The 57671-nt window shown below is 65.2% G+C and carries 45 protein-coding genes, 1 tRNA gene and 1 other RNA gene; 25 read left to right on the top strand and 22 right to left on the bottom strand.

Annotation, left to right across the window (positions count from 1 at the left end; translation table 11 throughout):
• Positions 1 to 98: 98 nt before the first annotated feature.
• The 5 genes from ffs to L284_RS29785 all read left to right on the top strand — a co-directional run bounded on the left by ffs (position 99) and on the right by L284_RS29785 (position 6472).
• An RNA gene (ffs, locus tag L284_RS47180) (signal recognition particle sRNA small type) lies at positions 99 to 193 on the top strand.
• Between the two features lie 127 nt (positions 194 to 320).
• Entirely contained in the window at positions 321 to 2231 is a 1911-nt protein-coding gene (locus L284_RS29800; protein WP_021232962.1) for a DNA polymerase III subunit gamma/tau, read from the top strand.
• 1 nt (position 2232) lies between these two features.
• The gene (locus L284_RS29795; protein ID WP_021232961.1) at positions 2233 to 2568 is read left to right on the top strand and encodes a YbaB/EbfC family nucleoid-associated protein; all 336 of its coding nucleotides are present in this window, start codon (positions 2233 to 2235) and stop codon (positions 2566 to 2568) included.
• A 291-nt stretch (positions 2569 to 2859) separates the two neighbouring features.
• Positions 2860 to 5262: an endopeptidase La gene (lon, locus tag L284_RS29790; RefSeq protein ID WP_040712605.1), complete on the top strand. Its 2403-nt coding sequence runs from the start codon at positions 2860 to 2862 to the stop codon at positions 5260 to 5262.
• Positions 5263 to 5446: 184 nt separating this feature from the next.
• Positions 5447 to 6472, top strand: coding sequence for an aspartate-semialdehyde dehydrogenase (locus L284_RS29785; RefSeq protein WP_021232959.1), 1026 nt, complete (start codon positions 5447 to 5449; stop codon positions 6470 to 6472).
• A 126-nt stretch (positions 6473 to 6598) separates the two neighbouring features.
• Here L284_RS29785 and L284_RS29780 read toward each other — a convergent pair whose 3' ends face one another.
• Positions 6599 to 6850, bottom strand: a complete 252-nt coding sequence (locus L284_RS29780) for a hypothetical protein (protein ID WP_327194201.1) — start codon at positions 6848 to 6850, stop codon at positions 6599 to 6601.
• A gap of 57 nt (positions 6851 to 6907) precedes the next feature.
• Between L284_RS29780 and L284_RS29775 the strand changes: the two genes are divergently transcribed.
• From L284_RS29775 to L284_RS29765, 3 genes are all read left to right on the top strand, one after another.
• On the top strand, positions 6908 to 7351 hold the full coding sequence (locus tag L284_RS29775; RefSeq protein ID WP_021232957.1) for a GFA family protein: 444 nt from the start codon (positions 6908 to 6910) through the stop codon (positions 7349 to 7351).
• On the top strand, positions 7352 to 8113 hold the full coding sequence (locus L284_RS29770) for an alpha/beta fold hydrolase (RefSeq protein ID WP_021232956.1): 762 nt from the start codon (positions 7352 to 7354) through the stop codon (positions 8111 to 8113).
• Positions 8114 to 8390: 277 nt separating this feature from the next.
• Positions 8391 to 10226 carry a M2 family metallopeptidase gene (locus L284_RS29765; RefSeq protein ID WP_021232955.1) on the top strand — a complete coding sequence of 612 codons (1836 nt, stop codon included), beginning with the start codon at positions 8391 to 8393 and terminating at the stop codon, positions 10224 to 10226.
• 133 nt (positions 10227 to 10359) lie between these two features.
• On the opposite strand, the gene L284_RS29760 is transcribed toward L284_RS29765, so the two are convergent.
• The 4 genes from L284_RS29760 to rpsF all read right to left on the bottom strand — a co-directional run bounded on the left by L284_RS29760 (position 10360) and on the right by rpsF (position 13142).
• Positions 10360 to 11790, bottom strand: coding sequence for an AMP nucleosidase (locus tag L284_RS29760; RefSeq protein ID WP_021232954.1), 1431 nt, complete (start codon positions 11788 to 11790; stop codon positions 10360 to 10362).
• A 148-nt stretch (positions 11791 to 11938) separates the two neighbouring features.
• Entirely contained in the window at positions 11939 to 12535 is a 597-nt protein-coding gene (rplI, locus tag L284_RS29755; protein WP_021232953.1) for a 50S ribosomal protein L9, read from the bottom strand.
• A gap of 14 nt (positions 12536 to 12549) precedes the next feature.
• Positions 12550 to 12774, bottom strand: a complete 225-nt coding sequence (gene rpsR / locus L284_RS29750) for a 30S ribosomal protein S18 (protein WP_021232952.1) — start codon at positions 12772 to 12774, stop codon at positions 12550 to 12552.
• A 5-nt stretch (positions 12775 to 12779) separates the two neighbouring features.
• Complete coding sequence (gene rpsF, locus L284_RS29745) at positions 12780 to 13142, bottom strand: 30S ribosomal protein S6 (protein ID WP_021232951.1); 363 nt, start codon at positions 13140 to 13142, stop codon at positions 12780 to 12782.
• A 340-nt stretch (positions 13143 to 13482) separates the two neighbouring features.
• On the opposite strand from rpsF, the gene L284_RS29740 reads away from it, so the two are divergent.
• Positions 13483 to 14427, top strand: a complete 945-nt coding sequence (locus L284_RS29740; protein WP_021232950.1) for a DUF808 domain-containing protein — start codon at positions 13483 to 13485, stop codon at positions 14425 to 14427.
• A gap of 47 nt (positions 14428 to 14474) precedes the next feature.
• Here the strand turns inward: L284_RS29740 and L284_RS29735 are convergent, their stop codons facing one another.
• Positions 14475 to 15902, bottom strand: a complete 1428-nt coding sequence (locus L284_RS29735) for a glutamate ligase domain-containing protein (RefSeq protein ID WP_021232949.1) — start codon at positions 15900 to 15902, stop codon at positions 14475 to 14477.
• Positions 15903 to 15955: 53 nt separating this feature from the next.
• Between L284_RS29735 and L284_RS29730 the strand changes: the two genes are divergently transcribed.
• From L284_RS29730 to dnaN, 5 genes are all read left to right on the top strand, one after another.
• Positions 15956 to 16768 carry an LD-carboxypeptidase gene (locus L284_RS29730; protein WP_021232948.1) on the top strand — a complete coding sequence of 271 codons (813 nt, stop codon included), beginning with the start codon at positions 15956 to 15958 and terminating at the stop codon, positions 16766 to 16768.
• Between the two features lie 90 nt (positions 16769 to 16858).
• On the top strand, positions 16859 to 17794 hold the full coding sequence (gene fabD, locus L284_RS29725; RefSeq protein ID WP_021232947.1) for an ACP S-malonyltransferase: 936 nt from the start codon (positions 16859 to 16861) through the stop codon (positions 17792 to 17794).
• A 109-nt stretch (positions 17795 to 17903) separates the two neighbouring features.
• Positions 17904 to 18668 carry a 3-oxoacyl-[acyl-carrier-protein] reductase gene (gene fabG / locus L284_RS29720; protein ID WP_021232946.1) on the top strand — a complete coding sequence of 255 codons (765 nt, stop codon included), beginning with the start codon at positions 17904 to 17906 and terminating at the stop codon, positions 18666 to 18668.
• A gap of 4 nt (positions 18669 to 18672) precedes the next feature.
• Positions 18673 to 19140: a hypothetical protein gene (locus tag L284_RS29715; protein ID WP_021232945.1), complete on the top strand. Its 468-nt coding sequence runs from the start codon at positions 18673 to 18675 to the stop codon at positions 19138 to 19140.
• Positions 19141 to 19405: 265 nt separating this feature from the next.
• Entirely contained in the window at positions 19406 to 20524 is a 1119-nt protein-coding gene (gene dnaN / locus L284_RS29710; protein ID WP_021232944.1) for a DNA polymerase III subunit beta, read from the top strand.
• 58 nt (positions 20525 to 20582) lie between these two features.
• Here the strand turns inward: dnaN and L284_RS29705 are convergent, their stop codons facing one another.
• The gene (locus tag L284_RS29705) at positions 20583 to 21953 is read right to left on the bottom strand and encodes an FAD-dependent oxidoreductase (protein WP_021232943.1); all 1371 of its coding nucleotides are present in this window, start codon (positions 21951 to 21953) and stop codon (positions 20583 to 20585) included.
• 218 nt (positions 21954 to 22171) lie between these two features.
• On the opposite strand from L284_RS29705, the gene L284_RS29700 reads away from it, so the two are divergent.
• From L284_RS29700 to L284_RS29675, 7 genes are all read left to right on the top strand, one after another.
• Complete coding sequence (locus L284_RS29700; RefSeq protein WP_021232942.1) at positions 22172 to 24892, top strand: EAL domain-containing protein; 2721 nt, start codon at positions 22172 to 22174, stop codon at positions 24890 to 24892.
• Positions 24893 to 24958: 66 nt separating this feature from the next.
• Positions 24959 to 26761: a translation elongation factor 4 gene (lepA, locus tag L284_RS29695; protein WP_021232941.1), complete on the top strand. Its 1803-nt coding sequence runs from the start codon at positions 24959 to 24961 to the stop codon at positions 26759 to 26761.
• A gap of 476 nt (positions 26762 to 27237) precedes the next feature.
• The gene (locus tag L284_RS29690; protein WP_235054307.1) at positions 27238 to 27720 is read left to right on the top strand and encodes a helix-turn-helix transcriptional regulator; all 483 of its coding nucleotides are present in this window, start codon (positions 27238 to 27240) and stop codon (positions 27718 to 27720) included.
• A gap of 66 nt (positions 27721 to 27786) precedes the next feature.
• Positions 27787 to 28125 carry a hypothetical protein gene (locus L284_RS29685; protein ID WP_031341585.1) on the top strand — a complete coding sequence of 113 codons (339 nt, stop codon included), beginning with the start codon at positions 27787 to 27789 and terminating at the stop codon, positions 28123 to 28125.
• A 61-nt stretch (positions 28126 to 28186) separates the two neighbouring features.
• Positions 28187 to 28696 carry a hypothetical protein gene (locus tag L284_RS48670; protein ID WP_021232938.1) on the top strand — a complete coding sequence of 170 codons (510 nt, stop codon included), beginning with the start codon at positions 28187 to 28189 and terminating at the stop codon, positions 28694 to 28696.
• Positions 28697 to 28797: 101 nt separating this feature from the next.
• Positions 28798 to 29232: a JAB domain-containing protein gene (locus tag L284_RS48665; RefSeq protein WP_021232937.1), complete on the top strand. Its 435-nt coding sequence runs from the start codon at positions 28798 to 28800 to the stop codon at positions 29230 to 29232.
• A 100-nt stretch (positions 29233 to 29332) separates the two neighbouring features.
• Complete coding sequence (locus tag L284_RS29675; RefSeq protein ID WP_031341583.1) at positions 29333 to 30967, top strand: alpha-D-glucose phosphate-specific phosphoglucomutase; 1635 nt, start codon at positions 29333 to 29335, stop codon at positions 30965 to 30967.
• Between the two features lie 151 nt (positions 30968 to 31118).
• Here the strand turns inward: L284_RS29675 and L284_RS29670 are convergent, their stop codons facing one another.
• On the bottom strand, positions 31119 to 32123 hold the full coding sequence (locus L284_RS29670) for a helix-turn-helix transcriptional regulator (RefSeq protein WP_235054306.1): 1005 nt from the start codon (positions 32121 to 32123) through the stop codon (positions 31119 to 31121).
• Positions 32124 to 32316: 193 nt separating this feature from the next.
• Between L284_RS29670 and cysD the strand changes: the two genes are divergently transcribed.
• Genes cysD through L284_RS29655 form a run of 3 tightly spaced genes read left to right on the top strand, consistent with a single transcriptional unit; the run spans position 32317 to position 35896 of the window.
• The gene (gene cysD / locus L284_RS29665; protein WP_268745341.1) at positions 32317 to 33222 is read left to right on the top strand and encodes a sulfate adenylyltransferase subunit CysD; all 906 of its coding nucleotides are present in this window, start codon (positions 32317 to 32319) and stop codon (positions 33220 to 33222) included.
• On the top strand, positions 33222 to 35159 hold the full coding sequence (cysN, locus tag L284_RS29660; RefSeq protein WP_021232933.1) for a sulfate adenylyltransferase subunit CysN: 1938 nt from the start codon (positions 33222 to 33224) through the stop codon (positions 35157 to 35159). The genes cysD and cysN overlap by 1 nt, the downstream gene beginning before the upstream one ends.
• A complete protein-coding gene (locus L284_RS29655) occupies positions 35159 to 35896 on the top strand; it encodes a 3'(2'),5'-bisphosphate nucleotidase CysQ (protein WP_021232932.1) in 738 nt (245 codons plus the stop codon). Before cysN ends, L284_RS29655 begins: the two co-directional genes overlap by 1 nt.
• Before the next feature lie 304 nt (positions 35897 to 36200).
• On the opposite strand, the gene L284_RS29650 is transcribed toward L284_RS29655, so the two are convergent.
• From L284_RS29650 to infA, 14 genes are all read right to left on the bottom strand, one after another.
• Positions 36201 to 37628 carry an efflux transporter outer membrane subunit gene (locus tag L284_RS29650; protein ID WP_021232931.1) on the bottom strand — a complete coding sequence of 476 codons (1428 nt, stop codon included), beginning with the start codon at positions 37626 to 37628 and terminating at the stop codon, positions 36201 to 36203.
• Positions 37625 to 40825 (bottom strand): efflux RND transporter permease subunit, encoded by a 3201-nt coding sequence (locus tag L284_RS29645; protein ID WP_021232930.1) that lies wholly within the window; start codon positions 40823 to 40825, stop codon positions 37625 to 37627. The genes L284_RS29650 and L284_RS29645 overlap by 4 nt, the downstream gene beginning before the upstream one ends.
• An 8-nt stretch (positions 40826 to 40833) precedes the next feature.
• Positions 40834 to 42036, bottom strand: a complete 1203-nt coding sequence (locus L284_RS29640; protein ID WP_040712602.1) for an efflux RND transporter periplasmic adaptor subunit — start codon at positions 42034 to 42036, stop codon at positions 40834 to 40836.
• 217 nt (positions 42037 to 42253) lie between these two features.
• Positions 42254 to 43276 (bottom strand): glycosyl hydrolase family 8, encoded by a 1023-nt coding sequence (locus L284_RS29635; protein ID WP_021232928.1) that lies wholly within the window; start codon positions 43274 to 43276, stop codon positions 42254 to 42256.
• Between the two features lie 31 nt (positions 43277 to 43307).
• Positions 43308 to 43769: a cellulose biosynthesis protein BcsD gene (gene bcsD, locus L284_RS29630; protein ID WP_021232927.1), complete on the bottom strand. Its 462-nt coding sequence runs from the start codon at positions 43767 to 43769 to the stop codon at positions 43308 to 43310.
• Positions 43766 to 47218 carry a cellulose biosynthesis protein BcsC gene (locus L284_RS29625; protein WP_021232926.1) on the bottom strand — a complete coding sequence of 1151 codons (3453 nt, stop codon included), beginning with the start codon at positions 47216 to 47218 and terminating at the stop codon, positions 43766 to 43768. Before L284_RS29625 ends, bcsD begins: the two co-directional genes overlap by 4 nt.
• Positions 47215 to 51675, bottom strand: coding sequence for a UDP-forming cellulose synthase catalytic subunit (gene bcsA, locus L284_RS29620; RefSeq protein WP_021232925.1), 4461 nt, complete (start codon positions 51673 to 51675; stop codon positions 47215 to 47217). Before bcsA ends, L284_RS29625 begins: the two co-directional genes overlap by 4 nt.
• Positions 51672 to 52403, bottom strand: coding sequence for a cellulose synthase operon protein YhjQ/BcsQ (locus L284_RS29615; RefSeq protein ID WP_021232924.1), 732 nt, complete (start codon positions 52401 to 52403; stop codon positions 51672 to 51674). The genes bcsA and L284_RS29615 overlap by 4 nt, the downstream gene beginning before the upstream one ends.
• Positions 52403 to 52750, bottom strand: coding sequence for a hypothetical protein (locus L284_RS29610; RefSeq protein ID WP_021232923.1), 348 nt, complete (start codon positions 52748 to 52750; stop codon positions 52403 to 52405). The genes L284_RS29615 and L284_RS29610 overlap by 1 nt, the downstream gene beginning before the upstream one ends.
• Before the next feature lie 263 nt (positions 52751 to 53013).
• Positions 53014 to 53089, bottom strand: a tRNA-Phe gene (locus L284_RS29605).
• 120 nt (positions 53090 to 53209) lie between these two features.
• Positions 53210 to 53407: a DNA gyrase inhibitor YacG gene (gene yacG, locus L284_RS29600; RefSeq protein WP_021232922.1), complete on the bottom strand. Its 198-nt coding sequence runs from the start codon at positions 53405 to 53407 to the stop codon at positions 53210 to 53212.
• The gene (locus L284_RS29595; RefSeq protein WP_021232921.1) at positions 53404 to 54378 is read right to left on the bottom strand and encodes an Rne/Rng family ribonuclease; all 975 of its coding nucleotides are present in this window, start codon (positions 54376 to 54378) and stop codon (positions 53404 to 53406) included. The genes yacG and L284_RS29595 overlap by 4 nt, the downstream gene beginning before the upstream one ends.
• Positions 54379 to 54386: 8 nt before the next feature.
• Entirely contained in the window at positions 54387 to 54992 is a 606-nt protein-coding gene (locus L284_RS29590; RefSeq protein ID WP_021232920.1) for a Maf family protein, read from the bottom strand.
• A 5-nt stretch (positions 54993 to 54997) separates the two neighbouring features.
• Complete coding sequence (gene infA / locus L284_RS29585; protein WP_021232919.1) at positions 54998 to 55243, bottom strand: translation initiation factor IF-1; 246 nt, start codon at positions 55241 to 55243, stop codon at positions 54998 to 55000.
• Positions 55244 to 55633: 390 nt separating this feature from the next.
• Here infA and L284_RS29580 point away from each other — a divergent pair.
• Positions 55634 to 57671, top strand: a 2038-nt coding sequence (locus L284_RS29580; protein ID WP_200861633.1) for a TonB-dependent receptor, incomplete at its 3' end; no start/stop codon positions are given.

Raw genomic sequence — 57671 nt, 5'->3', positions numbered from 1 at the left:
AGCGCGGGCCGATGCCGTTTTGGCAGCCTCATGGAAGGTCCGGCAAAAAGTGGGACGATCGGGCTGGACAAACCTTTCCGGCCTCTGCATATGGCCGCCCGGGAGTCGGGTGGACGTTTGCGTTCGCCAACCTGGTCAGGTCCGGAAGGAAGCAGCCACAACGGATAGCGGCGGGTCGCCCGGCTCCTTCAGCCCACATCATGAAAACTGGTCCTGAACGCGAAGACCTTTGTCTTCGGTTCTCGCCCGTAGTCGCAGGGCTGTGGAGCAAATTGCTTTTCCGCTGACATTCCGGCCCCCAGTCCCTAGTTTGGCAGGCGATGGACGATTCACGCGACATGTTCAGCGATACCCCCCCTTGGGACGACAAGGAGGAGGAAGAGGCTGCTGCTACCCAGGCCGAACTGGAAGAGGCCGGCCAGGCGTCGATGTTCGGCGATCCTGCGCCGAAGTCTGCACCTTCTCCGGCATCTGCTCTGAGTCCCCCAGAAACGGCCCCTGAGGCTGAACCGGTCGCATCCAAGGCGACAAAGTCCCAGCCTGCAGCGCCTGCCGCACCAGCCGCTGCAGCATCCGCAGCGAGCGTTTCGGCGCAGCCCTATCGCGTGCTCGCGCGCAAGTACCGTCCTCAGACTTTCGCCGAGCTGATCGGTCAGGAAGCGATGGTCCAGACGCTGGCGAACGCCATCAAGCGTGACCGCCTGGCCCATGCCTTCCTGATGACCGGCGTGCGGGGGGTCGGCAAGACCTCTACGGCGCGCCTGATCGCCAAGGCGCTCAACTGCATCGGCCCGGACGGTCAGGGCGGGCCGACAATCGATCCTTGCGGCCGGTGCGAGCCCTGCCAAGCGATTGCCGAAGGCCGCCATATCGATGTGATCGAAATGGACGCCGCCTCGCATACCGGCGTCGACGACGTTCGCGAGATCATCGAGGCGGTGCGCTACGCGGCAGTCTCGGCGCGCTACAAGATCTACATCATCGACGAAGTCCACATGCTGTCGCGCAATGCTTTCAATGCCTTGCTGAAGACTCTTGAGGAACCGCCAGCCCACGTAAAGTTTCTCTTCGCAACCACCGAGGTGGACAAGCTGCCGGTGACGGTACTGTCTCGGTGCCAGCGCTTCGACTTGCGCCGCATTCCCTCGCCGATGCTGGCCGAGCACTTCGCCAAAGTCTGCGGTCTCGAAGGCGTCGAGGCCGAGGGCGAGGCATTGGCGATGGTGGCCGCTGCCGCCGAAGGTTCGGTGCGCGACGGTTTGTCGATACTCGACCAGGCGATCGCGCATGCTGATCTCGATGGAGAAGGCCGCGTCCTTGCCGAAAAGGTGCGCGACATGCTCGGCCTTTCCGACAAGAGCGCGCAGCGCAGCCTCATCACAGCCATTCTCGATGGCAAAGGCGGCGACCTGCTCGATCTGGTGGCGCGCCAATTCTCGCTCGGGGTGGAGCCTATCGCGATCATGCGCGGGCTGATGACGCTGGTTAACCGGGTCGCCGTGGCGCAAGTGGCCGGCGGCGCTCACGACGCGCAATCCGCCGAAGAGCGCGAGGCGATCGAAGGATGGGCCAAAGCGCTGAAAGCCGGGCAGGTGCACCGCATCTGGCAGCTTCTGCTCAAGGGCCACGAGGAAGTGAAATCCGCGCCTGATCCGCTCGTCGCCGTGCAGATGGCGCTGCTGCGGATCATGCATGCTTCGGACATGCCGGACCCCGGCGCGCTGGTGAAGAAGCTCGAAGAACTGGCGGCGCGGGCGCCGACAGTCGCGCCCTCGGCTGAGGGCAAGGACGGTGCGCCCTCCGCGCCGGCCGCGAATCTGGGGCCCAGCCCCGAAATGGTCGCGCGGCGCTGGGAAGAACTGGTCGAGGATGTCGAGCACGTCGGCGAGCTGTCCAGCGCCAACACCATGCGGATGCAGGTGCGCGTGGCCGAGCTTGGGCCTAGTCTGCTGCGCTATTCGCAGCCGCCAGGCTTCAGCGAGGACATCACGGGGTTGCTGCGGGCTTGCCTGGCCAAGGCTACCGGCGAGCGCTGGGAAGTCTACCGGGTCGAAGGGCAGGGCGCGCCGACCCTGGTGGAAATCGCCGAGGCGAAGAAGGCGGCGGAAAGCGACGCGGTCAGCCAGCACCCGCTCGTTCTCGCGGCCAAGGCGGCGTTCCCGCAAGCCGAGATCATAGAGGATGACCGTCCGCTCGCCGTTGGCGGCGGCGGACGCAATTGGAGACGTTGAAATGAAATCGATGGAAGAGATGCTCAAGGCGGCCCAGCAGGCGGCGGAGACCATCCAGAAGCAGATGGACCAGGCTCAGACCAAGCTGGATGCAATGGAAGTCGAAGGGCTTTCGGGCGGCGGTCTGGTCAAGATCCGCTGCTCGGCCAAGGGCCGCGTGATCGGCGTGTCGATCGACGACAGCCTGATGCAGCCGGGCGAGAAGCAGATCCTCGAAGACCTGATCGCGGCGGCTTACAACGATGCGCGCGTCAAGGCCGACTCGGTCGCTGGAGAGGAACTTGCCAAGGCGCAGCAGGGCATGGGCCTGCCGCCGGGCTTCAAGATGCCGTTCTGAGCCGGCCTGGGGTATCACGCCCCCCAGCGATGGCGCGGGGGCGTGAGGACGGCGAATTTGCGTGAAACATGGCGAGAGACACGGAAAATCGCGCTATATTGAACCAGGGCTCCGTCGTTCTTTGGAACGGGGGCAGGGGAGGGGTGAAGGGGTGCGACCGGCGCTTCCACAGTCTTTCGGCGCCGATCCCATTGCGTGGGGCGCGACAGACCCCATATCGTCCCGCGCCCCATGTCGTCTCGGGAAAGGCCGGGGGGCTCTCAGCCGTCCCGCGTGTGTGTTGAAATGGATATGACCTTGAACCTGCTTCCGCTGCTTCCCCTGCGCGACATCGTCGTGTTCCCCGGCATGGTCGTGCCGCTTTTTGTCGGACGCGAGAAATCGGTGGCCGCGCTGGAAGCGGCGATGGCGGGTGAAAAGGACATCTTCCTTCTCGCCCAGCTCGATCCGGGCTGCGACGACCCCGATCGCGACGATCTTTACGATACGGGCGTGATCGCCAGCGTCCTGCAGCTTCTGAAGCTGCCCGACGGCACCGTGCGTGTGCTGGTCGAGGGGCAGGAACGCGCCAAGCTGGAAACGCTGCGCACCGAGCAGTCGGCCGAAGGCGAGATGCTGGTGGCCCAGGTCGAGCGCGTCGAAGCGGTTGAAGCGGACGGCACTGAAACGGCCGCGATGATGCGCTCTGTGGTCGAGCAGTTCGGCGAATATGCGAAGCTCAACAAGAAGCTGTCGCAGGATGCCGGCGACCAGCTCGGCGAGATCGAGGATGCGGCCAAGTTGGCCGACACCATTGCCGCGCAGCTTTCGGCCAAGGTCGGCGACAAGCAGGCCGTGCTGTCCGAGCCGGACCCGCTCAAGCGGCTGGAGATGGTGTTCTCCTTCATGGAAGGCGAACTCGGCGTGCTTCAGGTGGAGCGCAAGATCCGTGGCCGCGTGAAGCGGCAGATGGAGAAGACCCAGCGCGAATATTACCTCAACGAGCAGCTCAAGGCGATCCAGTCGGAACTCGGCGGCGGCGAGGGTGATGAAGCGAACGAGCTTCAGGAGCTTCAGGAACGCATCGAAAGCACGCGCCTGTCCAAGGAAGCGCGCGAGAAGGCGACGGCCGAACTGAAGAAGCTGCGCTCGATGCAGCCGATGAGCGCCGAAGCCACGGTCATCCGCAACTACCTCGATGTGCTGCTGGGTCTGCCCTGGGGCAAGAAGAGCAAGCTGAAGCGCGACATTTCCGAAGCGCAGACCGTCCTCGACGCCGATCACTATGCGCTCGACAAGGTCAAGGACCGCATCGTCGAGTACCTGGCGGTGCAGGCGCGTACGAACAAGCTGAAGGGGCCGATCCTGTGCCTCGTCGGGCCGCCGGGCGTCGGCAAGACTTCGCTGGGCAAGTCGATCGCCAAGGCGACGGGCCGCGAGTTCATCCGCCAGTCGCTGGGCGGCGTACGCGACGAGGCCGAGATTCGTGGCCACCGTCGTACCTACATCGGCTCGCTGCCGGGCAAGATCGTCACCAATCTCAAGAAGGCTGGGAAGTCCAACCCGCTGTTCCTCCTCGACGAGATCGACAAGCTGGGGCAGGATTTCCGCGGCGATCCGGCTTCGGCGCTGCTCGAAGTGCTCGATCCGGAGCAGAATGCGAAGTTCCAGGACCACTACCTCGAACTCGACATCGACCTGTCGGACATCATGTTCGTCTGCACCGCGAACAGCCTGAACCTGCCGCAGCCGCTGCTCGACCGCATGGAGATCATCCGCCTCGAAGGCTACACCGAAGACGAGAAGGTCGAGATCGCCGAGCGTCACCTGGTGCGCAAGCAGGTCGAGGCGCATGGCCTGAAGAAGGGTGAGTTTACGCTGACCCAGGACGGCCTGCGCGACCTGATCCGCTACTACACCCGCGAGGCGGGCGTGCGTACTTTGGAGCGCGAGATCGCCAAGCTGGCGCGCAAGTCGCTGCGCCAGATCCTCGAAGGCAAGGCCAGCGAGGTTACGATCACCCCGGAAAACCTTGCCGAATTCGCGGGCGTGCGCAAGTTCCGCCATGGCGTGGGCGAGGAAGAGCATCAGGTGGGCGCCGTCACCGGCCTCGCCTGGACCGAAGTGGGCGGCGAACTGCTGACCATCGAAAGCGTGACGGTGCCGGGCAAGGGCCAGATCAAGGCCACCGGCAAGCTGGGCGATGTCATGAGCGAGTCGATCCAGGCGGCCTTCAGCTTCGTGAAGGCGCGCTCGCCCGCTTACGGCATCAAGCCTTCGACGATTCAGAAGAAGGACATCCATATCCACCTGCCCGAAGGCGCGGTGCCAAAGGACGGTCCTTCGGCGGGTATCGGCATGGTCACGTCGATCGTCTCGACCCTGACCGGTGTGCCGGTGCGCAAGGATGTCGCCATGACCGGCGAAGTCACGCTGCGTGGACGCGTGCTGCCGATCGGCGGTCTCAAGGAAAAGCTGCTGGCGGCGCTGCGCGGCGGGATCACCACCGTGCTGATTCCGGAGGAGAACCGTAAGGACCTCGCGGAGATTCCCGAGAACGTGAAACAGGGTCTCGATATCATTCCGGTTTCACATGTCGACGAGGTGCTGGCCAAGGCACTGACCGAGCCGCTCGAGGCCATCGAATGGACCGAGGCGGACGAACTGGCGGCAGCGCCTCCCCAGAACGCGACGGCTTCCGCTACGGCACACTGATATCCGCCGGATCACCCTCTATCCATTTCTGGAAAGAGGGTGATCCGGCAATTTTCGATCGAGCAGGGCTGCTTGAAAGAAAGTCTTTTGCGTGAGGGCGCTTGTCAGATGGGCTCCCACCCTGTAACGGCCCGCGTTCCTGCCACGCGCCTTGCCGCAGGATTTTGCTAAGAAGGATCTTGAAATGGGTTACCGGGTTGCCGTCGTCGGCGCGACCGGAAATGTCGGCCGCGAAATGCTCAACATCCTCGCCGAGCGCGAATTCCCCTGCGACGAGATCGCAGCGGTGGCTTCGTCGCGTTCGACCGGGACCGAGATTGAATTCGGCGAAACCGGCAAAATGCTCAAAGTAAAGAACATCGAGCATTTCGATTTCACCGGCTGGGATATCGCCCTGTTCGCCGCAGGGTCCGGCCCCACCGCGATCCACGCACCGCGCGCCGCCGCGCAGGGCTGCGTTGTGATCGACAACTCCTCGCTCTACCGCATGGAGCCCGACATTCCGCTGATCGTTCCGGAAGTGAATCCGGACGCGATCGACGGCTACAAGGCGCGCAACATCATCGCCAACCCCAACTGCTCGACCGCGCAGATGGTGGTGGCGCTCAAGCCCCTGCACGACAAGGCGAAGATCAAGCGCGTCGTCGTATCCACCTACCAGTCGGTTTCCGGCGCGGGCAAGGAAGGCATGGACGAGCTGTTCGAGCAGAGCCGTGCCATCTTCGTGGGCGACCAGGTCGAAGCGAAGAAGTTCACCAAGCAGATCGCCTTCAACGTGATCCCGCACATCGACGTTTTCCTGGACGATGGTTCGACCAAGGAAGAGTGGAAGATGGTCGTGGAGACCAAGAAGATCCTCGATCCCAAGATCAAGGTCCAGGCCACCTGCGTGCGCGTGCCGGTCTTCGTGGGCCACTCGGAATCGCTCAACATCGAGTTCGAGGAAGAGATTTCGGCTGCCGAAGCCCAGGACATCCTGCGTGAAGCGCCGGGCGTGATGCTCGTCGACAAGCGCGAGGACGGCGGATACGTCACCCCGGTCGAAGCCGTGGGCGACGGCGCGACCTACATCAGCCGCGTCCGCGAGGATTCGACGGTCGACAACGGCCTGGCGCTGTGGTGCGTGTCCGACAACCTGCGCAAGGGCGCAGCGCTCAACGCGGTGCAGATCGCCGAGCTGCTCGGCCGCCGTCACCTCAAGAAGGGCTGACGCGGCGAACTCGGACCTCGCACCGATGGAAAGGGTCTGCGGAGCATTTGCTTCGCAGGCCTTTTTCGTTCTGCTCTGCGTGAGCCCTAAAAGCGAGACCCCCGTATTCGCGGGAACGATGAGGATTTAAGCCTTGCCCGCATCTTCTCCGGCCGCGAAAGCTTTCATCTGGGCGTAGGAGAGATCGCGGGCTTCGCCTTCAAGCGTGAGAAGATGGCGCGCCGCTTCCTTGTAGGTTAGAAACGGGCGGTCGTCGACGATGATCGGCGTGGTCCGTCCATTGTAGAGGCGCCGCAGCAGGCGCCGTTGCGGCCTGCTGAGCGGCAGGTCTTCGTCGTTCGTCTCGTCGTGCGTTGTTTCCATATGGCCGTTTATCACGGCCTCGGTGCCATGTCTTTGCTTGCTCAGCAGCGGGGCCGAGTTACTCTCCGTTGCATGACCCGAACCATGACCGGCGGCTGCCAGTGCGGCCGCATCCGCTATGAGGCCGAGGTCGAGAACGACGAGGCCTATCTCTGCCACTGCCGCTATTGCCAGAAGGCGACCGGCGGCTTCGCGGCGGCTTTCGTGCAAGTGGCGAAAGCCGGTGTCGCCTGGGCGCATGAACCGGACTGGTACCAAAGCTCCCCCATCGCCCACCGACCGTTCTGCGCGCATTGCGGCACGCCGCTGGGCTTCGATTTCATCGAGAGCAGCGGCAACATGGACCTGACCCTCGGCAGCTTCGACGATCCCGGTTTCTTCCGCCCGACCGCGCATTCCGGCTGCGAAAGCTTGCATCCTGCCTGGCTCGATACCAAGGACCTGCCCAGACATTACAGCGCGGAGACCGAAAGCGTCGCCTCGCGCTGGAAGGCGGCAGGACTGGAGGTTCCCTAAGTGAGCGATCTGCGCAAGGAAGTCATCGAAGGTTATGCGGGCACCGATCTGGCGGTGCATGTGATGGGAGACACGGGCGCGCGGCCGTTGCTGCTGCTCCACGGCCTGTTCTCCAGCGCCGACGTGAACTGGATCAAGTACGGTAACGCGAAGATCCTCGCCGATGCCGGGTTCGAGGTCTTCATGCCCGACCTTCGCGCCCACGGCCAGAGCGGTGCGCCGCACGATCCCGCCGCCTATCCGGCTGACGTCTTGGTCGACGACCTCAAGCTGGTGATCGCCGCGCTCGGCTTCACCGACTACGACCTCGGCGGCTTCTCGCTCGGCGCGCGGACTTCGGTGCGCGGCGTGCTGGCGGGTCTCGCTCCGCGCAAGCTGATCCTCGGCGGCATGGGCCTCACTGGCCTTTCCGGCTGGGCACGGCGCAGCGCCCACTTCGTGGATGCCATCGACCGCTTCGGCACCATCGAGCGCGGCGACAAGGCTTTTGTCGCGCAGGCGTTCATGAAGTCGATGAAGATCGATCGTGTTGCGGCGCGGCTCCTTTTGCAATCGGTGGACGATACTTCGGCCGATGCCATCGCGCAGATCGCCATGCCCACCCTCTGCGTCTGTGGAGCGGAGGATCATGATAACGGTTCGGCGCCGGAACTGGCAGAGGCGTTGCCGCAGGGGCGTTACATCGAGACGCCGGGCAATCACATGTCTTCGGTGACTTTCAAGGATATGGGCAGGGCGATGGCGGAGTTTCTGCTCGATTGAAGAACAAGGCAGATTCCGGGGGATGATCCCCCGGACCCTCGGAATGTCGAACTTGTGCGCGACCTATCTGTCGGGCGCTCCTTGCGGCGCAGCCTATATGTCTCCCGACGCCGCCATGGGCGCGAGACGGACAGGCAGGGTGTGACCTCGACAGTCATGGGGGTGCAGGGGGGCTTTGCTCCCCTGCTTATTCCCTTCTCTTCCTTCCTCAACAGTTGATCTGACGCAGCGGGCGACTAGTCTCCCCGCCATCAGAGAGACAAATGAGGCATACCCCATGAATTTCGCATCCACCGCGCTTGCCGCGCTTGCGGCCGGGCTTTCGTTCGGCATGGCCGCGCCCGCCTTTGCCGAGGACGCGCCTTCCTACCCGGAGACCGCCCAGGGCGCCGCGCAGTTCATCGCCGCCGCCGAGAAGGATCTGTTCGACTTCTCGGTCGACAATGCCCGTATCAACTGGGTGAACTACACCTACCTCACCGACGACACGGATGCGCTGGCGGCGCAGTCCAACGGGCTGCTCACCGAGAAGCAGGTAAACTATGCGGTGGAAGCGGCGAAGTTCTCGAAATTGCCCGGTCTCGATCCCGACGTTTCGCGCAAGCTGGGCATTCTGCGTCAGAGCATCGTCCTGCCCGCGCCGACCACGCCCGGCGCGGCGGCGCAGCTCAGCGAGATCAGCACGCGCCTCGCCTCGACTTACGGCAAGGGCCGCGGGACGCTGGACGGCAAGGAAATCAACGGTTCGGATATCGAGTCGGAGATGGGCAACCTGACCCATACGCCCGCCGAGTTCGCCGAGATGTGGACGACCTGGCACGACAATGTCGGCAAGCCGATGAAGGCGGACTACGTCAAGATGGTCGGCATCGCCAACCAGGGTGCCAAGGAACTCGGCTATGCCGATGTCGGCGCCATGTGGCGTTCGGGCTACGACATGACCCCGGAGCAGTTCTCGGCGGAGACGGAGCGCTTGTGGGGCGAAGTGAAGCCACTTTATCTCGCGCTGCACACATATGTTCGCCGCAAGCTCAACGAGAAGTACGGCGATACCGTGCAGCCGAACACCGGGGCGATCCGCGCCGACCTGCTCGGCAACATGTGGGCGCAGGAATGGGGCACGATCTATCCGCTGGTGGCGCCGAAGGGCGCGGGAGATCTCGGCTATGACATCGGCGACCTGCTGAAGGCGCAGGGCCGCACGCCGATCGACATGGTGAAGGCGGGTGAGGGCTTCTACTCGTCGCTCGGCTTCGCACCGCTGCCGGAAACGTTCTGGAAGCGCTCGATGATCGTCAAGCCCGCCGACCGCGAGGTGATCTGCCACGCTTCCGCCTGGGACGTCGACAACAAGGACGACATCCGCATCAAGATGTGCACCAAGGTGGATTCGAACGACTTCGTGACGATCCACCACGAACTCGGCCACAACTACTACCAGCGCGCCTACAACAAGCAGCCGTTTCTCTACCTCAACGGTGCCAACGACGGCTTCCACGAAGCCATCGGCGACTTCATCGCGCTGTCGATCACGCCGCAGTACCTCGTGCAGATCGGCCTGCTCGACAAGGCGAAGGTGCCCAGCGCCGACAAGGACATTGGCCTCCTGCTGCGTCAGGCGATGGACAAAGTGGCGTTCCTGCCCTTCGGCCTGCTGATCGACCGCTATCGCTGGGGCATCTTCGACGGTTCGATCCAGCCTGCCGACTACAACAAGGCCTGGACCAAGATGCGCCTCGATTACCAAGGCGTTACGCCGCCCGCACCGCGCAGCGACGATGGGTTCGATGCCGGGGCCAAGTTCCACGTTCCGGGCAACACGCCCTATACGCGCTACTTCCTGGCCCGCATCCTGCAGTTCCAGTTCTACCAGGCCGCGTGCAAGCAGGCTGGCTGGAAGGGCCCGCTCCACCGTTGCAGCTTCTACGGTGACAAAAAGGTCGGCGCGAACCTGAACAAGATGCTGGAAATGGGCATGTCGAAGCCCTGGCCGGAAGCGCTCAAGGCTTTCACCGGCACCCCGCAGATGAGCGCCAAGCCGATGCTCGACTACTTCGCGCCGCTGAAGAAGTGGCTCGACGAGCAGAACAAGGGCCAGAAGCAAGGCTGGTAAACGAAACGGCCCCGGCGATTCGCCGGGGCCGTTTCGAGCCGATTGGGGGAGCCGGTTCGCACCGGCTCCCTTTTTTCATGCGCGGGGCGGGTTGCTACGGTGGCAAGGGACCCGCCCGGCGATGTCCGCAGGATCAGCGGAAGGGCGGCTCGTTGAACGCGCGCAGCTTGCGGGAATGGAGCTTCTCGCCCTCCGCGCGGAGCAGGTCGCAGGCGTGGAGACCGATCTTGAGGTGGCTGGCGATGGCCTCCTCGTAGAAGCGGTTGGCCTGGCCCGGCAGCTTGAGTTCGCCGTGGATCGGCTTGTCGGAAACGCAGAGCAGGGTGCCATAGGGCACGCGGAAGCGATAGCCCTGGGCGCTGATCGTGGCGCTTTCCATGTCGATGCCGATGGCGCGGCTGAGGCTGAAGCGGTGCGCGGATTCGGTATAGCGCAGTTCCCAGTTGCGGTCGTCGGTGGTGACGACGGTGCCGGTGCGCATGCGCTTCTTGAGATTGGCGCCGCCTTCGCCGCTCACCGCTTCTGCCGCCGAGGCCAGCGCCTGCTGCACTTCGGCGATCGCGGGAAGCGGGATCTCGGGCGGCAGCACCGGATCGAGCACATGGTCGTCGCGCAGGTAGGCATGGGCGAGTACGTAGTCGCCGATGCGCTGGCCTTCGCGCAGCCCGCCGCAGTGGCCGATCATCAGCCAGACTTCGGGACGGATCACCGCAAGGTGGTCGGTGATGGTCTTGGCGTTGGACGGGCCGACGCCGATGTTGACGAGCGTGATGCCCGACTTGTCGGGGCGGATCAGGTGGTAGGCCGGCATCTGGTGGCGCCGCCAGGCGGTGTCGGACAGGCGCTCGCGGGCATTGTCCACCGGGCTGTCGAGGTAGAGGCCGCCGGCGCCGGAAAGCGCGGTATAGCCGTCGGTGCCGATCTGCTGGCCCGCCCAGTCCACGAACTCGTCCACATAGCGGTGGTAGTTGGTGAAGAGGATGTAGCGCTGGCAGTGCTCGACGCTGGTGCCGGTGTAATGTTGCAGGCGCGCGAGGCTGAAGTCGGTGCGCAAGGCGTCGAACAGCGCCAGCGGCAGAGGTTCATCGGCGGACTGACGGAACACGCCGTCCGAGATCTCGTCGCCGATCAGGGCCAGTTCGGTGGTGGGGAAATGGGCGGCCAGCTCCTGCGGGGTCACGTTGCCCATGCCGACGCCGTCGAGGACGTAAGGGAAGGGGATCTCCTGCCGAGACGCGCCGACCTCGATCGTCACTTCGTAGTCTTCGTGCAGCAGCGCCAGCTGTTCTTCGAGGTAGTCCGCGAAAAGCCGAGGCTTGGTGATCGTGGTGACGTATGTCCCCACATCGTTCAGGCGGCCGAACGATCGGCCGTAGAACGTGCCGCGCTCCACACCGCTGTAGGTGATGCGCAGTTCCGGGTAGCACCATGCGAGCGTCTCGCGGCGGTCGGCGGGAGGGAGGGTGCCGTTCTCGACAAAGGCGGCGATGTCGGCCTTCAGAGTAGTGACGGCGGTCTCGTAGACGCGGACCAGTTCCGCGAGGGTGCTTTCTATCGTTTCCATCGCCCACACTTACGCGATTCGTATTGCAGTGCAATAGTCGGGCAGGCGTGGATGGAGGGTGGATCGCTGGCCGATCAAAGAGAAAGGCCCCCGCTCCCGTGGGAGCGAGGGCCCTCGATCTCGACGGTCGTTACCGCGAAAAGGAAGCTCAGGCCTCTTCTTCGGTCTCGGCAACGTCCTCTTCGACCGCGATTTCGCCGGGTTCGGCGTTCGGGTCATAGGCTTCGGTGAAGCCCGAGACGTCCTGTTCGAACATCGCGGCCATCACGTCCACGCCCTGCGACTGCAGGTCGGCTTCGTCGGGCGAACGCGCGACGTTCACCTTGATGGTGACCGAGACTTCGGGGTGCAGGTTCACGCGAACGTCGAACACGCCGATGGTCTTGATCGGGCGCTCGAGCACGATCATCTGCTTGCTGACTTCGGCGCCCTGTTCGTTGAGAGCGTCGACGATGTCACGCACGGAAACCGAACCGTAGAGCTGGCCCGAGTTCGAGGAGGCGCGGATCAGGACGACCTGCTTGCCTTCGACGTTGCCCGAGTGCGCTTCGGCCGACGAGCGACGCTCGGCGTTGTCGGCTTCGATCTTCGCGCGGTTGGCTTCGAAGACCTTCTTGTTCTTCTCGTTGGCGCGCAGGGCCTTCTTGTTGGGAAGAAGGTAGTTGCGGGCGTAACCGTCCTTGACGGAAACGACATCGCCGATGGCGCCGAGCTTCTCGACGCGTTCGAGGAGGATGATGTCCATGAGGCTAGCCCTCCTTACTTGACGATGTAGGGCAGGAGGCCGATGTGCCGGGCGCGCTTGATCGCCTGGCTCAGCTCACGCTGCTTCTTTGCGGAAACCGCGGTGATGCGGCTGGGAACGATCTTGCCACGCTCGGACATGAAGCCCTGAAGCAGACGCACGTCCTTGTAGTCGATGGCCGGAGCGTTCTTGCCCGAGAACGGGCAGGACTTGCGGCGGCGGAAGAATGCACGTGCCATGGAAATCAGTTCCCTTCACGTTCACGACGGCGAGTACGCTCGCGGTCGCTCTTGCGCATCATGACCGACGGACCAGCTTCGTGCTCGTCGACGCGGATGGTCAGGTAGCGAATGACGTCTTCGTTGATCTGCGTCTGGCGCTCGAGCTCGGCGATGGTATCGCCGGGAGCTTCGATGTTGAGCATCACGAAGTGCGCCTTGCGGTTGCGCTTGATCTTGTACGCGAGATTCTTGAGGCCCCAGGTCTCGGTCTTGGTGACCTTGCCCTGGTTCGCTTCGACGATCTCGGTGGCGGCGGCGGCAAGTGCATCGACTTGCGCCTGGCTGAGGTCCTGGCGTGCCAGGAACACGTGCTCATACTGAGCCACGGCAGCTTCCTTTATCTATAACTAACCGATCGCTGGCTTGTCCGCGGGATTGCGGGGCCCCTCCGGCTTTCTTCCTTCCCGTCCGGCATGCGGCATGGCGCACGAGACGGAAGGCGGCCCCTTAGCGGATCTGCGGCGGAACGCAAGCTAAAGCTGATCGCAAGCCGGGCGGCTCGCAGGGTTCGCCGGGAGGGCATGCATTCAGAGCGCTGTGCTTTATGGAGCGATCTATCGTCCAAGTCGTTTGGCATGCACGACTTTGTCCGCTTTCGCTTGATCGCCGGAACTTTCCCCCGCATGGCTGCGCTTCGCACTCTCAACTTAAGGGATTTCTTCTCAGATGGCTTCCGGCCTCGTAGCTCTTCTCGATGACGTGGCGGTGATCGCCCGCGCCGCCGCAGCCTCGCTGGACGACGTGGGGCTGGGCGTGGCCAAGGCCGGCAGCAAGGCGGCGGGCGTCGTGATCGACGACGCGGCGGTGACGCCGGGCTATGTCACCGATTTCACGCCCGAACGCGAACTGCCGATCATCTGGAAGATCGCCAAGGGCAGCCTGTTCAACAAGCTTGTCATCCTCCTGCCGATCGCGCTGCTGTTGAGCGCTTTCCTGCCCTGGCTGATCACCCCGATCCTGATGATCGGCGGCGCCTATCTGGCCTTCGAAGGGGCCGAAAAGGTCATCGAGAAGTTTGGCGGAGAGCATCACGGCGAAACCCTGGAAGAACCCGTCCAGGATGTCGCGGCGTTCGAGAAGAGCCGGGTGTCCGGCGCCATCCGCACCGACCTGATCCTGTCGGCGGAGATCATGGCGATCGCCCTTTCGGAAGTGGCCGACAATTCGCTCGTCACGCGGGCGGTGGCCTTGGCGCTGGTCGGCATCGTCATCACGGCGGGCGTCTACGGCGCGGTCGCGCTGATCGTGAAGATGGACGACATCGGCCTGCACCTCGCCAAGAAGCAGGGTGCGGGAACCCAGGCTTTCGGGCGCATGCTGGTGAGCGGCATGCCGAAGGTGCTGACGGTGCTGGCCTCGGTCGGCACGCTGGCGATGCTTTGGGTCGGCGGCGGGATCATCCTTCACGGCCTGGAGGAACTGGGTGTTCCGGCTCCGGCCCATGTGGCGCACGACTTCCAGCACTGGCTGGCCGCGGTCGGTGGACCGCTTGGCGCGGTGCTCGGCTGGCTGGGCTATGCCGTGGCTTCGGCGCTAGTGGGCCTCGTACTGGGCGCGGTGATCGCCGTGATCGTTCACCTTATCGCCAAGGCGCGCGGCAAGGCGCACTGAGTCCCGGGGCAACCCGTCGTCCCGGATCATGTCCGGGACGACGCGGGTCAGGGCAGCCGTGCGAGCAGATCCCTGGCAAACACCGTTAGCGTATCATCGCGCGCGCCCATCACCACCACCCGGTCTCCAGGCCTGGCGATCTCGACGATACGGCTGGCGCAATCCTCGCGAGCAGGGACATATTCGGCCCCAGGTCCATTGCCTCCGCCGTCCGCCTCGATCAGCCGCACGATCCGCTCGCTGCCTTCCGAGCGGTCCACCGTGCCGCCAAAATAGACCGGATCGCACAGGATCGTCACGTCGCCGCCGTCCAGCTTGGTGGCGAGCACTTCGGCCAGTTCATGCCCCATCTGCTTGAGCGGGCCATAGCCGTGGGGCTGAAAGAACGCGATAACGCGCCCCGGATGGGCCTTGAGCGTCGCCAGCGTGGCCGAGACCTTGTCCGGGTTGTGACCGAAGTCGTCGATCACCGTCACGCCGGAGGGCGAAGTGCCGACGATGTCGAACCGCCGCGCAAGCCCCATGAAACTGCCCAGCGCTGCTACGGCCTCGGCCACCGATACGCCCGCGGCACTGGCGGCGGCGATGGCGGCGAGCGCGTTGTAGAGATTGTGCCGCCCCGGCACCTTGAGCACCAGCGCATGCGAGGATCCCTCGCGCCGATCCAGCACGGTGGCGGTCAGCGCGGTCGGACCTTCGACCACATCGATGGCGCCGATCTGTGCTTCTGGTGACGCAATTCCGAACGTCACCAGAGCCTTGGCATGGGGGGCGAGGGCGGCGGTTTCCGCATCGTCGAGATTGATCGCCGAAACGTCCGCTCGGCCGAGGAAATCGCCGAAAAGCTGGCGCAGTTCCTCAAGGCTCTTGTGATCGAGGCTGACATTGCCCAGCACCGCGACCTTCGGACGATAGAGCGCGATGGAACCGTCGCTCTCGTCCACTTCCGAGACGAAGGCGTTGCCCTCACCCACGCGGGCGCTGGCGAAAGGCGCGTCGGGCGAGGCGAAGTTCTTCATCACCGCGCCGTTCATGATCGTGGGATCGCGGCCAGCATGGGTCATGATCCAGCCGGTCATGCCGGTGACGGTGGACTTGCCCGAAGTGCCGCCGATGGCCACGCCGAAGGGGGCGGCGTTGAACAGGGTCGCCAGAAGTTCCGCGCGGCTCATGCGCGGGCAGCCGAACGCTTTCGCACGGATCACTTCCGGCACGGTGTCTTCCACGGCGGCCGACGCCACCAGGGTCTGCTCCGCGCCAGTGATGCCGCTGCCGTCCTGCGGGTGCAGGTCGAAGCCGAGGCTTTCCAGCCAAGAGAACTTTTCGGGCGTGCGGCCCTGGTCGCGGCTGCGGTCCGAGCCGGCGACTTGCGCGCCGTGCCCCTTGAGGATCAGGGCGAGCGGCAGCATGCCGGATCCGCCGATGCCGCAGAAGAACCAGGGATGAGAAGTGAGATCGTGATGCGCGGACGTCATGACGCTTCGGTATGCGGCCTTGTTCGTCCTGACAACCTCGATAGGAAGGGACCATGACCCGTATCGCAGTTTGTGCACCGTCCACCCCGATCACCCGCGAGGATGCGGAGGCCGTCGTCGCGCTTGCCGCCGCCGAGTTCCCGGGCGTGGAACTGGTGATCCATGACCAGTGCTTTGAAGTGGACGGCCACTTCGCCGGAGGCGATGCGCGGCGTATCGCGGCGCTGGTGGAATGTGCCAACGATCCCTCGGTGGAGGCGGTCTGGTTCGCGCGCGGCGGCTATGGCGCCTGCCGGGTGGCGGAAGCGGCGATCGCCAAGTTCACGCACGACGCGCAGGCGAAGACTTTCCTGGGCTATTCGGACGCGGGATACATGCTGGGCGGACTCTATCGCGCGCGGATCGGCAAGCCGGTCCATGGCCCGATGCTGGCCGATATTCGCCGCGAGGGCGGAGCCGAGGCGGTGCGCCGCGCGCTGCGCTGGCTGACCGGCGATGCCTCGGGCCTGGAGCCGAGCGGAGACAAGCATCCCCGCGTCGCCTTCAACCTGATGACGCTGGCGATGCTCTGTGGCACCCCGCTGATGCCGGGTCTGGCGGGCCATGTCGTGCTGGTGGAGGAGGTGTCGGAATATCTCTATGCCGTGGACCGGCTGTTCTTCCACCTGACTGCCCACCTCGGCGGCGTGGCCGGTCTGCGTCTGGGCCGGATCAGCGAGGTACCGGAGAATGACCGGCCGTTCGGTGCCGAGGCTGAGGAAATCGCGCGTCATTGGTGCGCGCATCACGCCATTCCCTACCTCGGTCGCGCCGATATCGGACATGATGCGATGAACAGTATCGTACCGTTCGGGGTTGCCGAGTAGCCTCAAGGTCAATAACGCGCCGCGCCACATCCAGATTCGCAAATCGGCAGGGTCGTTTCCGAAACCCGCCGGACAGAAGGAGCCGCCAAGATGCGTGCATTCGTTTTCCCGGGACAGGGCAGCCAGAAGGTCGGCATGGGCGCCGAACTCGCCGAAGCCAGCACAGTCGCGCGCGAGGTCTTCCAGGAGGTGGACGAGGCGCTCGGCCAGAATCTCTTCCGCGTGATGACGCAGGGCCCCGAAGAGGAACTGACGCTCACCGAGAATGCCCAGCCGGCGATCATGGCCAATGCCGTCGCCGTCCTGCGCGTGCTGGAGAAGGAAGGCGGCGTGACGCTGGCCGACAAGGCCGATTTCGTCGCCGGACACTCGCTGGGTGAATATACCGCGCTTTGCGCTGCCGGAGCCTTCAGCCTTGCCGACACCGCGCGCCTCCTGAAGCTGCGCGGCCAGTCGATGCAGGCAGCGGTTCCGGTCGGCCTTGGCGCCATGGCGGCGCTGCTGGGCGCTGATATCGAGAAGGCGACTGAACTTGCCGCCGCTGCTGCCGAAGGTCGGGTCTGCACCGTCGCCAACGACAACGATCCCACGCAGGTCGTGATCTCCGGCCACAAGGAAGCCATCGAGCGCGCCGTCGCGCTGGTGAAGGACTTCGGGATCAAGCGCGGCGTGCTGCTGCCGGTCTCGGCGCCGTTCCACTGCCCGCTGATGCAGCCCGCTGCCGACGCCATGGCAGAAGCGCTGGGCAAGACTCCTCCGGGCAGCCTGCATGTGCCGCTCTTCGCCAATGTCACCGCCTCGGTCGTCACCGACCCCGCCGAAGTGCAGCGCCTGCTGGTGGAACAGGTCACCGGCCGCGTCCGCTGGCGCGAAAGCGCGATCGCCATGCGCGAGGCCGGCGTCGACACCTTCGTCGAACTTGGCGGCAAGGTGCTCGGGCCGATGATCAAGCGTTCGGCCGGGGAGGTGGAAGTGATCTCCGCCGTGACCATGGCCGAGATCGAGGAACTGACCAAAACCCTTTGATCCGCGTCGTCCCGGGCTTGACCCGGGACCGCTGGAGGCTTGAAGAAAGGTCCGTTCAGCGGACCAGCGCTCCCCGCCACGGGAGAGCGCGTCACGGAGATTTGAAAAGATGTTCAACCTCAACGGAATGACCGCCCTCGTCACCGGCGCCTCGGGCGGTATCGGTTCGGCCGTCGCCCGCGCGCTGGCCGCGCAGGGTGCCCGCCTTGCCATCTCGGGCTCGAATGCCGAAAAGCTGCGCGCCTTCCGCGACGAGCTTGACGAGCACACCCCGCAGCATGTGCAGGACGTCGATCATGTCGCCATCGCCTGCAACCTCGGAGATCCCGAGCAGGTGGAGAAGCTGGTTCCCGCCGCGCTCGAATCGCTCGGCAAGATCGACATCCTGATCAACAACGCCGGCATCACCCGTGACAACCTTGCCATGCGCATGAAGGACGAGGAGTGGGACCAGGTCATCAGGATCAACCTGGAATCGACTTTCCGCCTGATGCGCGCCGTCACCAAGCCGATGATGAAGGCGCGCTTCGGCCGCATCATCAACGTCACTTCGGTCGTCGGCACCACCGGCAATCCCGGCCAGATGAACTACTGCGCGGCCAAAGGCGGCATCACTGCCATGTCCAAGAGCCTTGCGCAGGAACTCGCCAGCCGCAACGTCACCGTCAACTGCATCGCGCCGGGCTTCATCCGCACGGCGATGACCGATGTGCTGCCCGATGCGCAAAAGGACGCGCTGAACGGCCGCATCCCGATGGGCCGCATGGGCGAGGGCGACGATATCGCCGCTGCCGCCGTGTTCCTGGCTTCGAAAGAAGCCGGCTACGTCACCGGCCAGACGATCCACGTCAACGGCGGCATGGTAATGATCTGAGGTCATGAAGCGGGTCTCGATCCTTGCAGCAGCCGGAGTCGCACTGCTGCTCGGGTCGTGCTCGTCCGACTTCGACTTCCACGCCGAGATGATCGGTGGGCGCCTGGCTTTCGTGCCCACCGGAAACTGGTTTTCGCGGCCGGATCGCTTCTGCATGGTGGACGTGCGGGCCTCGAGCGGTCCGCGGGCCAAGGCAGAAGCAGGGGACGATCCCCAGCAGATTGCCGAGGGTGCCTACTGGTCCTATTGGCCGGACGGCTGCAATAACAGGTTCCCGTTCGTCTATGGACAGGCTCTGAAGGGAAAATCGGTTCTCGACACGCGCAGCGGGTTGGAGCGGCCCCATGTCCGCGCAAAGCGGCTGTCGCCCAATGTGGTCTATGAAATTCGGGTGCTCGCGCCCCGCTCGGCTTATGGCAGCGCTCGTTTTGCGCTGGATGGGCAGGGGCATGTGCGGAATTTCGGGCCATAAGCCTGCGGTACTTTTCGCAGCGCATCGATGCCGCTGGTCGAGCTAATTCGCTGCGCAAAGCCCACTTGAATGTTTTTGATGCCGAACTCCGTAGAACGCGTTCGGATCGGTTGAAAAACGACCGAAATCCCCCTGTTTATCCCCAGAAACACCATAGTGCGCGCAATAGTCGCTTGCCGCCTGTTTTCCGTTCGCTAGAGATATTCGTCCTGAAATTCGGGATGCGCGCGCATCCTTAGCCCGACCAAGGGGGACTAGAGGCGCCATGAAGGCCACAATCGAACGTTCCACGCTCCTGCGCTGCCTGTCGCACGTGCAGTCCGTCGTCGAGCGGCGCAATACCATTCCCATCCTATCCAACGTCCTGATCGAGGCTTCGGGCGGCGGATCGCTGCGCATCATGGCGACTGACCTCGACTTGCAGGTCGTTGAAACCCTGGGTGCCGTCTCGGTCGAACAGGCCGGTGCGATCACGGTTTCCGCGCACCTGCTGTTCGACATCGCGCGAAAGCTGCCCGACGGCAGCCAGGTAAGCCTCGACGTGTCGGACAATCGCATGGTGGTGAAGGCGGGGCGCAGCCGCTTCCAGCTTCCCACCCTGCCGCGCGACGATTTCCCGATGATCGCAGAAGGCGAACTGCCGACCAGCTTCGAGATCCCGGCCGCCACGCTGGGCCAGCTGATCGACCGTACCCGCTTCGCGATCTCCACCGAGGAAACGCGTTACTATCTCAACGGCATCTTCCTCCACGTCTCGGACGAGGAGCTGAAGGCTGCCGCCACCGACGGTCACCGCCTGGCGCGCTTTACGCTCGCCCGCCCCGACGGCGCCGAGGGCATGCCGGATGTGATCGTGCCCCGTAAATGCGTCGGCGAACTGCGCAAGCTGCTTGAAGAAGCGCTCGACACCAATGTGCTCATCGATCTTTCGGCCAGCAAGATCCGTTTCACCCTCGGCGGCGAGAACGGCGTGGTGCTGACCAGCAAGCTGATCGACGGCACGTTCCCGGACTACACGCGCGTCATCCCGACCGGGAACGACAAGCTGCTGCGGATCGATCCCAAGAGCTTCTTCGAAGGCGTGGACCGCGTGGCGACCATCGCCACCGAGAAGACCCGCGCGGTGAAGATGGCGCTGGAACAGGACCGCGTGACGCTTTCGGTGACTTCGCCCGACAACGGCACGGCCGCGGAAGAGGTTCCGGCGGACTACGGTTCGGATGGCTTCGAGATCGGCTTCAATGCCAACTATCTCAAGGACATACTCGGACAGATCGACGGCGACACGGTGGAACTCCACCTTGCCGACGCCGGCGCGCCCACGCTCATCCGGCAGGACGAAAAGAGCCCGGCGCTCTACGTGCTCATGCCGATGCGCGTCTGACCTAAGTTTCGGGTTGCAGAACAAGGCCGGGGTGCTTCCCCGGCCTTTTTCATTGCAGTCAGCTCTCCTGAACCGAGGGATGGGCCTTGGCGATCATGCGGTCCACCTCGACGATCTTCTCGCGCGGGGCGCCCGCTCGGGCGTTGGCGACTTCGGCTTCGTCGATCTTCTGCCACTCGGTGAATTTGACGTAGTCGATCCCGCGCTGCGCCGCGAGTGCCTCGAAGCCGGATCGCCCCGTCTTTCCGCTGCCTGCCTCTCCCCAGGCGCCGAGATCGGCGTCGATCTTTTCGACGATGGCGAAGCCGTCCGGACGATTGGTGCCGATCGTTCCCGTAGGCCCGCGCCGCGCCCAGCCGACGCAATAGAGGCCGGACATGATACGCCCCTCGACATTGGCGAAGCGGCCGCCTTGTTCGTCATAGGGGACGTCCGGTATTCGCGAGGTCTGGTAGCCAATGCAGGCGATGACGATCCCAGCCGGGATGTGGTAGGTCTCGCCGGTGCCCACGGCTTTGCCGTCTGCCAGCCTGGTACGTTCGATCTCCACGCCCTCGACCCGGTCCGTGCCGAGGATTGCGCGCGGAGCCGCGAAGAAATCGAACTCGATGGCGATGTCGCGGCCGGGGCAGGCGATCTCTGCCGCGCCGTCCCGGCCATTGTCGTTGGCGGAAGTTTCCGCAGCGGCGAAGCTGCGCAAGTGGCCCATCGTCTTGCGCATGCCGGGATCGAGCCCGGCGTCCTCTGCCAGCGGGGGCAGGTCGGCGGGATCGACGCGGGGGCAGGCGCGCGCGAGTTTCGCCAGCTCGCCCAACTCCTTCGGCGTCATGGTAACCTGATGCGGCCCGCGCCGTCCCAGGATGACGATCCGCCTGATGCGCGCGGTCTGCAGCGAGGCCAGGGCATGGGCTACGATGTCGCTGCCTTCGAACTCCTCGCCGGACTTCGCGAGGATCCGCGCGACGTCCAGCGCGACGTTGCCGTTGCCGACGATCACTGCCGTGTCATGGCTGAAATCGGGATGCAGCTCGGCGAATTGAGGATGTCCGTTGTACCAGCCGACGAAGGCGGCGCTGCCGTAGACGTTGGGCAAGTCTTCGCCCGGCAGGCCCAGCTTGCGGTCGTTCGGCGCGCCGGTCGCGAGCACGACCCCGTCATAGAGACCGCGCAATTCGTCGATGGTGATGTCGCGCCCGACCATGACGTTGCCGACGAAGCGGACATTCTTGCTGAGGGCGGTGGTTTCGTAGCGCCGCGCGACGCTCTTGATGCTTTGGTGATCGGGGGCGACGCCAGTGCGGATCAGCCCGAAGGGCACGGGCGAGGAATCGAAGATGTCGACCCGGACGCCGTCTTTCCATTGTTTGAGCGCTGCCTCGGCGGTGTAGTACCCGGCCGGTCCCGATCCGACTATGGCGATGTGTCGCATGGATTTTTCTCCCAGGCGGACGGAAACTGCGCCAGCGCGCCCGCCATTCACGAAGTGATCACGGTTGCGCACACTCGGCAAGCGAAAACAGGCCGGGCGGTCGGCGCCTGCCATATATATGGCTCGATCGGATAGGATCGAATGGGGTAGGGACCAATTGCGGTTTGGTTGCCGGAACTTAACACTTTCGCAATGGCGCGGAGGCAATAGCCGATCCAATGGCGAAGAAGGGACTCAAGGAGCTGAACGGGCAGCCGTGCGAAAGCGCGTCGAACCCGCCTGCGTCCGGTCCTGAGGTTGGACCCGGCGTCGAGGGTGCGGAAAACCGAGGCGTTCCCAACTTCGCCTTCCTTCGCGGCCGCGCGCCGAGCAGCGATCCGCTGCACTTCTTCATCGCCCGGCGCTGGGAACTCATGGCGCCCGCCATGGTCTGCACGATGGTCGCCCTGGGCTTCACGTCGCGCAGTGCGCCGGGTTCGCTGTCCCTGTTGCTTTCCTTTGCAGCCGTTCTGCTGTGTCTCGCCACGCCCTGGCTGGCGACCGTCGAGGGAAGTCTGCATCACCGCAGCTGGAAGCGTTATCCGCTGATGCTGGTGACGATCGCGCTACCGATGCTGCTGTTTGGAATGGCCGCCGCGCAATGGACGCGCGAGGTTCCGGCGCTGGACTGGCGCATCACGATCAAGGGCTATGGTCTGCTGGTCCTGCTGGCGACCGTGCTGCTCGACCGCCGACTGACATCGATCGTCGCCGCGACGCTGGGGGTCTGGGCCGGCGCTTCGCTTCACTCCGCCTCGCTCGGGACTTTCGGACTGCTGGGAGCAGGGCTCGTCATCGGACTGGTGGCGGCGATGCGGCAGGCGCGGCTCGCCCGCGAGGAATCGATGCGTCTGGCGATCCAGGAGCGGGAACGGCACCGCGCGGAGGAATTGCTGCGCGAATACGAGGAGACCGGTCAGGGGTGGTTCTGGGAAACCGATCGCCGGGGCCTGGTCGCCTATGTTTCGCCCCGCATCGCCGAACTGCTGCACAGCCGCCAGACCGAGCTTTACGGCAAGCCCTTTCTCAGCCTGTTCCGCTTGCGCGCGGAAGACCACGACAGCGAGCGTACGCTGGCGTTCCATCTCTCGACCCGGTCCTCTTTCCAGGACGTGGCCGTGCGTGCCGCTACCGACGAACAGGATGAGCGCTGGTGGTCGATCAGCGGCCGACCGGTGCTGGACCAGTTTCACAACTTCCTGGGCTTTCGCGGCTCCGGCATCGACCTGACCGAGACGCGCAAGTCGCAGCAGCACGTCACCCGGCTCGCCCGTTTCGATTCGCTGACCAAGCTCGCCAACCGGTTCCAGATGTCGGAGTGGCTGGAGAAGGTCATCAACTCGCCGCGGACCGAAAACCGGGCCTGCGCGGTGTTCCTGCTCGATCTCGACCGTTTCAAGCAGGTCAACGACACCTTGGGCCATCCGGCCGGCGATGCCCTGCTCAAGCAGGTCGCGGAGCGCCTGCGCCTGACGGTGGCGAACATGGGGCGGGTGGGGCGCCTCGGCGGAGACGAGTTCCAGGTGATCCTGCCGGGCTATCACCAGCATGAAGGTCTTGGCCATCTGGCGCGCCGCGTGATCGAGAACCTGTCGCAGCCTTATTCCATCGATGGCACCCGCGTCACCATCGGCGCCTCGGTAGGCATCGCCATGTGCCCCGAGGACGGTACCAGCAGCGAAGTGCTGATCCGCAATGCCGACCTCGCGCTCTACGCCGCCAAGGACGGAGGGAGAGGGCGCCATCATTTCTACGACGACGATCTCCACTCCGACGCGCGCGAGCGCCAGCAGCTGGAGCAGGACTTGCGCGACGCCATAGCGGGCGGCGCGCTTGAACTGCACTATCAGCCGCAGATCCATACCAAAACCCAGACGATCACCGGCTTCGAAGCGTTGCTGCGCTGGAAACACCCCCGGCACGGCTATCTGTCACCGGCCAAGTTCGTGCCCGTGGCGGAGGAAACCGGGCTCGTCTCGGAAATCGGCGAATGGGTCCTACGCAAGGCCTGCCGCGACCTTGCCGCCTGGCCGAACGACGTGCGCGTGGCAGTGAATGTCTCGCCGCTGCAGTTCGCCAATGCCGAACTGCCCTCGATCGTCGCGCAGGCGATCGCCGATTCGGGCATTGCGGCGAAGCGGTTGGAACTGGAGATCACCGAAAGCGTCTTCCTCGGCGAGGACGCGTCCACCGAAGCCATGTTCGGCGCGCTCAAGGACATCGGCGTGCGCCTGGCACTGGACGATTTCGGGACGGGTTATTCCTCGCTCGGCTACCTGAAGAAAGCCCCGTTCGACAAGATCAAGATCGACCAGAGCTTCGTGCGCGGCGCCTGCGTCGAAGGCAGCCGGAACGGCGCGATCATTTCCTCCATCGTCAGCCTTGCCGAAGCGCTGGGCATGGAAACGACAGCCGAGGGCGTGGAGACTTTCGATGAACTCGATCTCGTTCGCCTGCTCGGATGCAGTCACATCCAAGGCTACATCTACGAAAAACCGCTGAGTTCTGCCGAAGTCGTCGCGCGGCTGGAGCGCGGGCTCGTCGCCGTCGCCAGCGGCCCCCGTTCCGCCCGCGCCTCGCGCCAGCCGACGACGCGCAAGGTCGTCCTTGAGCACGGCGGTCATGTCTATCACGGGATCATCCGCAACATTTCCGCCACCGGCGCCACGGTGGAAGGGCTGTGGAACGTACCGGTGGATACCGAGTTCGCACTCCAACTGGCCGAGGGCACCGTCGTCCTCGCCACCGCGCGCTGGTGCCGACGTGGCCGCATGGGGGTCGAATTCGTCGACCCGCTCGAACTCGACGCCTCAGGCAACGTCCTGATCGCACCGACCGATGTTGCCGCCGGTCGAACCGGGGAAACGGGCGCGGCGGGATTGCTGCGCAAGACAGGTTGACGGCACGGGCGAAAATGCGCGCGGACCGCATTTTCAAACGGCTCAAGCGCTGCTAACGGCGCTCCCATGACCGAACTCGCCCAGATCCGAAATTTCTCGATCATTGCCCATATCGATCACGGCAAGTCCACGCTTGCCGACCGCCTGATCCAGCGCACCGGAGGCCTCTCCGACCGCGAGATGAGCGCCCAGGTGCTCGATAACATGGACATCGAGAAGGAACGCGGCATCACCATCAAGGCGCAGACCGTGCGCCTGAACTACACGGCGTCCGACGGGATCACCTATGAGCTGAACCTCATGGACACGCCCGGCCACGTCGACTTCGCCTACGAAGTCAGCCGCAGCCTTGCCGCCTGCGAGGGCGCGCTGCTGGTAGTGGACGCGGCGCAGGGCGTGGAAGCGCAGACCCTGGCCAACGTCTATCAGTCGATCGAGCACGATCATGAGATCGTGCCCGTGATCAACAAGATCGACCTGCCCGCCGCCGAGCCGGAAAAGGTGCGCAACGAGATCGAGGAAGTGATCGGCATCGACGCTTCCGACGCCGTGCTCGCCTCGGCCAAGTCGGGCATCGGCATCGACGAGATTCTCGAAGCCGTCGTCGCCAAGATCCCTGCGCCCAAAGGCGATCGCACTGCGCCGCTGAAGGCCATGCTGGTCGATTCCTGGTACGATCCCTATCTCGGCGTCGTCATTCTGGTGCGCGTGATCGACGGGGTCATCAAGAAGGGCCTCAACGTCAAGTTCATGCAGGGCGGCACCGACCATCTGGTCGACCGCGTCGGCTGTTTCACGCCCAAACGCATCGACCTGCCCGAACTGGGGCCGGGCGAAATCGGCTTCATCACCGCGCAGATCAAGGAAGTGGAGCAGGCGAAAGTCGGCGACACCATCACTACCGTGAAGGGCGGCGCGGCGCAGGCTTTGCCGGGCTACAAGGAAGTGCAGCCGGTGGTGTTCTGCGGGCTCTTCCCCGTCGATGCCAACGACTTCGAGAAGCTGCGCGAATCGATCGGCAAGCTGCGCCTGAACGACGCCTCGTTCAGTTTCGAAATGGAATCGAGCGCGGCGCTAGGCTTCGGTTTCCGCTGCGGCTTCCTCGGGCTGCTGCACCTGGAGATCATCCAGGAGCGCCTGAGCCGCGAGTATGATCTCGACCTCATCACCACGGCGCCTTCGGTGGTCTATCGCCTGACGATGACCGACGGCACGGTGAAGGAACTCCACAACCCGGCCGACATGCCCGATCCGGTCAAGATCGACTTCATGGAAGAGCCGTGGATCAAGGCCGTGATCTACACGCCGGACGAATATCTCGGCTCGATCCTCAAGCTCTGCCAGGACCGTCGCGGCATCCAGAAGGATCTCACGTACGTCGGCGGCCGCGCTCAGGTGACCTATGAGCTGCCGCTCAACGAAGTGGTGTTCGACTTCTACGACCGCCTGAAGTCGATCAGTCGCGGCTATGCCAGCTTCGACTATGAGCAGATCGGGCTTCAGGAGGGTGATCTCGTGATGATGAACATCCTCGTCAACAACGAACCGGTCGATGCCCTCTCGATGGTGGTCCATCGCAGCCAGGCCGAGCCGCGCGGCCGTGCGCTGGTGGAGCGTCTGAAGGAACTGATCCCGCGGCACATGTTCAAGATCCCGATCCAGGCGGCGATCGGTGCCAAGGTCATCGCCCGCGAGACGATCTCGGCCATGCGCAAGGATGTGACCGCCAAGTGCTACGGCGGTGATATCACCCGCAAGAAGAAGCTTCTGGAAAAGCAGAAGGAGGGCAAGAAGCGCATGCGCGAGTACGGCAACGTGCAGATCCCGCAGGAAGCCTTCATCGCCGCCCTGCGCATGGGCGAGGAATGATCGCGCAGGGCGAGGACCTCACTTAGCGGATCTACTCCCTCGCCTGGGATCACCGGAACCTGTCAGCGACTATCGAACGCCGCGCCATGCGCGGCGTTTTGATTCACGTGCTCGCCAAATATCCTCCGAAATGGATCTTTTCGATGTTGCCAGGTTGCGAATCGCTGACCGAACAAGATTGGTTAAGGATAGGCCGATAGACGAGCCTGCGCGCGAGCGGTCCCGGACGGGCTCGGCAATCGATTTCCTAAGGGCCGCAGGGGCGATCTCGATGAGAGATGCATCCGATACGGTTAAATTGTGACCTGTCATGGCTTGATAGAGCATTTGCAGACGACCTATAAACGCGCCGCACGGACGGCGGGGCTGGGGCACGGCGGAACGAGGGTGGTTCGGTAGCGTTTATGGACCTAGAGCGAACGGACGCTGGCGGCGAAGTGACGCAGTTTCAACGCATCCTGGCGGTATTCCCGTCGTTGACATCCAAACAGCACGAGGTCCTGGCCTTTGTGGCCGAAAACCGCACGAGCAAGGAAATCGCCTGGGATCTGGGCATTTCCGAAAGCGCCGTGAACCAGCGCATCGAAGGGGTTCGCAGCCGCACCGGATCGCCGCCACGCGCCGAACTGGCCCGGGCTTACAGGCAGTATCAGCAGGACCAGGCGGCAGCCTGTAATCCGTTACCAGAGAAGAATCCTCAGGTTCCGGCCATGACCCTCTTCGATGAGGATCAGGGCAGAGACGAACTGGTCGAAAGGCTCACGCTTGCCGACAGCGCCACATTCAAGGTGACGGCGCCCTGGCAGGAAGAGAACTTTCCCCGGATCGTCCCGGAGGTGCTCGATGGAGCGAATGCGGGTCTCAGCCGCACGGCCGCCATGATCGCCATTGCCGGAGGATTGCTCCTCGTGGCGGTGTTCGGTCTGGATCTGGCCACGAAGCTGAGCGGTCTGCTTTGATCCAGCCTCCTGCCACGGTTTACGCAAACGCATCGCTCGGGCCGATGTCGCTGAATGGGGGTCACCATGTCGATCACGATTTCCGCTGCCACCGCCCGCATCGCCCGCCAACTGCCCGAGGCCGAACTGTCGCTGGATTCCGCGCTTCTCGCATCGGCGCGCCTGATGGAATCGATGCTTCTCGCGCGCCAGGCGGATGGAGTGGCAACTTTCACCGGCCAGACCGCGCTGATGCGCCTTGCCAAGACGCAGCGCACGCTGCTCGAAAGCCAGAACGACATGCTCCGCGTCCATCAGGAACTCCTCGGGATCGGCCGCGACATCCACGCGATCGCCGACGAGCCGGAAGCCTGCCCCGAAAACGGCCGACTGATCGAAGACGCAACCCTGTTGCGATCGGCCTAAGCGACCCAGGTCCGATCGCGGGTTCCGCGCGTTTCAGGCGGCATGGCCATGGGGGGCTTGCATGCTGACCTGGGGCGCGCGGGCCTACCTCCAATATGGAGTCTATCTCCTCCTTTTCCTCGTGGCCTGGCGACGCGGCGATGCGCCTGAGCGCATTCTGGCGGGGATCATGCTGGGCATGGTCGTGGTCGACCGGATCTATCACCTCGGTCGCGGCTCGGACCTGCTGGTCTACTACGGAGTGGATGTCGTCCATCTGGCGATCGACATGTCGAGCCTGCTGGGCATCGGCTATGTCGCGCTCCATGCCAACAGGGTGTATCCGTTATGGATAGGTGGGGCTCAGATCATAGCTTTTTCGAGCCATTTCTATCGGCTGGGGATCGTCGATATCCATACGACGGCCTATCAGGTGATGGCGATCATCCCATCCTACGTCCAGCTTCTGGCGATGGCCCTCGGCCTGGTTTTTCACGCGCGGCGGCGGAAGACACGGGGCAGCTATCCCTCCTGGCGCAAATCCTCCGCCCCGTCGTCGGAGAGCGGAGCGAGGCCGTTGCACGCCGCCTGATCCGCCGTTTCGGATCGCTCAGAACCGTCTATTCCGCTTCCGCGCAAGCACTGGCCGAGGAAATCGACGTTTCGGGGCTCAACCGGCAGGCCATCGCCGCAGTGATCGTCGCCGCCCGGGATCTCGCCGCCGTTGCCCTGCGCGAGACTTTGCTCGGCGAGCCGATCAGCCTCACCGGCTCCGCTTTTCGCCAGTACCTCGCCAGCCGCCTGCAGGGTCGGCGAGAGGAGTGCGTCATGGTGGTCTTCCTGACCGGCGAAGGCCTGTTCATCGCCGAGGACATTCACGTCGGCACGCGGCAGTCCACCTGCGAACTGCCGCTGCGCCGCACCGTGCGGCGCGCTTTCGACCTCGACGCGCGCCGACTGGTTCTGGTCCACAACCATCCCTCCGGCGACCCGACGCCAAGCGTTGAAGACGTTCGGTCCACTCGCAAGTTCCGGCAGGTCATGAGCGCTCTCGAGTTCGCTCTGGACGACCATTTCATCGTCGCGCGCAGCGGTATCTTCAGTATGAGTGACAACGGTCTGATTTAGATGGTGATTTACCGTAAGGGACGTGCAACCGGATTGCCTTAGAGGCTATCTATACCGGCGAGCGCATTTGCGTCGCAACGTCCTGCTTGGAGAATGGGTTTTGACCGAGATCGTCACCGTACCGACCGCGCCTTTCGATGGACAGGCGCCCGGAACGTCAGGCCTCCGCAAGAAAGTGCGGGTATTCCAGCAGGCTAACTATGCCGAAAACTTCATCCAGTCGGTGTTCGACGTCGTCAAGCCGCAGCCGGGTGCGGCCTTGGTCATCGGCGGTGATGGTCGTTTCCACAATCGCACCGTGATCCAGCAGGCCATCCGCATGGCCGCCGCCAACGGCTATGCGCGGGTGCTGGTCGGGCAGGGCGGTATTCTTTCGACGCCGGCAGCGAGCCATGTCATCCGCAAGTACGGCGCAAGCGGCGGCCTGATCCTGTCGGCCAGCCACAATCCCGGCGGTCCGGATGAGGATTTCGGGATCAAGTACAACATCGCCAACGGCGGCCCGGCGCCGGAAAGCGTCACGGGCGAGATCCTGGCACGCACCCGAGAGATCGCCTTTTGGCTGACGATCGAGGCCGAGGACATCGATCTCGATCGGCTTGGCGAAGTTACCGTGGGCGACATGACCGTCGAGGTGCTGGATCCGGTGGCCGACTATGCGGACCTGATGGAACAGCTGTTCGATTTCGATGCTATCCGAAAAGCGGTCTCCAGCGGCTTTACCATGCGCTTCGATGCGATGAGCGCTGTCACCGGGCCTTACGCGATGGAAATCCTCGAAAATCGTCTTGGCTTCGCGCCCGGGACCGTGGTCAACGGCACGCCGCTGGAGGACTTTGGCGGGCATCATCCCGATCCCAACCTGATCCATGCCAAGGAACTCTACGACCTCATGATGGGGCCAGACGCGCCTGACATCGGCGCGGCATCCGACGGGGACGGCGACCGCAACCTCATCATCGGGCGCGGACGCTTCATCACGCCTTCGGATTCGCTGGCGATGCTGGCTGCCAACATCGAAATTGCCCCGGCCTACCGAGGCCGCCTTTCCGGCATCGCCCGCTCGATGCCGACCAGTGCCGCCGCCGACCGGGTAGCGGAAGCGCTTGGCATTCCGTGCTTCGAGACGCCCACCGGATGGAAGTTCTTCGGCAACCTGCTCGATGCGGGGAAGGTCACGATCTGCGGCGAGGAAAGTGCCGGTACCGGGTCCGACCACGTGCGCGAGAAGGACGGCCTTTGGGCTGTCCTGCTCTGGCTGAACATCCTTGCCGTGCGCGATATCAGCGTCGATCAACTCGCCCGTACGCACTGGGCGCGCTTCGGCCGCAATTATTATGCCCGTCATGATTACGAGGCGGTGGACAGCGCCGCCGCGGCGACCTTGATGGACGAATTGAAGGCCAGGTTGCCGACACTGGCAGGCGAAATGTTCGGTTCGCTGACGGTGTCCCGTGCCGACAGCTTCTCCTACACCGATCCGGTCGATCATTCCGTCAGCGAGAACCAGGGTGTGCGAGTGCTCTTCGAGGACGGCAGCCGGGTCGTTTTCCGCCTCTCGGGGACCGGCACTCAGGGGGCGACCCTGCGCGTCTATCTCGAACGTTACGAGCCCGCCACGGGTGCGATCGACGCCGAGACCGGCGTGATGCTGGAACCCCAGATCGCGGCGGCCCACGAGATTGCCGGCATCGCGCATCACACCGGCCGATCGGCGCCTGACGTGGTGACGTGATCTCCGGTGTCTCGGCTCCGATAGCGGCAAATGTCCGGCGGAGCTGAGGAGCGGAGGTTCGTGCGCAGAAAGGGATTCTGAACCAAGTTCACGATGACGTTTGGGGTGAGCTGCACTGGGGCGGACTCTGTCCGCGCCCGCCCAGTACCGTTCACCCCATAACTGCGCTGCTCTCGTAGACCAGCTTCACCAGTTCCGCCTGGCCGCGCACGCCCAGCTTGGCGTAGAGCCGCTTCGAGTAGTTGCGGGCGGTTTCCAGCGTCAGCCCCATGCGCCCGGCGGCCTCGGCAATGGATTGCCCATCAGCCAGAGCCATCGCCAGTTCGGCTTCCCGTCGTGCCAGGTTGAAGATTTCGGCCAACCGCTCGGCGCCGTGGTTCGAGTGAGGCTGAGGCAGGGTGCAGAGCGCCATGAGAGCGGGGGCGGCAAGCGCCTCGGCATCGTCGGCGGGCACCAACAGCGCCTCGACACGGGGATCGCTGCGCAGGAGCATCGGTCGGGCGGGCAAAGTGCGATCCTGCGCCATTTCCGCGGCTGCGGCGGCCAGCTTGCGCTCGGCGGCAAGGTCGAGGCCAAGCACCCGCTCGCCGGGGCGCAGTGCCGCGCCGCAATGGGCCTGCCAGAACCGTGTGAGTGCGGGGTCGGCGGCAACGACGCGGGCGTCGGCATCGAGGAGCATCCAGCCTTTTCCGGTGCGCTCCAACCCCATGGCATTTACCCGCGCCGAAAGCCGATCGCGGCCCATTGCCACCAGGTTTTCCAGTGCGATCGCGACATAGGGCACGAGGCTGGAAAGCAGCGCGCTGTCCGCTGCCGTGCATTCCCGCGCACGCGCCATCAGCAGCCAGGCACTGTAGCCGTCGCCCCCGGTAATTCGCACCACACGCTCGTCGCCGATTCCGAGACGGGCCATTCTGCGGTTGCGGTCGGATCGGGCAATGGGATCGTGATCGATCAGTTCGCCGATCGAGTATACGCGCCCTGGCCGCAAGCTGTCGTAGAGATAGCGATCGAGGTCGAACGGGCTTTCGATCCGCGACTCGAGCGCGCGTTGGCGCATGTCGAATCCGGCGTAGCTGTCGGCAATTGCGGTGTGGGATCCATCGCCCATGCGGAGGATCAGGCTGACGTAATCGGCTTGGCTGCGGCGACGCAACCTTTCCAGAAATGTCGAGAAACGCGGATTTTCGCTGCTTCCCTGAAAGAGTGGGATCAGAAGATCGGTCTCATCATTGCTCGTGAGGGCCATACCCTCCCATATGGGAGGTTCACTCGATTGTCATCCCTGCGATTCGGGTGGGGACGAACCGAGACCCAGCCAACGGGCACGCGCCCCGGCAGAGGATGACCTGATGAAGACACTCACGCACCTGGAGCGCCTCGAAGCCGAGAGCATCCATATCATCCGCGAAGTCGTTGCCGAGGCGGAGAAGCCGGTGATGCTCTATTCGGTGGGCAAGGACAGCGCGGTGATGCTGCATCTTGCCCGCAAGGCCTTCTATCCCTCGCCGCCGCCGTTTCCGCTGCTCCACGTCGATACGACATGGAAGTTCAAGGCGATGTACGAACTGCGCGACAAGATGGCGCGGGAGAGCGGCATGGAGCTGCTGGTCTACCAGAACCCGGAAGCGGCCGAGAAGGGCATCAATCCCTTCGACCACGGCGCGCTCCACACCGACATGTGGAAGACCGAAGGCCTGAAGCAGGCGCTGGACAAGTTCGGCTTCGACGCAGCCTTCGGCGGCGCCCGCCGCGACGAGGAGAAGAGCCGCGCCAAGGAGCGTATCTTCTCGTTCCGCACCTCCTCGCACGGCTGGGATCCCAAGAACCAGCGGCCGGAACTGTGGAACCTCTACAATGCCCGCAAGGCGCGCGGGGAATCGATCCGGGTCTTCCCGATCTCCAACTGGACCGAGCTGGATATCTGGCAGTACATCCACCTCAACGACATTCCGATCGTGCCGCTCTATTTCGCGGACAAGCGCCCCACCGTGGAGCGCGACGGCATGCTGCTGATGGTCGACGACGAGCGCTTTCCGCTCCAACCCGGCGAGGTTCCCGTGGAACGCTCGATCCGCTTCCGCACGCTCGGTTGCTACCCGCTGACCGGCGCGGTGGAGAGCGAGGCGAAGACGCTGCCGGAAGTGATCCAGGAAACCCTCCTCACCACCACCTCGGAACGGCAAGGCCGCGCCATCGACAAGGACGCCGGCGGTGCCGGCATGGAAGTCAAGAAGCAGCAGGGGTACTTCTGATGTCCGACGTTGAAACCAAAGAAGCCGTCTACGTTACCGACCAACTGATCGCGGACGATATCGACGCGTACCTCGTCCAGCACGAGCACAAGACGATGCTGCGCTTCATCACCTGCGGCAGCGTCGATGACGGCAAGTCCACCCTGATTGGGCGCCTGCTCTACGATTCGAAGATGATCTTCGAGGACCAGCTGGATGCGCTCCAATCGGACTCGAAGAAGGTCGGCACCCAGGGCCAGGAGATCGACTTCGCCCTGCTGGTGGACGGTCTTGCCGCAGAGCGCGAGCAGGGCATCACCATCGACGTGGCCTACCGCTTCTTCAACACCGAGAAGCGTAAGTTCATCGTTGCCGACTGCCCGGGCCACGAACAGTACACCCGCAACATGGTCACCGGCGCCTCCACCGCCGACCTTGCGGTGATCCTGATCGATGCGCGCAAGGGCGTGCTGGTGCAGACGCGCCGCCACTCGTACTTGTGCCACCTGATCGGCATCAAGAACATCGTCCTGGCCGTCAACAAGATGGACCTCGTGGACTACAGCCAGGATGTCTTCGACAGGATCGTCGAGGAATATGGCGCGTTCGCGCGGGAAATCGGCATCGAGAGCTTCACCGCCCTGCCGATCTCGGGCTTCAAGGGCGACAACATCACCACGCTTTCGGACAAGACCCCGTGGTACAAGGCGACGCAGTACGCGGGCATCACGCTGGTCGAGCATCTGGAAACGGTGGAGGTTCTCTCCTCGGTAGACGCAGACAAACCGTTCCGTTTGCCGGTGCAGTGGGTGAACCGGCCGAACCTCGATTTCCGTGGCTTCTCGGGCCTGATCGCCACCGGCTCGGTCAGGGCGGGCGACAAGATCCGCGTTCTGCCATCGGGCAAGACCAGCACGATCACCCGCGTCGTCACCTATGACGGCGATCTGGAGGAAGCGGTCGCGGGCCAGTCGGTCACCGTCTGCTTCGCCGACGAGATCGACTGTTCGCGAGGGTCCGTGATCTCGATCGCGGACAATCCGCCGCAGACCGCCGACCAGTTCGAGGCGACCTTCGTTTGGATGGCCGATGAGGCCATGGTGCCCGGCCGCGCCTACTGGCTGAAGGTCGGCACGCAGATGGTTTCGGCGACGGTCCAGGAACCCAAGTACGAAGTCAACGTCAACACGATGGAGAAGCTGGCGGCCAAGACGCTGGAGCTGAACGCGATCGGCGTGGCGGAACTGACCACCGACAAGCAGATCGTGTTCGAGGCTTATGCCGACAACCGCACGCTCGGCGGCTTCATCCTGATCGACAAGATGACCAATGCCACGGTGGCGGCGGGCATGATCCACTTCTCGCTGCGCCGTTCCCAGAACGTGCACTGGCAGGCCGTCGATATCGACCGCAAGCAGCATGCCGGCCTCAAGAACCAGCGCCCGGCGGTGCTGTGGTTCACCGGCCTCTCAGGCTCCGGCAAGTCGACCATTGCCAACCTCGTCGAGAAGAAGCTTCACCGGATGAACCGGCACACCTTCCTGCTCGACGGCGACAACGTGCGCCACGGCCTCAACAAGGATCTGGGCTTCACCGAGGCCGACCGCATCGAAAACATCCGCCGCGTGGGCGAAGTCTCGAAGCTGATGACCGACGCGGGCCTGATCGTCATCACCGCCTTCATCTCGCCCTTCCAGGCGGACCGGGAGATGGTGCGCTCGATGCTCCCCGAAGGCGAATTCTTCGAGGTGTTCATCGATACCCCGCTGAAGGTGGCCGAGGCGCGTGACGTCAAGGGACTCTACAAGAAGGCGCGCTCCGGCGAACTCAAGAACTTCACCGGCATCGACAGCCCCTACGAAGCGCCGCGCAACCCTGAAATCCGCATCGACACGACGGTGATCTCGCCGGAAGAGGCGGCCAACCTCATTGTCGACACTCTGCTGGGAGACGCCTGATGAGCCTGAACGACGCCAATCTTGCCGCCCATCTGGCCCAGGTGGCCGGCCAGATCCTGCTCGACGTGCGGGCCTCCGGCCTGTTCTCGGGCAAGTCGCTGGGCAAGGCGGGGGACCAGACCGCCAACCAGTTCCTCTGCCACGCCCTTCGTGAGCAGCGGCCCGAGGACGGGCTGCTCTCCGAAGAGGAAAAGGACAATGCCGAGCGCCTGAGCAAGGAGCGAGTGTGGATCGTCGATCCGGTCGACGGCACCCGCGAATATGGCGAGGAGCGGGCGGACTGGGCCGTCCATGTCGGCATGGCGGTGGACGGGGCGCCAGTGTTGGGCGCGGTGGCGCTGCCGGGCGCGGGCGTGGTCCTGCGCTCCGACCAGCCGGGAGAGGTGCCGCCCGCACCGGAAAAGCTGCGCATGGTCGTCAGCCGCACACGGCCTGCCAGGGAAGCGACCAGCGTGGCCGAGGAAATCGGCGCGGAACTCGTGCCGATGGGATCAGCCGGGGCCAAGGCCATGGCGATCCTGCGGGGAGAGGCGGATATCTACCTGCATTCCGGCGGACAGTACGAATGGGACAGCTGCGCGCCCGCCGCCGTCGCGCTGGGCTGGGGGCTTCACGTCTCGCGGATCGACGGCTCGCCGCTCGTCTACAACCAGAAAGACGTCTACATGCCCGACTTGCTGATCTGCCGGAAGGAGCATGCCGAGATGGTACTCGGTAAGGTCAAGGCCTTGGTCTGAGGGTGGGGCGCGCCGCGATCTGGTAGCGCCGGCTGGGGAAGATCGCACTGGGGTCGCTTGGGAATGAGCACCAGCAGGCGACCCACGGCTCATCGTCATTGCGAGCGTTGCGAAGCGATCCAGAGCCGCACAAACCGCCGCTGGATTGCTTCGCGGCGACGGGATGAGAACGCCCGGCCCAAAGCGGACATCTCGCTGATACGGCCGGTGCAAGGCCCTGACGGATCAGCGCGACATCCGCGCCCTGCATCGCATCGCATCGCATCACCTCAACCCGGCCGCTTATCGGGTTCCGCCGTGCTGTTCAGTCCGCCTGTGCCGGTGAAGCCTGATCACCGCCGAGCACGCGGTAGAGCGTGATGCGATTGCCGGCGAGAGCGCGGCGGACCGCGATTTCCTGTTGCCGTGCGCTATAGAGACTGCGCTGGGCATCCAGGTTCTCGAGCGAACTGGTTATACCCTGGCGATAGCTCGCTTCCGTCAGCCGGGCGGTGTCGCTGGCCGCTTCCGTGAAGCGCGAGGCGGCGCGCAGGCGCTCGGACAGCGTGCCCTGGTCCGCCAGGGCGTCCGCCACTTCGCTGAAAGCGGTCTGGATCGCCCGTTCGTAGGACGCCAGCGCCGCGTCGCGCTGCGCCCTGGCGACTTCGACATTGGCGACGCGCCCGCCGGCGTTGAAGATCGACCAATCGGCACTGCCGCCCAGCGTGGCCGAGAACGCGCCCTTGTCGAACAATGCCGACAGGGCATTGCTGGCGACCCCCAGCAGGCCCGTCAACGAGATCGACGGGAAGAGCTGCGCGCGTGCCGTGCCGATATCGGCATTGGCGGCCCGGAGCAGATATTCGGCTTCCACCACGTCGGGGCGGCGCAGCAGGACCCTGGAACTGGTGCCGGCGGGCAGGACGGCCAGGGAACGGTTCACTTCGTCGAGGCTGCCGGGAAGCAGGCTTTCGTCGAAGTCCGCGCCGACGAGCAGACGGATGGCGTTGATGTCCTGCGCCAGAGCCGTGGTCTGCGAGGCCACGTCCCCGCGCGCGGTTTCGAGAACCTGCTCGGCCTGGCGCAGATCGGTGCGTGGGGCGACGCCGCCCTTGAGGCGCGCGCCGGTGAGCGTCACGCTGCGCTCGGCGTTGGCGGCGGTGGCTCTTGCGATCTCCAGCAGATCCTTGTCGGCCGCATAGTCGGTCCAGGCCTGCGCCAGATCGGCAACGAGACCGAGGCGCACGGTGCGGGCAGCCGCCTCGGTGGAGAGAGCCGTGTCGCGCTGGGCCTGGGTGGCGCTGGCGTACTTGCCGAAGAAGTCCAGTTCGAAGCTGGAGATCCCGCCCTGCAAGGAGAAGGAAGTGCGATCGCCCGTCACCGCTGCCGGGGAACCGCCGTTCCGGCCGTTCGTCTCGGTGCGCGTGGCCGATCCGCTTACGCCGATGGCGGGGAACTGGTTGGCGCGCACGACCCGGACCTGCGCGCGGGCGGCGGCGAGGTTGGCGGCGGCCACTCGCAGGTCCCGGTTGTTGGTCAGGGCCTGTTCGACCAGCGATTGGAGGCGCTGGTCCTGGAAGATCTCGCGATAGGAGACCAGCGGCAGCGCAGCTTCGCTTTGCGCCAGATAGGCATCGCCGACCGGCCAGGAAACCGGAACCGGCGCCACGGGCGCGACGTACTTGGGCGCCATCGAGCAGGCGTTCAGCGCAAGGGCGGGCAAAGTCAGCACCACCAGACGAAACCGGGTCATGCGGCGCCTCCCTTGCGTGCGCGGCGTTCTTGCAGGTGGCGGCGGGCAGAGGCGATCCCGTCGCGCATGCCGCGGCGCACCAGGACGAAGAACAGCGGGATGAAGAAGATCGCCAGCAGCGTCGCGGTGAGCATGCCGCCGACGACGGCGGTGCCGATGGCGATACGGCTGTTGGCACCCGCGCCGCTGGCGATCGCCAGCGGGATGACGCCGAAGATGAAAGCGAAGCTCGTCATCAGGATCGGGCGCAGGCGGATGCGGGCCGCTTCCAGCGCCGCCTCGATCACCCGCTTGCCCTGGCGTTCCGCCTGTTCGGCGAACTCGATCATGAGGATGGCGTTCTTGGCGGCGAGGCCCATGGTGGTGAGCAGGCCGATCTGGAGATAGACGTCGTTCTCCAGCCCGCGCAGCGTCACCGCCAGGATCGCGCCCAGCAGGCCGAGCGGAATGACCAGGATCACCGCGATGGGAATCGACCAGCTTTCGTAAAGCGCGGCCAGGCAGAGGAACACCACCAGCAGCGAGAGGCCGTAGAGGATCGGCCCCTGACCGGATGAGAGTCGCTCCTGATACGAGGCGCCGGCCCAGGCGACGGAAATACCGGGAATCTTGCTCGCGAGTTCTTCCATGACCGTCATCGCCGTGCCGGAACTGACACCCGGAGCAGGGTTGCCCGAAAACTCGTAAGCCTGAAGGCCGTTGAAGCGCGAGGACGAACTCGGCGCCGTGGACCAGCCAATCGTGGAGAAGGCGGAGAAGGGCACCATCTGGCCGCTGGTACCGCGCACGAACCAGTTGGCGAGATCCTCGGGACGCGAGCGGAACTGCGCATCGCCCTGAACGAAGACGCGCTTCACCCGGCCCTTGTCAAGGAAGTCGTTGACGTAGGTGCCGCCCCAGGCCGTCTGGAGAGTGGAGTTGGCGCTGGCGGCGGTGACGCCGTAGGTGGTCAGCGCGCGCGTATTGGTGTTGATCTTCAGCGTCGAGACATCCGGAAGGTCGCTTAGGCGCACGTTGGAAAGGCGGTCGTCCTCGCCGGCCCTGGCCAGCAGTTCGTCGCGCGCCTTCTGGAACGCCTCGCGGGTCATGCCACTGCTGTTCTGCAGTTCCATGGTGAAGCCCGCCGAGGAACCGAGCCCGCGAATGGCGCCGGGTACGAGCGTGAAGACCTGCGCATCCCGCAATCCGCGCAAGGCGCCGTTTGCGCGCTGCACGATGGCCTCGGCGCTGTTCTCGCTGCCCTTGCGCGATTCCCAATCGACCAGCGTGACGAAGGCCTGGCCGGTGTTCTGGCCGGCCGCCCCCATGCCGCCGCCCGAAAGCGTGAACATGCTGGCGACGTTGCCCTTCTCGTAAGTCTTGAAATACGTCTCGACCTGGCGCTGCACTTCCTCCGTGCGCGAGCGCGGCGCACCTGCGGGCAGGCGCCACTGCACCATGATCGTGCCCTGGTCCTCGTTCGGCAGGAAGCCGGTCGGCAGGCGCTGGAACAGGCCGTACGTGGCGGCGCAGGCGATCAGGAACAGCAGCAGCCAGCGCCACTTGTGCTCGACCACCCGTTCTACCCGCTGCGCATAGGCATCGGTCATGCGCTCGAAGCTGCGGTTGAACCAGGTGTGGAAGCGTTCCCAGGGCCGCGCGATCCAGGGCGCGCGCCGCTCGATCCATGTCGGCGTGGCCTCGCCGTGGGCCACCTTTGGCTTGAGCATCGTGGCGGTGAGCGCCGGGCTCAGGATCAGCGCGACGAAGACGGAGAGCACCATGGCGACCACGATCGTCAGTGCGAACTGCCGGTAGATCACCCCGGTCGAGCCGCCGAAAAAGGCCATCGGCAGGAACACGGCGGAGAGCACCAGCGCAATGGCGACCAGGGCGACCTGGATCTCCTGCATCGACTTGATCGTCGCCTCGCGCGGCGACATGCCGGGGTTTTCCTCCAGCAGGCGCTCCACGTTCTCGACCACGACGATCGCGTCGTCGACCAGCAGGCCGATGGCGAGCACCAGGCCGAACAGGGTCAGCGTATTGATCGAGAATCCGGCGACGTAGAATACCGCGAAAGTGCCCAGCAGCACCACCGGCACGGCGATGGCCGGGATCAGCGTGGCGCGCCAGCTTTGCAGGAACACGAACATCACGATCACGACCAGCACGATCGCTTCGAACAGCGCCTTTTCCACCTCGGCCACCGACAGCTTGATGAAGGCCGTGGAGTCGTTGCCGTAGATATAGCCGAGGCCGTCGGGCATGCCCTTGGCGAGCTGCGTCATCCTGTCCTTGACGAGTTCCGCCGTCGCCAGCGCGTCAGCGCCCGGAGACAGCGAGATCGAGATGCCTGCACCGGGGTGGCCGTTGATCCGGCTGATCGTCGAATAGTTCTCCGCGCCGATCTCGACCCTGGCGACGTCGGCGATGGTGACGACGGAGCCGTCCGTATTGGTCTTCAGGACGATGTTGCGGAACTGGTCCGCGGTCTGGAGACGCGAGCCGGCGGTGACGATGGCGTTGATCGACTGGTCTTCGGGAGCGGGAAGACCGCCGATCTCGCCCGCCGCTATTTCGGTATTCTGGGCGGTGATGGCCGAAGTGACGTCGCTGGGCATCAGCGACACCGCGGCGAGCTTCGTCGGATCGAGCCAGATCCGCATGGCGTGCGAGGCGCCGAACACGTTCACGTCGCCCACGCCCTGGACGCGCGACAGCGGATCCTGGATGTTCGAGGTGAGATAGTCCGAAACGTCCTGGTTCGAGCGGCTGTCGGTCTCGTCGTAGACGGCGACCAGCAGGAGTTGGTCGGGGTTGGACTTGGTGACGCGCACGCCCTGGGCCTGCACGGCCTGCGGCAGGCGGGAGAGGGCCGTCTGGACCTGGTTCTGCACTTGGACCTGCGCGATATCCGGGTCGGTTCCCTTGGCGAAGACCGCGCTGATCGTCGCCTGCCCGCGGTTCGAGGATTGCGAGCTGAAGTAGAGCAGCCCGTCGATGCCGGTGAGCTGTTGCTCGATGACCTGCGTGACGCTGTTCTCGATCGTCTCGGCAGAGGCGCCGTTGTAGGTGGCGCGGACGTTCACCTGCGTCGGCGCGATGTCCGGGTACTGCTCGTTGGGCAGGAACGCCAGCGCGCCCAGGCCCGCCAGCATGACGATGATGGCGAGAACCCAGGCGAAGATCGGCCGGTCGATGAAGATGCGCGACATGGGCTGGCTCAGCGATCCTTGGCGGCGGGCTGACCGGCGCTATCGCCGCTGCCGGGCTTTCCGCTGGGCGGCGCGACCGTCTGCGGGCTGGATGCCGCCACCGGTTTGATCGGCGCTCCCTGCTTCAGGCCGTTCAGCCCCTGGACGATGACCTTGTCCCCCTTCCGGAGGCCCGAAGTGACCACCGTATGCACGCCCTGGGTGCGATCGGCCGTGACCTTGCGGCGCACCGCCTTGTTGTCGCCGCCGACGACCATGACGAAGGCGGTGCCGTCGAAATCGCGCTGGACCGCGTTCTGGGGGACGAGGAAGGCACTGGGATCGGTGGCCTGATCGAACACGGCGGTTACGAACATGCCGGGCAGCAGGAGCCCGTCGGGGTTGGGGAATCGCGCCCGCAGAGTGACGGTGCCGGTGCCCTGGTCGACGGTGACGTCGGAAAACTGGACGGTGCCCGGCGAGGCATACTGCGAGCCGTCGTCGAAGCGCAGATGGACCTGCGTGCTGCCCGGCGTGACGCCGCCGGCGGCCAGTTTGCGGCGCAGGGCGGTGATGTCCGTGGCCGACTGCTGCATGTCGACGAAGATCGGGTCCATGCGCTGGATGACGGCGAGCGGGTCGGCCTGGCTGGCGCTCGCGAGAGCGCCTACGGTCGACAGCGAGCGGCCGATGCGTCCGGTGATCGGGGCCGGCACGGTGGTGAAGCGCAAGTTGATCCGGGCCGTGTCGAGCGTGGCGGCGTTCTGGGCGATCGAGGCCTTGGCCGAGCGCGAGGCCGCCAGCGCGTCGATATAGTCCTGCCTGGCCACGGCCTCCATGTCGGCGAGAGGCTTGAAGCGCTGGGCCTTGGCGGAGGCGGCTTCGGCGGTGGCGCGCGCACTGGCGAGATCGGCAGAGGCCTGGTTCACGGCGGCGCGGTAGAGGCTGGGGTCGATCTGGTAGAGCGGCTGTCCCGCCCTGACCAGGCTGCCTTCGGTGAAGAGGCGCTTGACGATCACGCCGGTTACCTGCGGGCGAACTTCGCTGGTCTCGAAGGCGACCGTTCGCCCACTCAGCGTGACGGCCAGGGGAACGGCGGAAGGCTGCACGACGATGAAGCCGACTTGGGCGGCGCCGCGCTTGTCGTCCTTCTTATCCCCTCCGGAACAGGCGGCCAGCAGAGTCACGGACAATACCGCGACGCCGGCTTGGCGTAGAGAGGGGAACAGCAGCGAGGCCGCCGCAATCGAAGAAGACGTGATTTTCAAGTCGCGCACCGTCAAAAAGCCTGTCGGCGCTGCTATTCAGCCTATTGTTGCTGCCTGCAAGCCGGCTTTTCGCAAGCGCGACAATTTGCGACCAAATACGAAGGTTTGAGTACGTTTCTGCACGGATCGAAAGGTAGACCTCTCCGCAGCCCGCCGGGAGAACGGAGAGGTCCCGAAAGGATCACTGATAGCGCGCGAGCATCTGCAGCGAGGCCGCGTAATAGTCGTTGGTCAACTGCGAAGGCTGGGCACTGCCGAGCAGCCTGCCGACCACCGCCGCCCCGCCCGCCGACAAGGCATAGTTGGCTTCCTCTCCGGTGACGACATCGACCCAGGCCGGGATCGGCTTGCCGGCCGAAAGATGCGACCGCCAGTAAGCGGCGATGTCGGAGGCCAGAGCGGCGCGGCCACCCAGCGCCGCGTAGAGCGGCACGCGGATGGCGTCGTAGCCGAAGCGCGGCGGCTTGTCGCGTGCCGGGGCGACCTGACCCGGCGCGCCGATGACGACCCAGTCGCTTGGCAGATGCGCGCTGCCGAAGCGGGCGAGGCGGGTGATCGCCTCGCTGTCCCGGATCACCGATCCCCAGACCTGCTGGCCGTCGATCTTCGCAAAGGCGTCCAGCGCGGGCCAGGCGAAGTAGGACGGGTTCAGGGTCACTTCCTGGCCGTTCACGAAGCCCATGATGCCGGGCAGAAGCAGGCTCATGCCGTGGCGCTCGATCACGCAGTGGCTGCGCACCGCGGCGCGGATCTGCGCGGCCCGCGCGGTGTAGTCGCTGCGGTTCCAGCGCTGCCCGGCCATGCCCAAGGCCCAGGCGATGACGAGGTCGCCGTCCGTCGCATTGTTCTGGTCGGCGACCGGGTTGGACGCGGACGGGTCGTAGCGCCAGGCGTGGAGCGCCATGTCCGGGCGGGAGAGACGGCTTTGCGTCCACTTGGCGATCTTGTCGAAAGCCTCGGCATCGCCGGCCTTGTAGGCGAAAAGCAGGCCATAGCTCTGGCCTTCGCTATGGCTGATGCCGTTGTTGCCGGTGTCCACCACGCGGCCTTCGGGATTGAGGTACAAGTCGCGCCAGGTACGCCAGAAGGTATCGCGCGCGGGCAGACGGCTCTGCGCGTCGGTGTTGCAGGCAGCGGTCATCGCCAGCATCAGCCCCAGAGTGAAGTTGCGCCGGTTGATGCCGGTTTCGGGAAGAAAGGTCATGCCGATGCTCTCTCGTTGATCGACCGAAGGCTCAGCGGCCGTGTCGCAGTTCGACGATGTCGCCCTGCCAGTGGCCCGCCGTGTGAAGCGCCGGGCCGCTGCCGAGCACGCGGAACCAGGCATCGTAGGCGCCCTGGAGCAGGCCCAGCAGCATCGTGTTCCAGCTGTCCTGCTGATCGCTCGTCAGCGCCTTGGGAAGGTTGCGGTGATGGACGACGATCGCGTCGTCACCGACGGTCAGTTCGATCTCGCCCCAGCCCAGATCCTGCCAGAACCCGTTTATCCGGGCGCAGAGGACGGCGGCGTCGCTGACGCCTTCCAGCGGCTCCAGCGTCGCCATGCGGCGACCGATCGCCGAGAAGAAGGCCTGCGACTGGGCGGCAGGCGCGCCTTCGCAGACTTCGGCGGCCGTCATCATCGCGAAGAGCGCGAGCCCTCCGGCGCCGCTCTGTTCGCCCTCCGAGCGGGAAGAGGGAAATGCGTGCAGTTTCATCGGCCGGTGCTCCCGAAATTCTGTCTCACGCCCAATAAGCTACGGAACTCGTCATAAGATCCGAAGGTATTGTAGCCAGCCTCGCCGCCGATGCGGGTGGTGGGGCTCAGCTTGTAGTAGATCGACAGGTTGCTCGACACGGCGAAGCCGGTCTTGCTGATGCTGTCGTAGTAGGATCTTACGTCGTTGTTATCGATCTTGTTCTGATCGAGTATGGCCTGAAGAGGCTGGTCGATAGGATAGATGTTGGTCTGATCCTGCTTGTAGCTCTGGAAACCGGGCGTGAACGAGGCGCTGATATCGAAGCGCTCGTCGTTCATAGTGTAGTTCACCGGGAAGCCCACGCTGATGAAGTTCTGCGGGCTGAAGTAGCCGCCGTTGCCCCAGGTGAAGTAGTTCTGGCTCTTGTCGTAGCCCTGGTAGTTCACGTTGATGCCGACGGTAAGGTTCGAGCGCGGGCCGCGATACGTGCGCAGATAACCGCCTACATTCGCCTCGAAGCCATCGTTGCGCGCGACGTTGGTGCCGCGGAAGCGATAATACCGGCCTTCCGCATAGACCCCGCTGCCCTCGCTGTCGTAGGATAGGCCCGCGCCCCCGGCCGTGCGCATGACCTGGCCCCAGCGGCGGCCGCTCACCGGATCCCGCGTGCCCGCGTAGGAGAGTACGCTGTCGGTCACCGGCTGACGCTCTGCAAAGGCTTTGGCGCGCACGGTGGGAGACAGCTTGGGGGAGGCTTCGGCGCGGAAAGTCGCTTCCGTCTTGCCCATGCCGACCGGCGTGGTGCCGGCCTCCAGCTTGACGCTGTCGCTTTCGTAGCCCGCTGAGAAAGCGACGCCCGATGCGTTCTGGGTCTGTGCCGAGGGGAAGACCGAAGGCTGCTTGTCGACGATGGCTTGTGCCTCGATCGTCGCGTTGCGGCCGAACCGTGCCTGGCCGGATTGGTTGGCCCGGCCGGCATCGATCACCGAGGCTTCCGCCTTCGCATAGACGCGGCCGCCGGGGGCGTCCGTCGAGAACCGTGCCGAGCCCTTGATTTCGTCGAGCTGGCTGAGGCCCGCTTCGCCGGAGCGACGGCGGTAGCCGGTGACGATGTCGGCACGGGGGCCGGTATCATGGCCGAGATCGGCGATCTGCGACTGGATCTGCGCCAGGACCGGATCGGCGGAATAGGCGGTGGTCGCTGCGTCCATGCCGGGGTCGCCAAGGCCTGCGCCATAGCCGCTGCCGTAGCCTGCACTGCTACCGGCATAGGCCGCCGAGGCCGCCGGTGCCGAGGGATAGCCGCCGGCGCCGCCATAGCTTGGCGCCGCGCCGTAGGCTGCGGGCATGGGCGCGCTGCCGTAAGCGGCGGCAGGAGAGCCGGGAATGCGCGTGCCGCTGCCCAGCGCGAAGGGATTGACCTGCTGCGCCGCGGCGACGGGCCGGTCCCGGAAGGGGTTGGAGCCGCCTGCGGGGCTCATGGCGGCGAAAGGATTGCCGCCGGAAAGACCGTCGATCGACGTGCCGCCCTGACCGCGTGCGTAAAGGTCCTGCGCGTCCTTGAGCAGCTTCATCGCCGCGCGGTCATTGCCGCGCGCGCGTTCGACGTTGGCGAGCGACATGCGGACCTGATAGTCCTGCGGGAAAGCGCGGAGTACGTCGTTCTGCGCCCGGCGCGACAGGTCGCTGTCGCCTGCCGCCTGCGCGGTTTCCGCCAGGCCGAGCAGGGCATCCTTGTCGCCCGGCTTGCGGGCGAGCACGAGCTGCCAGGTCTGGGCGGCGCGGGCCGGCATCTGGCCGCTCTGGTAGAGGCGTGCCAGTCCGGCCAGGATTTCCATGTTCTGGGGCGAGGCGCTCCAGGCGCTCTGGAGCACGTCGAAGGCTTCCGCGAAGCGTCCCTGTTGCCGGGCGCGGTCGGCCTGGCTGACCTGAAGAGCGGCGTTCATCCGGGCATAGGCCTGCTGGCCTTCCGCCGAGCTGCCAGCCAGGGCGCCCGCCCGCTGCAGCGCTTGCTGGGCCAGGTCGTCGCGGCCGACGCGCGCGAGCACACCGATCAGACCTTCGTAGTCGGCAATGCCGGAGACCTGACCCTGCGCAGCATTTTCCGCCACGGCCGAGGCGCCCTGAACGTCGCCCAGTTCGTACAGCGCGTTGGCCACGGCGGCCTGCTTGCCCACCGGGACGGCCGACATGGCGCCGAGCTGCCGCAGTGCGGCAAGGGCCGGGGCCTGCTGACCGCCGGCGGCCATGGCCTTGGCCCGCGCGATGGCGGCATCGGTTTTCACGCCGATGGCGAAGCTGCGCATCGGCGCGGTGCGCTGCGCCTCGGGGATCATCTCGATCAGGCGGGCTGCCTCAGTGGCGCGGCCAAGGTCGTTGTTGAGCAGGGCTGCGGCGTAGAGCGCGTCGGGCTGGTTCATGGTCGAGAGCGAACGCAGCAGCGATTCCGCCTCCGGCACGCGGCCCCGGCGGATCTGGAATTCGGCGAACTCGTAGCGGATCCATGGGTCGGTGGGATCGAGCACGAGGCCGTTCTGGAACTCGCGCATGGCGCCCATGTCGTCGCCGTTGGCGGCAGCCGCCAGGGCGCGGCCCCGTGCAGCGCGCATCTGCAGGCGCTTGTCGTCGGAGCCGCCGCCCTGGCTCGCCTGCCGGTAGAGATCGGCAGCATCGGCATAGCGACCCTGCTTCTCATAGACATCGGCCAGCAGTTCCAGCGCCGGGGCGGGTTCCTTGTAGCCGGAGCGGATCAGGCCCTCGGCAATCGACTGCGCATCCGCCAGGCGGCCCTGCGCGACGGAACTGCGGGCATCCTCCATACCTGCGAAGAAGCGAGCGGAAGCGAGACCCTCGGCCCATTGCCCGGATTTGCCGTAGCGCGAGGCCTGCTCCAGGTAATTGGCCGCTTCGGCGAAGCGGCTTTCGCGCAGGCGCACGAGACCCATCCCGCCCAGCGCGTCGGGATCGCGGGCGTTGACGGACAGTGCCCGCTGGAACTGGCTGGAGGCCGAGGCGAGGTTGCCGTCTTCCAGTGCGTCGAAGCCGGCGACGCGGGCCTGGCCCGCGCGGTTTGCCGAAGTCGTGGGTGCGGGGGCGGCCTTCGAAGGCGTGGCAGCGGCGCGCGCCGGTTGCTGCGCCGGCCGGGTAGCAGGGCTTTGGGCGGCAGGTTTTGGGGCGGCAGGCTTCGAAGCCGGGCGAGCGGCTGCCGGTTTCGCAGCGGACTGCGGCTTCGGTGCGGCGGACCTTGCGTTCAGTGCCTGATTGACGGCGGCATTGCCTGGATCGAGCGCCTTGGCGCGGCGGAGGGCCTGCTGGGCAAGATCCTCGCGGCCTTTTCCGCGCCAGTATTTCGCCTGCTGCAGCAGCGCGTCCACGCCAGCGGCCTGGGCATGGGTCATGCCGCTGCTTGCGGTGGAGAGCAGCAGGGCCAGGCCGACGAGGCGCAGGCGGGTCATCGCGGAACTCATGCGTTTTCGTCCTGCTGGCCAAGGCGGCGCTGGGCCTGGCGGCGGAAGTAGAGATAGGCGGGGCCGGCAAGGATCACGGCCAGCAGCAGCGAGAACAGTCCCATCAGCATCGGGCGCTGGCTGAACCAGTACGCAAGCTTCATCCAGACCGGCAGCGAACCGACCCAGTAGCGCTCTCCGATCGCGAAGCTGGCCATGCCGTCACCCTTGGTGACGGCAAGGTCGCCCTGGATCGCGGCATTGATCTTCACGTCGGCCATGCCTTCGACCAGCGCGGGCAGGGCGGCCGCATTGTCGGACAGCAGCGCCACCACGGTGCGGTCGGAGGAGTACGGGGAACGGAAGCTGACCAGCCCCGAGAACCCGCGTGCGTTGTAGACCAGCGGTGCGGCGGTCATCGGATCGTTATGCTCGGTGCCGCCGAAGAACGAAGTGACGAACTGCAGCGGCGAGCGCTCCGTCACTTCGAGATGGCCGCCGGTATAGCGAACCGGCGCCTTGTCGAACAGCGAGCCCGCCGAAGCCAGCTCCACGCCGCCGATCACCAGCACGTCCTGGTCCTGCAACTCGGCAGCGCCGACCGAGGCGCTTACGGTGATCGCCGTGACCGGAACCCCGGTGGAATCGCCGAAGCGGCCCATCAGCGCCAGGAACGCCTCGACCGAGGCAGGCGAGGGGTTGGCAGCCATCACCACGGTCGTCTCCGCCAGATCGGGAGCGACGGTGAAGGGGAAGCCGGCGCCTGCGAAAGTCGCCAGATCGGGCATCAGCAGAGCGTGATAGGCGGAGGTCAGGTCGATCGTGCTGGTAGGATCGATCGAAGTGCGCACGTTCTCCGGCAGAGTGCCGGTGCACTTCTTCTTGTTGGCGATGATCAGGTTGTAGTCGAGCGTCAGTTCGTTCTGGCCGAACAGGTTGTAGCGCGGCAGTATGACCGTGGCCGACGAGTCCTCGCTTTTCGCGCCGTGGGCACCGAGCAGATTGCTCCACCAGGGCGAACTGAGCGGCAGGGTCTTGAGGTATTGGCCATTGAGCGAGGCATCGAGGCGCGAGCCGCGCTGGTCGAGCCAATCGGCCACGGGGTAGCGATAGGTCAGGTTCAGGCGGCCGCCTTCGCGGGGCCAGAAGAACAGGTCGGGCGCAACGCGGAAGCTGGCGCTCAGTGCACCGGGGCGGAAGCCCATGCCCTGAAGGGCATAAGCCGGCATGATCTTGCCGAGTTGCACCGGCTTGTCGGTGGAAATCCAGCGCAGCGCGCCGTACCGCGGCCAGGCGGGTATGCGCACGCCGTCGAAGGCCATGCGCTGGCCGCCGAACACGCCGCGGCCCAGCGCCACGGCACTCGCGGCCACCCGCAGGTCGGCGTCGCTGCGGCCCATCAGCACCAGTAGGGTGCCGGTGGGATCGACCGGGTTGCGCACAGCCGCAGCCACGGGTCCCGTGGCAGGCGCGATGTCGAGACCGGGGATCGACTGTCCGGCCTTGAGGAAGACGACGGCGTTGCCCTTGGGCAGCGTGCCATAGACCGGCTTGAACGAGAAGCCGCGATAGGAGGCCAGCGAACCCAGCCACGAGGCCGTTGCCGCCGCCGCTTCCAGCTCGCCCTTGTGCGGTTGGCCCGCGAAGACGAAGGGCATGCGCAGCGGCAGGTTCTGGCCCTTGTCGAAGAACGGCAGGGGCAGGCGCGAGAGATCGGGCTGGAAGGTCAGCGCCTGATACTCGACGTCGAGGAACGAGCGGGTATTGCTGATATTGGCCCAGAGCGAACTATGGAACGGGTCTTCGCAGTCCCGTGCATAGTGGCCCAGGAAGCGGATGTTGAGCTGATTGTCGCCCGGCAGCAGCAGCGCGGGGTTTACCGGGATCCGCAGGACCTGCCCGCCCGCTTCGGCGCGGGAGAGCGGCACGGCCTGCACGACCTCTCCATTGACGATGACGACGAGCTGGCTGATGTCGTCCAGCATCTGGGCGGACCAGGACAGCTGGAGGGTCAGCATGGCGGAGGTCACGACGCGGTCCTGGCGCATGCCGAACGGAATGCCGATTTCGCCCTGGGTGCCCTGCAGACGGATCGGACCGCCGATGCGCATGTCCTTGAAGGTCATGCGGTCGCTGAGACCGCTGCGCGGCGCGCCCGGTGCTTGCGCGGCATTCGCGGCGGTGGCAGCCGCAGAAGCGGCAGGCGCCGGGGCGGCGTGAACCTCGCGGCTGCCGAACACGAATGTCGCGATCCCCAAAGCCAGCGCGGCGGCAAGTCCGGCTGCCTTGGCGAGAGCGGGCAGGGTACGCGCGCCGCTCTTCGAGGGCTTGGCACTGTCCCCGGCGAGGGCGAGCGAACCGTGCTCGGCTGCTGCCGCCATCATGCGGCGTTCCGAAAAATTGAGACCCAACATGCGCTTGATGGTCACCATATCGACGAGGATGATTTCGGTCAGCGAGCGAAGGCCGCTGACGCGGGGATGGGGAGCGGCGGGCTGCCAGGCGTCCGCGCGGCCCATGACGGCGCGCACCAGATGCCGGTTCGCCAGCATGTCGAGTTCCTCGAAACGCACATAGGCATTGTTGTCCCGCGTGCGCATGGTGCGCACGGGTATCGAGAGGACCTCGTCGCCCATGGCGAGGGTTATGTGAGTCACGTTGACGTCGCGCACCGGAATCTCGGAGGGCAGGACGAGTGCCGCCCCGCCCATCGAGATGTCCAGCGTCGTCGCGTTGAGGACGTGGCCGGACGAGAGATAGGCCGTGACGGGCAGCGGCAGCGGGATACGGATATCCTGCCGCGCCTGCCGGGTCTCACGCGCCACCGAGATGGCCGCCAGCAGCATGATCAGGCTGAAGCTGGCCCAGGCACAGTTCAGCACCAGCGTATCGGTCTGGATATTGAACATGTAGGGGAACAGCGCCCATTTGCCGATGGCGAGCAGCATGCCGCCGACGAGCAGCGCGGCGCAGATCAGGTGCGGCTTCACGATCGCCCAGTCGAAGTAGGTCTTGTCCAGCAGCGAGCCTTTGTCGGTGACGTTGAACTTGCCCTTGCGGGGCTGGAACCAGGTCATGACCGTCGGCTTCACCAGGTGGAAGGCCAGCAGCGTATCGTAGATTTCGCCCCAGAACGGACGGCGCGTGGTGCCCTGCCGGCGTTCGCTGGCGACGGTGGAGCAGAACAGGTGCGGCATCGCATAGGCGAACACCAGCGAGGCCGAGGCCTGGATGATGTTCTGGCCGAAGATCAGATAGGCGAGGGGGCTGGTCAGGAACACGATGCGCGACAGCGGGTACTGGTAGTACAGCATCGCGCTCAGGTAGCAGAGGCGTTGCTGCCAGGTGAGGCCGGGGCCGAACAGCGGGCAGTCGATCCGCAGGATCTGCGTCATGCCCCGCGCCCAGCGAATGCGCTGGCCGACGTGCAGCACCAGGCGCTCGGTGGCCAGGCCGGCGGACAGACGCGCGCCGATATAGGCGGTGTTCCAGCCGGTGCGCTGGAGCTTGAGTGCGGTATGCGCGTCCTCGGTCACGGTCTCGCCGGCGAAACCGTTGGTCTCCATCAGCGCCTCGCGGCGGATGACGGCGCAGGAGCCGCAGAAGAACGTGGCGTTCCAGAGGTCGTTGCCCTGCTGGATCGGTCCGTAGAAAAGATCGCCTTCACCGGGCATGTCGCCCATGACCGAGGCCAGGTTGCGCTGGACCGGATCGGGCGAATACATGTGGTGCGGCGTCTGGATCAGCGCGAGACGCGGGTCGGTCTGGAACCAGCCGACGGTCAGCTGCAGGAAAGCGCGGTTGGGAACGTGGTCGCAATCGAAGATCGCAATCAGTTCGCCATCGGTCTTCTTCATCGCCGCGTTGAGGTTGCCTGCCTTGGCGTGCAGGTTGTTGTCGCGGGTGATGTAGCCGCAGCCCGCTTCCTTGGCGAAGGCGCGGAACTCAGGGCGCTTGCCGTCGTCGAGGATGAAGACCTTGTAGCGGTCGATCGGATAGTCGAGGTCCATCGCCGCGTAGACCGTGTTGCGCACGATCTCCAGGCTCTCGTTATAGGTCGGAATGTAGATGTCGACGCTGGGCCAGTCCGCCGGTTCGCCCTTGGGTTCGATCACGGGACGGTTCAGCGGCCAGCTCGTCTGGAGCGAGCTGAGCATCAGAATGACCCAGGTATAGACCTCGGCGATGTAGAGCAGGCCCCCGAACACGAATTCCGGCAGCGTGGTGAAAGCCAGGGTCTGCGTCGTGCGCCAGAACATGTAGCGCGTGGACATGAGCACGGCCAGCAGGCCGAGCGCCAGCGCGCCCTTGCGGCCGGGCCAGCGCTTCATGACCAGGGTGCCGGCAATCGCCACGCCTGCGAACATCCATTGGCCGTTGGTGTCGAGCGGAACCCCGATCACCATGGCTGCGATCAGGGCAATCGGAACGATCGCCAGAAGTCTGACGGCGCGGTGCCCGGCGAGTTTTCGGATCATGCGGCGAGGCTCACCGGTGCCACCCAGGCACTGGAGGTCGAATCCAGCGTGGGCGCCACCGCCTGCGCGATCTGCTGCACATCGGAAAGGGCGACGCTGGCGGGCGCATAACGACCCAGCATCTGGAGCGTGGCGATCGCTTCGGGAACGGCCTCGTCCATGCGGATCCGGCCGATCAGACGCTGCCCGGCAAGTTCGCGGATGAAGGCGGCGCCGTGACGGCCCAGGCGGCGCGTCTCGTCCAGCGCATTGATGACGAAGGCGGTGCGCGCCAGCCCTTCTGCGCCGGCTTCTCCGAAGACTTGCGGAAGCAGGGCCAGCGTGTCGGGCTGGGCATTGATGGTGCAGACGTGGGCGCAGGCATGCTCGACCAGGCGGCGCGCCAGGCGGGTCTCGCCGGATGGCACGTCCACCAGCAGCACCCGCTCCTTGCCGGGCTGGAAATAGCCGAGGTCGCTCAGCATCGGCACGAAATCGAGATCCTCCGAAGCGCGGCGCCAGCTACGCAAGTTGATCCCGCCCACCAGCACGGCCTCGTCAGCGGGCGCGGTGATCGCGGGAAGCGAGGTGGCGGGCGAGAGGCCGAAGTGCAGCGGCAGAGAATCGCGCGCCGCCACCGAGATCACCGTCACTTCCGCGCCCTGCGCCGAAAGACCCATGGCAAGATGGGCGGCAACGAAAGTGTTCCCGGTCCCCCCCTTGGGACCGTGGCAGACGATCATCGGCATCAGATTTCCCCCCGGGCGCCAAGGTCCGACAGATGGCGCAGCATGGCTCGTACATCGCGAACGGGCTCTTCAACAACAGGTTTTGCAATCGATGGCAAAACAGATTGTTGCTCGTAGCGGCTGAACAGGTTCTTCAGCGGCTCTGCGGCGAGCACCTGATCGGAATTATCCGTCTGCAGCGCCGGAGTTTCGGCGGGCGACTGGTCCAGCGTCTGAAGACGCGGATCGCGCAGCAGAGCTTCCAGGAGCGGCCAGAGTTCGAGGTCGGAAAAACGATCTTCGAATTCCCTGTACGCGAATTCGTTGCGGCCCAGTCGGTCCAGCAGGTTCCTGGCATCAATGCGCATGACAATCCCCGTTGTTACCGGATCAGGACTGGCAACGAATGGTTAACATCGTATTTATACGGGAAATTCTGGTCCGAAAATCCCGCTTGCGCAGGTTCTTTTTCGATTCGGCCCACTTTTTCGTCGCTGAGCCGCCGCTGTGTTCACTGGAAATCACAGGCCTGAGCGCGTCTCTCACTAATGCGGGAAGCTAACAAGGTCGCGCGGAACAAGGCTGGCGGTCTGAGAGGCGCAAAGAAAAAGGCACCACCCTCCGAAGAGAGTGGTGCCCGGGGACGGAATCGAACCGCCGACACCATGATTTTCAGTCATGTGCTCTACCAACTGAGCTACCCGGGCCAACCATGCTTTGGCCAGTATTCAGCGAATTTTCTAGCTGCCGAGGCGGCCGTTCGCTGCTGGTGGCGGGCCTATGGAGAACATGAACCGGCTTGGCAACCCTAAAATGACGATCTCGTTTCAATCGTCCTGTGGATAAAGATCGGAGTCCTCGCTTTGCGGCGCCGGGCGGCCGGGAATGGCATAGCCGTCGCCCAGCCACTGCAACAGGTCGCGATCGCGGCAGGCCTTGGAGCAGAAGGGGGCGAGTTCGGTGGCGCGGGGCTTGCCGCAGATCGGGCACCTGGCATTGGCCCTTACAGCTGTCTTGTCGGTCATGCGGTAATCGCCTGCGCGAATCCGCCCGTCAGTGCAAGGCCGGCATCTTCGTGCCACGTCACGGATCGGCCGGTGCGACGCACCAATTGCGCCTCCCACTCCGGCCGGACTTGCGCGCGCAGGCGCGGGTGCGCGGTCAGGAGCAGGGTGCCGGGCTCCTCGACCCGCTCCGCGCGGCGCAGCAGCAGCCGGGCACAGGCGCCGATCCGGTCATGCCGCAAGCGGTGGAGCATCGAAGGGCGCTCGAGCCGGGCGATCAGATGGACGAACCCGAAGCCGTTCATCGCGGTTCGCTGATGCGGCCAGTGGTCGAGCGCGGCGGCGACCGCCTCATCCACCGCACGGCGGTCCTGCTTGCCCTCCAGCGAGGGGAAGTCGATGCCGATGGAGCCGCCGAGATCGAACAGGTCGATCGCGCGCGCGATCGCGGGAACGGCGGCCAGGGCCAGGGCGCGCAGCGGCAGTGTGCCGTCTATGTCGATCAGCGTCATCGCCGGGGTCGGGATCACCAGGATGGAGCCGCCCGGAAAGGCCAGTTCGCCGTCCAGCGCTTCGGCGAAGATCTCGGGCCAGGGGTCCTCGGGAAACCTTCGGACCGTGCGCACCGGAACACCCGTGGCGCGCAGCGATTCGGCCAGCGCGGGAGCAGGGCGGGGAGCCAGATCGCAGAGCCTGGCCTGCGCGCGCTTCAGCCGTCCAGTCTCCGCCATGGCCGCGCGCGTCACCTGAGCGCGCAATGCGGCGCCTTCGCTGGCATCGGCGGGAAGGCCGTCGACCAGCGCTTCCTCACCGGACGGAAAACGCAAGGTGCCGCGCCGGACGCCTTTCGCGCGCGCGATCAGGACCGCGTCGGCGACCTCGCCCGGAGCGAGGCTGCCGTCCCATTGCAGCCGGGCAGCCAGGACTTCGCCGTTCTCGACAAGGATCGCGCGGCTTTCGCCGATCCCGTCTTCGACGAGCCACTCAGCCAATGGCCCGCTCAGCCAAGGGTGAAGCCCGCCGCGAGAAGCAGGGCGCGGGTTTCGAAGAGGGGAAGGCCGACGACGCCGGAGTGGCTGCCGGTGATGGAGACGATCAACCCTTCGGCGCTGCCCTGGATGGCATAGCCGCCCGCTTTGCCGTGCCATTCGCCGCCGGCGATATAGGCGTCGATTTCCTGGGCTGAAAGCGACTTGAACCGCACGATCGTCTCGGAAAGTCGCTCGCGCAGCGAACCGTCCGGCGATTTCAGGGCGATCGCGGAAAGGACGCGGTGACGGCGGCCGGAAAGCAGCGCAAGGCAGGCGCGGGCCGTAGCCTCGTCCTCGGCCTTGGGAAGAATGCGGCGGCCGCAGGCGACGACCGTGTCTCCGGCCAGGACGTGCGATCCCGTAGCTTCGACTGCGAGCGCCTTTTCCCGGGCCATGCGGCGGGCGTAGACGCGGGGAACCTCGGCGGCGCCATGCGTCTCGTCGATGTCGGCGGCTACGATGGCGTCGGGCACGATGCCCAGACGGCCGATCAACTCGCGGCGGCGCGGACTGGCCGAGGCGAGGATCAGCTGGGGGGCGGGCCGAAGTGCGGAATCCCGGTCGGTCGAAGACACGCGGTTCAGAACTGGCCGGGGCCGCCGCGACCGGGCATGAAGCGGTAGGTGATGCGGCCTTTGGTAAGGTCGTAAGGGGTCAGCTCGACGAGAACTTCGTCTCCCACCAGCACGCGGATACGGTTCTTGCGCATCTTGCCCGCCGTGTGGCCGAGGATTTCGTGGCCGTTTTCCAGCTCTACGCGAAACATCGCATTGGGCAGGAGTTCCACGACCCGGCCGCGCATCTCAAGGAGTTCTTCTTTCGCCATTGGCGATCATTACCCGTCAGCTTGCTGCATGAATGCGGCGCGCCATAACCACGACTCGCCGAAAATGGAAGCCTTGCTTGCGGGGCGGGCGAGGACCTCTGCAAATTCGTCTGTTTTGTCGCGAAGCCGTTTCAAAAATGCCGCATGAAACAGAGGCTGCGGGCGCCGGTTGCTTGCCCGATAGTGTCATGATGCACTTGCGAGACTGTCCTGCGACAACCGCATAGTCGTGTGCGACAAAAAGTTACGCGGCATGGCCTTGCGAGGTCTTCGCAGTCGCGGCATCAGCGCCTTGGAGCGAAAGCAAGCTCCGAAATGGGCGGCAATTTTCAGCCTGGCCAGAATGTTCAGCCTGTCCGGGTTTCAGCATGGAGAGTCGATTTGCGGTGCGTGCGTCTGGTCCCATGGGTTGGGCCACTGTTTCTAGGCGTCTGTCTGCCGGCCCTGGCCCAGGCGCAAGTCGCCTCCGCCTCGGTGGCGGCGGCCACCGCGCCCGCGGTTGCACCGGTTGCCGCGCTCGCCAGCCCGAACGATGCGGCAGGTCCGCAGGATGACGAGCACGACGAAGATCCTCTGGAAGTGACGGGCAGCGACATCGTCGTCGTCGCGCCGCGCATCCAGGGGCAGCTCGACGTGCCCAACCAGCCGATCGCCACGTTCGACGAAGAGGACATCGCCGCTTACGGTGCCGATTCCATCGGCGATCTGATCGCCGCGATTTCTCCCCAGACCGGCAGCGGCCGAGGGCGCGGATCGGGCACGCCGGTCATCCTCGTCAATGGACAGCGCATCACCAGCTTCCGCGAGATGCGCAACATCCCGCCCGAGGCGATCCGCAAGATGGAAGTGCTGCCCGAGGAAGTGGCCTTGCGCTTCGGCTATGCGGCGAACCAGCGCGTCGTCAACCTCATCCTGAAGGACAGGTTCTCGGCCACGACCGTCGCGGGCGAATACAATCGCCCGACGCGCGGCGGCTACGACAACTACGAGCTGGAAAGCGGCATCGTGAAGATCGCCGGTCCGCGCCGGTACAACTTCAACGCGAAATATACCGATACGTCCATGCTGACCGAGGACGAGCGTAACATCCGCCAGGAGGCTGGGTCGCAGCCCACGGTGGCGGACGATCCCAGCCCGGCGCGGTATCGGAGCCTGGCCGCCGCCGATTCGGAGTTCGCGCTCAACGGCACCATGACGCAGAACCTGGGCGAGAACGGCATGGCCGGCTCGATCACCGCCAACGGTGCCTTCACCCACGAAGTCGCGACCTCGCTGTCGGGTCTCGATACGGTGATCCTGACGTCGCCCACGGGCGGGCGGCAAACGCGTACGCTGCCCGATCCGCTGGCCTCGCGCACCGTCACCGACAGTTTCGAGGGCGGGCTCGGCTACAACACCATGATCGGCCGGTGGATGTTCAATGTCACCGGCGATGGAAGCTATGTGAATGCCGGCACGCGCATCGATCGCCGGCGCGACCTGAGCGGCCTTCAGGCGGCTGCCGAGGCCGGCACGCTCGACATTGCCGGCGCGCTGCCGTTCGTGCCCGGCACCGGGGTGGACACCGCCCGCAGCCGCACGCTGTCGCTGAGTTCCCTGGCTACCCTGTCCGGTACGCCGTTCAGCATGCCGGCCGGCGATGCGAACCTGACCTTCAAAGGCGGATACGATTTCAGCCGCGTGCAGAGCGAAACGCGATCGGACACCTTTGCAGACAGCACGCTGACCCGCGGCGATGTCTCGGCAGGCGTCAACCTCGCGCTGCCGCTGACCAGCCGGGGCTACTTCCTGGGCGGCATCGGCGATCTGGCCCTGAACGTCAGTGCCGGGCTGAACCACCTTTCGGACTTCGGCACGCTGACCGACTGGAGCGCGGGCTTCACCTGGTCTCCCACCGAAAAGCTGACCTTCCAGGCGAGCTACCTGGTCGATCAGGAGGCGCCGACCCTTGCCCTGCTGGGCGCGCCGAGCGTGCTCAGCTACAACGTCTCAGTCTACGATTTCACCCGGAATTCGACGGCGCTGGTCACCGTGCTGAGCGGCGGCAATCAGGATCTCGCACGTGAAACGCAGCGGGACATCAAGCTCTCGGCCACCTGGGAGCTGCCGTTCATGAAGCGGTCCAACCTGATCGTTGAATATTTCCGGAACCGCTCTTCTAACGTCAGCGAATCGTTCCCGCTGCTGACTTCGGCCGTCGAAACGGCGTTTCCTGGCCGCGTACAGCGCGATGCTGCGGGGAACCTCGTCTACCTGGACCGCCGGGCCGTGACGTTCGACGAGGAGACGAGTTCCAGCGTCCGTTGGGGACTCAATCTTTCAGGCAACCTGGGCAAGGAGCCGTCCGGCGGCTTCGGCAGACCCCCTGAGCGGGCCGATACGCCGCGAGGCGGGGGTAACGGGGACGCGCCCAAGCGGGATGCGGGGG

Source organism: Novosphingobium lindaniclasticum LE124, from assembly GCF_000445125.1.
Classification (GTDB): domain Bacteria; phylum Pseudomonadota; class Alphaproteobacteria; order Sphingomonadales; family Sphingomonadaceae; genus Novosphingobium; species Novosphingobium lindaniclasticum.
This window is presented reverse-complemented; position numbering and strand designations above follow the sequence as displayed.

Excerpts from the sequence above, each read along its gene's own strand:
- lepA (WP_021232941.1), top strand. The coding sequence starts at position 24,959 with ATGACCGAACTCGCCCAGATCCGAAATTTCTCGATCATTGCCCATATC.
- L284_RS29740 (WP_021232950.1), top strand. The coding sequence starts at position 13,483 with ATGGCTTCCGGCCTCGTAGCTCTTCTCGATGACGTGGCGGTGATCGCC.
- L284_RS29760 (WP_021232954.1), bottom strand. The coding sequence starts at position 11,790 with ATGGAAACGATAGAAAGCACCCTCGCGGAACTGGTCCGCGTCTACGAG.
- infA (WP_021232919.1), bottom strand. The coding sequence starts at position 55,243 with ATGGCGAAAGAAGAACTCCTTGAGATGCGCGGCCGGGTCGTGGAACTC.
- L284_RS29685 (WP_031341585.1), top strand. The coding sequence starts at position 27,787 with ATGTCGATCACGATTTCCGCTGCCACCGCCCGCATCGCCCGCCAACTG.
- dnaN (WP_021232944.1), top strand. The coding sequence starts at position 19,406 with ATGAAGGCCACAATCGAACGTTCCACGCTCCTGCGCTGCCTGTCGCAC.
- L284_RS29795 (WP_021232961.1), top strand. The coding sequence starts at position 2,233 with ATGAAATCGATGGAAGAGATGCTCAAGGCGGCCCAGCAGGCGGCGGAG.
- L284_RS29785 (WP_021232959.1), top strand. The coding sequence starts at position 5,447 with ATGGGTTACCGGGTTGCCGTCGTCGGCGCGACCGGAAATGTCGGCCGC.
- L284_RS29625 (WP_021232926.1), bottom strand. The coding sequence starts at position 47,218 with ATGAGTTCCGCGATGACCCGCCTGCGCCTCGTCGGCCTGGCCCTGCTG.
- fabG (WP_021232946.1), top strand. The coding sequence starts at position 17,904 with ATGTTCAACCTCAACGGAATGACCGCCCTCGTCACCGGCGCCTCGGGC.
- rplI (WP_021232953.1), bottom strand. The coding sequence starts at position 12,535 with ATGGACATCATCCTCCTCGAACGCGTCGAGAAGCTCGGCGCCATCGGC.
- bcsA (WP_021232925.1), bottom strand. The coding sequence starts at position 51,675 with ATGATCCGAAAACTCGCCGGGCACCGCGCCGTCAGACTTCTGGCGATC.
- fabD (WP_021232947.1), top strand. The coding sequence starts at position 16,859 with ATGCGTGCATTCGTTTTCCCGGGACAGGGCAGCCAGAAGGTCGGCATG.
- L284_RS29705 (WP_021232943.1), bottom strand. The coding sequence starts at position 21,953 with ATGCGACACATCGCCATAGTCGGATCGGGACCGGCCGGGTACTACACC.
- rpsR (WP_021232952.1), bottom strand. The coding sequence starts at position 12,774 with ATGGCACGTGCATTCTTCCGCCGCCGCAAGTCCTGCCCGTTCTCGGGC.
- L284_RS29700 (WP_021232942.1), top strand. The coding sequence starts at position 22,172 with ATGGCGAAGAAGGGACTCAAGGAGCTGAACGGGCAGCCGTGCGAAAGC.
- L284_RS29615 (WP_021232924.1), bottom strand. The coding sequence starts at position 52,403 with ATGCCGATGATCGTCTGCCACGGTCCCAAGGGGGGGACCGGGAACACT.
- L284_RS29730 (WP_021232948.1), top strand. The coding sequence starts at position 15,956 with ATGACCCGTATCGCAGTTTGTGCACCGTCCACCCCGATCACCCGCGAG.
- L284_RS29645 (WP_021232930.1), bottom strand. The coding sequence starts at position 40,825 with ATGTCGCGCATCTTCATCGACCGGCCGATCTTCGCCTGGGTTCTCGCC.
- L284_RS29610 (WP_021232923.1), bottom strand. The coding sequence starts at position 52,750 with ATGCGCATTGATGCCAGGAACCTGCTGGACCGACTGGGCCGCAACGAA.
- yacG (WP_021232922.1), bottom strand. The coding sequence starts at position 53,407 with ATGACCGACAAGACAGCTGTAAGGGCCAATGCCAGGTGCCCGATCTGC.
- L284_RS29650 (WP_021232931.1), bottom strand. The coding sequence starts at position 37,628 with ATGACCCGGTTTCGTCTGGTGGTGCTGACTTTGCCCGCCCTTGCGCTG.
- L284_RS48670 (WP_021232938.1), top strand. The coding sequence starts at position 28,187 with ATGCTGACCTGGGGCGCGCGGGCCTACCTCCAATATGGAGTCTATCTC.
- L284_RS29775 (WP_021232957.1), top strand. The coding sequence starts at position 6,908 with ATGACCCGAACCATGACCGGCGGCTGCCAGTGCGGCCGCATCCGCTAT.
- L284_RS29765 (WP_021232955.1), top strand. The coding sequence starts at position 8,391 with ATGAATTTCGCATCCACCGCGCTTGCCGCGCTTGCGGCCGGGCTTTCG.
- bcsD (WP_021232927.1), bottom strand. The coding sequence starts at position 43,769 with ATGAAACTGCACGCATTTCCCTCTTCCCGCTCGGAGGGCGAACAGAGC.
- L284_RS29735 (WP_021232949.1), bottom strand. The coding sequence starts at position 15,902 with ATGACGTCCGCGCATCACGATCTCACTTCTCATCCCTGGTTCTTCTGC.
- lon (WP_040712605.1), top strand. The coding sequence starts at position 2,860 with ATGACCTTGAACCTGCTTCCGCTGCTTCCCCTGCGCGACATCGTCGTG.
- L284_RS29635 (WP_021232928.1), bottom strand. The coding sequence starts at position 43,276 with ATGACCTTTCTTCCCGAAACCGGCATCAACCGGCGCAACTTCACTCTG.
- L284_RS29655 (WP_021232932.1), top strand. The coding sequence starts at position 35,159 with ATGAGCCTGAACGACGCCAATCTTGCCGCCCATCTGGCCCAGGTGGCC.
- L284_RS29800 (WP_021232962.1), top strand. The coding sequence starts at position 321 with ATGGACGATTCACGCGACATGTTCAGCGATACCCCCCCTTGGGACGAC.
- cysN (WP_021232933.1), top strand. The coding sequence starts at position 33,222 with ATGTCCGACGTTGAAACCAAAGAAGCCGTCTACGTTACCGACCAACTG.
- L284_RS29715 (WP_021232945.1), top strand. The coding sequence starts at position 18,673 with ATGAAGCGGGTCTCGATCCTTGCAGCAGCCGGAGTCGCACTGCTGCTC.